This is a genomic window from Agrobacterium sp. NPDC089420 (assembly GCF_044900305.1).
GTDB lineage: Bacteria > Pseudomonadota > Alphaproteobacteria > Rhizobiales > Rhizobiaceae > Agrobacterium.
Genome location: NZ_JBJDMY010000001.1, coordinates 452,134 through 507,992 on the forward strand (window position 1 = coordinate 452,134; position 55,859 = coordinate 507,992).

The 55,859-nt window shown below is 61.0% G+C and carries 54 protein-coding genes (2 of these 54 only partly in view); 30 read left to right on the forward strand and 24 right to left on the reverse strand.

Annotated elements, in window-relative coordinates; genetic code table 11:
• A protein-coding gene (locus ACI2KA_RS02215; protein ID WP_404498797.1) for an NAD-dependent epimerase/dehydratase family protein crosses the window boundary here: on the reverse strand, nt 1-393 show its 5' end (the start). It extends 645 nt beyond the left edge of the window; the window shows 393 of its 1,038 coding nt (coding positions 1-393); the start codon lies at nt 391-393; the stop codon falls past the left edge of the window.
• Between the two features lie 89 nt (nt 394-482).
• Between ACI2KA_RS02215 and ACI2KA_RS02220 the strand changes: the two genes are divergently transcribed.
• Entirely contained in the window at nt 483-1,427 is a 945-nt protein-coding gene (locus ACI2KA_RS02220) for a LysR family transcriptional regulator (protein ID WP_404498799.1), read from the forward strand.
• A 114-nt stretch (nt 1,428-1,541) separates the two neighbouring features.
• Here ACI2KA_RS02220 and ACI2KA_RS02225 read toward each other — a convergent pair whose 3' ends face one another.
• Nucleotides 1,542-1,799: a DUF2188 domain-containing protein gene (locus ACI2KA_RS02225; RefSeq protein WP_404498801.1), complete on the reverse strand. Its 258-nt coding sequence runs from the start codon at nt 1,797-1,799 to the stop codon at nt 1,542-1,544.
• A gap of 194 nt (nt 1,800-1,993) precedes the next feature.
• Here ACI2KA_RS02225 and ACI2KA_RS02230 point away from each other — a divergent pair, with 194 nt between their 5' ends.
• Nucleotides 1,994-3,100 carry a calcium:proton antiporter gene (locus ACI2KA_RS02230; RefSeq protein ID WP_404498803.1) on the forward strand — a complete coding sequence of 369 codons (1,107 nt, stop codon included), beginning with the start codon at nt 1,994-1,996 and terminating at the stop codon, nt 3,098-3,100.
• 53 nt (nt 3,101-3,153) lie between these two features.
• On the opposite strand, the gene ACI2KA_RS02235 is transcribed toward ACI2KA_RS02230, so the two are convergent.
• A complete protein-coding gene (locus tag ACI2KA_RS02235; protein WP_404498804.1) occupies nt 3,154-4,356 on the reverse strand; it encodes a pyridoxal phosphate-dependent aminotransferase in 1,203 nt (400 codons plus the stop codon).
• 210 nt (nt 4,357-4,566) lie between these two features.
• Between ACI2KA_RS02235 and ACI2KA_RS02240 the strand changes: the two genes are divergently transcribed.
• The 4 genes from ACI2KA_RS02240 (at nt 4,567) to ACI2KA_RS02255 (ending at nt 7,681) form a co-directional block, all read left to right on the forward strand.
• A complete protein-coding gene (locus tag ACI2KA_RS02240) occupies nt 4,567-5,493 on the forward strand; it encodes an EAL domain-containing protein (RefSeq protein WP_404498806.1) in 927 nt (308 codons plus the stop codon).
• 145 nt (nt 5,494-5,638) lie between these two features.
• A complete protein-coding gene (locus ACI2KA_RS02245; RefSeq protein WP_404498808.1) occupies nt 5,639-5,947 on the forward strand; it encodes a hypothetical protein in 309 nt (102 codons plus the stop codon).
• Between the two features lie 170 nt (nt 5,948-6,117).
• Nucleotides 6,118-7,020 carry a DMT family transporter gene (locus ACI2KA_RS02250; RefSeq protein WP_404498810.1) on the forward strand — a complete coding sequence of 301 codons (903 nt, stop codon included), beginning with the start codon at nt 6,118-6,120 and terminating at the stop codon, nt 7,018-7,020.
• A gap of 445 nt (nt 7,021-7,465) precedes the next feature.
• Entirely contained in the window at nt 7,466-7,681 is a 216-nt protein-coding gene (locus tag ACI2KA_RS02255) for a cold-shock protein (protein WP_003494703.1), read from the forward strand.
• A gap of 82 nt (nt 7,682-7,763) precedes the next feature.
• Here ACI2KA_RS02255 and ACI2KA_RS02260 read toward each other — a convergent pair whose 3' ends face one another.
• Nucleotides 7,764-8,408 carry an MBL fold metallo-hydrolase gene (locus tag ACI2KA_RS02260; RefSeq protein WP_404498812.1) on the reverse strand — a complete coding sequence of 215 codons (645 nt, stop codon included), beginning with the start codon at nt 8,406-8,408 and terminating at the stop codon, nt 7,764-7,766.
• A 233-nt stretch (nt 8,409-8,641) separates the two neighbouring features.
• Between ACI2KA_RS02260 and ACI2KA_RS02265 the strand changes: the two genes are divergently transcribed.
• The 4 genes from ACI2KA_RS02265 to ACI2KA_RS02280 all read left to right on the forward strand — a co-directional run bounded on the left by ACI2KA_RS02265 (nt 8,642) and on the right by ACI2KA_RS02280 (nt 12,115).
• Nucleotides 8,642-9,247 carry a DUF1236 domain-containing protein gene (locus tag ACI2KA_RS02265; RefSeq protein WP_404498813.1) on the forward strand — a complete coding sequence of 202 codons (606 nt, stop codon included), beginning with the start codon at nt 8,642-8,644 and terminating at the stop codon, nt 9,245-9,247.
• 214 nt (nt 9,248-9,461) lie between these two features.
• Complete coding sequence (locus ACI2KA_RS02270) at nt 9,462-9,989, forward strand: MarR family winged helix-turn-helix transcriptional regulator (protein ID WP_404498815.1); 528 nt, start codon at nt 9,462-9,464, stop codon at nt 9,987-9,989.
• A gap of 2 nt (nt 9,990-9,991) precedes the next feature.
• Nucleotides 9,992-10,705, forward strand: coding sequence for a response regulator (locus tag ACI2KA_RS02275; protein WP_404498817.1), 714 nt, complete (start codon nt 9,992-9,994; stop codon nt 10,703-10,705).
• Nucleotides 10,706-10,735: 30 nt separating this feature from the next.
• A complete protein-coding gene (locus ACI2KA_RS02280; RefSeq protein WP_404498819.1) occupies nt 10,736-12,115 on the forward strand; it encodes an ATP-binding protein in 1,380 nt (459 codons plus the stop codon).
• Between the two features lie 60 nt (nt 12,116-12,175).
• Here the strand turns inward: ACI2KA_RS02280 and ACI2KA_RS02285 are convergent, their stop codons facing one another.
• The 4 genes from ACI2KA_RS02285 to ACI2KA_RS02300 form a co-directional block, all read right to left on the reverse strand.
• On the reverse strand, nt 12,176-12,517 hold the full coding sequence (locus tag ACI2KA_RS02285; RefSeq protein WP_404498821.1) for a tRNA-binding protein: 342 nt from the start codon (nt 12,515-12,517) through the stop codon (nt 12,176-12,178).
• A gap of 43 nt (nt 12,518-12,560) precedes the next feature.
• Entirely contained in the window at nt 12,561-13,379 is an 819-nt protein-coding gene (proC, locus tag ACI2KA_RS02290) for a pyrroline-5-carboxylate reductase (RefSeq protein WP_404498823.1), read from the reverse strand.
• 2 nt (nt 13,380-13,381) lie between these two features.
• On the reverse strand, nt 13,382-13,882 hold the full coding sequence (locus tag ACI2KA_RS02295; RefSeq protein ID WP_003522870.1) for a YbjN domain-containing protein: 501 nt from the start codon (nt 13,880-13,882) through the stop codon (nt 13,382-13,384).
• A 429-nt stretch (nt 13,883-14,311) separates the two neighbouring features.
• Nucleotides 14,312-14,575: an accessory factor UbiK family protein gene (locus ACI2KA_RS02300; protein WP_404498825.1), complete on the reverse strand. Its 264-nt coding sequence runs from the start codon at nt 14,573-14,575 to the stop codon at nt 14,312-14,314.
• Nucleotides 14,576-14,882: 307 nt separating this feature from the next.
• On the opposite strand from ACI2KA_RS02300, the gene lgt reads away from it, so the two are divergent.
• The 6 genes from lgt to ACI2KA_RS02330 all read left to right on the forward strand — a co-directional run bounded on the left by lgt (nt 14,883) and on the right by ACI2KA_RS02330 (nt 20,917).
• Complete coding sequence (lgt, locus tag ACI2KA_RS02305; RefSeq protein WP_404498932.1) at nt 14,883-15,695, forward strand: prolipoprotein diacylglyceryl transferase; 813 nt, start codon at nt 14,883-14,885, stop codon at nt 15,693-15,695.
• Between the two features lie 15 nt (nt 15,696-15,710).
• Nucleotides 15,711-16,811 carry a class I SAM-dependent methyltransferase gene (locus ACI2KA_RS02310; protein ID WP_404498827.1) on the forward strand — a complete coding sequence of 367 codons (1,101 nt, stop codon included), beginning with the start codon at nt 15,711-15,713 and terminating at the stop codon, nt 16,809-16,811.
• Between the two features lie 147 nt (nt 16,812-16,958).
• A complete protein-coding gene (pgeF, locus tag ACI2KA_RS02315) occupies nt 16,959-17,753 on the forward strand; it encodes a peptidoglycan editing factor PgeF (protein WP_404498829.1) in 795 nt (264 codons plus the stop codon).
• Between the two features lies 1 nt (nt 17,754).
• Entirely contained in the window at nt 17,755-18,906 is a 1,152-nt protein-coding gene (locus tag ACI2KA_RS02320) for a M24 family metallopeptidase (protein ID WP_404498831.1), read from the forward strand.
• Nucleotides 18,907-18,996: 90 nt separating this feature from the next.
• On the forward strand, nt 18,997-19,764 hold the full coding sequence (locus ACI2KA_RS02325; RefSeq protein WP_404498833.1) for a hypothetical protein: 768 nt from the start codon (nt 18,997-18,999) through the stop codon (nt 19,762-19,764).
• Nucleotides 19,765-19,984: 220 nt separating this feature from the next.
• Complete coding sequence (locus ACI2KA_RS02330; protein WP_404498835.1) at nt 19,985-20,917, forward strand: ribose-phosphate pyrophosphokinase; 933 nt, start codon at nt 19,985-19,987, stop codon at nt 20,915-20,917.
• Nucleotides 20,918-21,156: 239 nt separating this feature from the next.
• On the opposite strand, the gene ACI2KA_RS02335 is transcribed toward ACI2KA_RS02330, so the two are convergent.
• Genes ACI2KA_RS02335 through ACI2KA_RS02350 form a run of 4 tightly spaced genes read right to left on the reverse strand, consistent with a single transcriptional unit; the run spans nt 21,157 to nt 24,625 of the window.
• Nucleotides 21,157-22,005 carry a phosphatase PAP2 family protein gene (locus ACI2KA_RS02335; protein ID WP_404498837.1) on the reverse strand — a complete coding sequence of 283 codons (849 nt, stop codon included), beginning with the start codon at nt 22,003-22,005 and terminating at the stop codon, nt 21,157-21,159.
• Complete coding sequence (locus tag ACI2KA_RS02340; RefSeq protein ID WP_404498839.1) at nt 21,995-23,503, reverse strand: ArnT family glycosyltransferase; 1,509 nt, start codon at nt 23,501-23,503, stop codon at nt 21,995-21,997. Before ACI2KA_RS02340 ends, ACI2KA_RS02335 begins: the two co-directional genes overlap by 11 nt.
• Nucleotides 23,478-23,765, reverse strand: a complete 288-nt coding sequence (locus ACI2KA_RS02345) for a lipid-A-disaccharide synthase N-terminal domain-containing protein (RefSeq protein WP_404498933.1) — start codon at nt 23,763-23,765, stop codon at nt 23,478-23,480. The genes ACI2KA_RS02340 and ACI2KA_RS02345 overlap by 26 nt, the downstream gene beginning before the upstream one ends.
• Nucleotides 23,766-23,785: 20 nt before the next feature.
• Nucleotides 23,786-24,625, reverse strand: coding sequence for a glycosyltransferase family 2 protein (locus ACI2KA_RS02350; RefSeq protein ID WP_404498935.1), 840 nt, complete (start codon nt 24,623-24,625; stop codon nt 23,786-23,788).
• A gap of 188 nt (nt 24,626-24,813) precedes the next feature.
• Here ACI2KA_RS02350 and ACI2KA_RS02355 point away from each other — a divergent pair, with 188 nt between their 5' ends.
• Entirely contained in the window at nt 24,814-27,078 is a 2,265-nt protein-coding gene (locus ACI2KA_RS02355; protein WP_404498841.1) for a methyl-accepting chemotaxis protein, read from the forward strand.
• A gap of 171 nt (nt 27,079-27,249) precedes the next feature.
• Here ACI2KA_RS02355 and adh read toward each other — a convergent pair whose 3' ends face one another.
• The 3 genes from adh to ACI2KA_RS02370 all read right to left on the reverse strand — a co-directional run bounded on the left by adh (nt 27,250) and on the right by ACI2KA_RS02370 (nt 32,070).
• Nucleotides 27,250-28,767 carry an aldehyde dehydrogenase gene (gene adh, locus ACI2KA_RS02360; RefSeq protein WP_404498843.1) on the reverse strand — a complete coding sequence of 506 codons (1,518 nt, stop codon included), beginning with the start codon at nt 28,765-28,767 and terminating at the stop codon, nt 27,250-27,252.
• Nucleotides 28,768-28,920: 153 nt separating this feature from the next.
• Nucleotides 28,921-29,880, reverse strand: coding sequence for a helix-turn-helix domain-containing protein (locus ACI2KA_RS02365; RefSeq protein ID WP_404498937.1), 960 nt, complete (start codon nt 29,878-29,880; stop codon nt 28,921-28,923).
• 105 nt (nt 29,881-29,985) lie between these two features.
• Nucleotides 29,986-32,070, reverse strand: a complete 2,085-nt coding sequence (locus ACI2KA_RS02370) for a putative bifunctional diguanylate cyclase/phosphodiesterase (RefSeq protein WP_404498845.1) — start codon at nt 32,068-32,070, stop codon at nt 29,986-29,988.
• Nucleotides 32,071-32,374: 304 nt separating this feature from the next.
• Between ACI2KA_RS02370 and ACI2KA_RS02375 the strand changes: the two genes are divergently transcribed.
• The 5 genes from ACI2KA_RS02375 to ACI2KA_RS02395 all read left to right on the forward strand — a co-directional run bounded on the left by ACI2KA_RS02375 (nt 32,375) and on the right by ACI2KA_RS02395 (nt 37,710).
• The gene (locus ACI2KA_RS02375) at nt 32,375-32,983 is read left to right on the forward strand and encodes a 50S ribosomal protein L25/general stress protein Ctc (RefSeq protein WP_065655715.1); all 609 of its coding nucleotides are present in this window, start codon (nt 32,375-32,377) and stop codon (nt 32,981-32,983) included.
• Nucleotides 32,984-33,282: 299 nt separating this feature from the next.
• Nucleotides 33,283-35,670: an EAL domain-containing protein gene (locus tag ACI2KA_RS02380; protein ID WP_404498847.1), complete on the forward strand. Its 2,388-nt coding sequence runs from the start codon at nt 33,283-33,285 to the stop codon at nt 35,668-35,670.
• Nucleotides 35,671-35,686: 16 nt separating this feature from the next.
• On the forward strand, nt 35,687-36,400 hold the full coding sequence (locus ACI2KA_RS02385) for a substrate-binding periplasmic protein (protein ID WP_404498849.1): 714 nt from the start codon (nt 35,687-35,689) through the stop codon (nt 36,398-36,400).
• Between the two features lie 133 nt (nt 36,401-36,533).
• Entirely contained in the window at nt 36,534-37,250 is a 717-nt protein-coding gene (gene pth / locus ACI2KA_RS02390; RefSeq protein ID WP_404498851.1) for an aminoacyl-tRNA hydrolase, read from the forward strand.
• Nucleotides 37,251-37,257: 7 nt separating this feature from the next.
• A complete protein-coding gene (locus tag ACI2KA_RS02395) occupies nt 37,258-37,710 on the forward strand; it encodes a GNAT family N-acetyltransferase (protein WP_404498853.1) in 453 nt (150 codons plus the stop codon).
• A 192-nt stretch (nt 37,711-37,902) separates the two neighbouring features.
• On the opposite strand, the gene clpS is transcribed toward ACI2KA_RS02395, so the two are convergent.
• On the reverse strand, nt 37,903-38,214 hold the full coding sequence (clpS, locus tag ACI2KA_RS02400) for an ATP-dependent Clp protease adapter ClpS (protein ID WP_404498939.1): 312 nt from the start codon (nt 38,212-38,214) through the stop codon (nt 37,903-37,905).
• Between the two features lie 252 nt (nt 38,215-38,466).
• On the opposite strand from clpS, the gene ychF reads away from it, so the two are divergent.
• The 4 genes from ychF to ACI2KA_RS02420 all read left to right on the forward strand — a co-directional run bounded on the left by ychF (nt 38,467) and on the right by ACI2KA_RS02420 (nt 41,522).
• Entirely contained in the window at nt 38,467-39,570 is a 1,104-nt protein-coding gene (gene ychF, locus ACI2KA_RS02405) for a redox-regulated ATPase YchF (protein ID WP_404498855.1), read from the forward strand.
• Between the two features lie 315 nt (nt 39,571-39,885).
• Nucleotides 39,886-40,359 (forward strand): MaoC family dehydratase, encoded by a 474-nt coding sequence (locus tag ACI2KA_RS02410; protein WP_404498857.1) that lies wholly within the window; start codon nt 39,886-39,888, stop codon nt 40,357-40,359.
• Nucleotides 40,356-40,823, forward strand: a complete 468-nt coding sequence (locus ACI2KA_RS02415) for a MaoC family dehydratase (protein ID WP_404498859.1) — start codon at nt 40,356-40,358, stop codon at nt 40,821-40,823. The genes ACI2KA_RS02410 and ACI2KA_RS02415 overlap by 4 nt, the downstream gene beginning before the upstream one ends.
• Nucleotides 40,824-40,886: 63 nt before the next feature.
• Nucleotides 40,887-41,522, forward strand: a complete 636-nt coding sequence (locus ACI2KA_RS02420; protein WP_404498861.1) for a class I SAM-dependent methyltransferase — start codon at nt 40,887-40,889, stop codon at nt 41,520-41,522.
• Nucleotides 41,523-41,537: 15 nt separating this feature from the next.
• On the opposite strand, the gene ACI2KA_RS02425 is transcribed toward ACI2KA_RS02420, so the two are convergent.
• The 4 genes from ACI2KA_RS02425 to petA form a co-directional block, all read right to left on the reverse strand.
• Nucleotides 41,538-42,080 (reverse strand): adenine phosphoribosyltransferase, encoded by a 543-nt coding sequence (locus ACI2KA_RS02425; RefSeq protein WP_404498863.1) that lies wholly within the window; start codon nt 42,078-42,080, stop codon nt 41,538-41,540.
• Between the two features lie 232 nt (nt 42,081-42,312).
• Nucleotides 42,313-43,197 (reverse strand): cytochrome c1, encoded by an 885-nt coding sequence (locus tag ACI2KA_RS02430; protein WP_404498865.1) that lies wholly within the window; start codon nt 43,195-43,197, stop codon nt 42,313-42,315.
• Between the two features lie 22 nt (nt 43,198-43,219).
• Nucleotides 43,220-44,503 carry a cytochrome bc complex cytochrome b subunit gene (locus ACI2KA_RS02435; RefSeq protein ID WP_404498867.1) on the reverse strand — a complete coding sequence of 428 codons (1,284 nt, stop codon included), beginning with the start codon at nt 44,501-44,503 and terminating at the stop codon, nt 43,220-43,222.
• 14 nt (nt 44,504-44,517) lie between these two features.
• Nucleotides 44,518-45,096 (reverse strand): ubiquinol-cytochrome c reductase iron-sulfur subunit, encoded by a 579-nt coding sequence (petA, locus tag ACI2KA_RS02440; protein ID WP_404498869.1) that lies wholly within the window; start codon nt 45,094-45,096, stop codon nt 44,518-44,520.
• A gap of 310 nt (nt 45,097-45,406) precedes the next feature.
• On the opposite strand from petA, the gene ACI2KA_RS02445 reads away from it, so the two are divergent.
• A complete protein-coding gene (locus ACI2KA_RS02445; protein WP_404498871.1) occupies nt 45,407-46,339 on the forward strand; it encodes an endonuclease/exonuclease/phosphatase family protein in 933 nt (310 codons plus the stop codon).
• Nucleotides 46,340-46,414: 75 nt separating this feature from the next.
• On the opposite strand, the gene ACI2KA_RS02450 is transcribed toward ACI2KA_RS02445, so the two are convergent.
• The 4 genes from ACI2KA_RS02450 to ACI2KA_RS02465 form a co-directional block, all read right to left on the reverse strand.
• A complete protein-coding gene (locus ACI2KA_RS02450) occupies nt 46,415-48,328 on the reverse strand; it encodes a methyl-accepting chemotaxis protein (protein WP_404498873.1) in 1,914 nt (637 codons plus the stop codon).
• A 199-nt stretch (nt 48,329-48,527) separates the two neighbouring features.
• Nucleotides 48,528-50,468, reverse strand: coding sequence for an ABC transporter ATP-binding protein (locus tag ACI2KA_RS02455; protein WP_404498875.1), 1,941 nt, complete (start codon nt 50,466-50,468; stop codon nt 48,528-48,530).
• 378 nt (nt 50,469-50,846) lie between these two features.
• On the reverse strand, nt 50,847-52,697 hold the full coding sequence (locus ACI2KA_RS02460) for an ABC transporter ATP-binding protein (RefSeq protein WP_404498877.1): 1,851 nt from the start codon (nt 52,695-52,697) through the stop codon (nt 50,847-50,849).
• A gap of 381 nt (nt 52,698-53,078) precedes the next feature.
• Nucleotides 53,079-53,954, reverse strand: coding sequence for a phosphodiesterase (locus tag ACI2KA_RS02465; RefSeq protein WP_404498879.1), 876 nt, complete (start codon nt 53,952-53,954; stop codon nt 53,079-53,081).
• A 144-nt stretch (nt 53,955-54,098) separates the two neighbouring features.
• Between ACI2KA_RS02465 and ACI2KA_RS02470 the strand changes: the two genes are divergently transcribed.
• The 3 genes from ACI2KA_RS02470 to ACI2KA_RS02480 all read left to right on the forward strand — a co-directional run.
• The gene (locus tag ACI2KA_RS02470) at nt 54,099-54,659 is read left to right on the forward strand and encodes a nucleotidyltransferase family protein (protein ID WP_404498881.1); all 561 of its coding nucleotides are present in this window, start codon (nt 54,099-54,101) and stop codon (nt 54,657-54,659) included.
• Between the two features lie 56 nt (nt 54,660-54,715).
• The gene (locus ACI2KA_RS02475; protein ID WP_404498883.1) at nt 54,716-55,177 is read left to right on the forward strand and encodes a tRNA (cytidine(34)-2'-O)-methyltransferase; all 462 of its coding nucleotides are present in this window, start codon (nt 54,716-54,718) and stop codon (nt 55,175-55,177) included.
• A gap of 173 nt (nt 55,178-55,350) precedes the next feature.
• On the forward strand, nt 55,351-55,859 hold the start of the coding sequence (locus tag ACI2KA_RS02480; protein WP_404498885.1) for a Na/Pi cotransporter family protein. Its footprint extends 1,144 nt past the window's final position; 509 of the gene's 1,653 nt are visible here — the first part of the coding sequence; its start codon is at nt 55,351-55,353; its stop codon lies off the right edge, out of view.

A 55,859-nucleotide genomic window follows, 5' to 3' on the forward strand; every position in this document is an offset into this window, starting at 1 on the left:
CAGCAGCGGAAAGGCGTCGGAGCCGAAATTATAGACGCTGCCCGGAAAGACGATGCGCGCGCCGCAGCCCTCGGCGGCGGCGATGGTGTTGTCCAGCATCGGCAGTACCTGCTTGTCCCAGTCGCGATAGCCGGGAGGATTGACCGCATGGACGATGAGCGAAGCGCCTTTTGCGGCCTCAACCACATCCGGGCGGTTCATGGCGTCGCCTTTCACGCGTTCTATGCTATCCGCGGTAGCTGTCGGCGCCGGTTGCCGGGTCAACGCCCTCACGCGCCAGCCGCGTTGCAGCAACATCTTCGCCACATGGCTGCCGACGCCGCCATTCGCCCCCACGATCAGCGCCAGAGGCCCGCCATTGCCTGCTGTATTTGCCTGGTTTTCATATATCATGGTCTTCACTCCTGTTCTGAACTGGAGTATCGCCGCCATGCGCGGTATACGAAATTGTCGAAATGAGTGGAACGGCCATACAAAAAATTATGACCAGAAGCCGGAATGTCAGCTGGGATTTTTACCGCACTTTCCTCAGCGTGCTGCGTGACGGCTCGCTTTCCGCCGCCGCCCGTGAACTCGGCATCACCCAGCCGACGGCGGGACGCCATATCGGCGCCCTGGAAGAGGCCGTCGGCTTTCCGCTGTTCATCCGTTCGCCGCACGGGCTGATGCCGACGGAGGCCGCCCTGGCGCTCAAGCCCTATGCGGAAAATCTGGCGGCGACCGCCGCCGCCCTCATGCGTGCAGCCTCCGGCGAGGTCGGCAAGATCGAAGGCACCGTGCGTATCAGCGCGTCCGATATCATCGGCGTGGAAATGCTGCCGCCCATCATCGCGGCCCTGCAGGACGTCCATCCGCGGCTCGAGATCGAGTTGTCGCTCTCCGATACGCTGGAAGACCTTCTGCGGCGCGAGGCGGATATCGCCATCCGCATGACGGAGCCGCAGCAGGATGCGATCGTCATGCGCTATATCGGCAATTTCCGCCTGGGATTTCACGCGACGCGTGACTATCTGGCAAAAGCCGGCATTCCGAAGAGCATGGAAGAGTTGAACCACCACCGCATGGTCGGTTTCGACCGCAAGACGCCCTTCATCCGGGCAGCGATCCAGCGGATGCGTGCACTCGATCCGCAAATACCGGATATTGAGGATATCTGCTTCGAAATCCGCGCCGACAGCAATCTCGCCCAGCTTGCCATGATCCGCGCCAGCGCGGGTATCGGCGTCTGTCAGATCGGTCTGGCGCGCAAGGACCCACGGCTGGTGCAGGTTCTTCCGAAAGTCGGCATCCCGCTGCATACCTGGGTCGCGATGCATGAAAATCTCAAGACGTCACCGCGATGTCGCGCCGTTTTCAGCGCCCTGGTCGAAGGCCTGAAAGCCCATCTCAAGGAAACCGATCCAAACGCACCGCCACAACGGCGCTAGGGCTGCTCAGGCCCCGTTCGTGCGGCCGCACGAGAAACCGCGCAGGGCAAACCGGCGGAACCGGGAGGGCAATGCCATTTTCACCGGAAATTTCCGGTTTGTGCGTCAAAACGGTCAGGCCTGCTGGGAGGTCCTGTCCACCACCTCGGCCTCGGGCCGGTCACCGCCCTGGCTATATTCCTCATGCCACTGGCCGCGTTCGTCCTGATAGCTGATTTCCTCGTCATCGCCTCCCACCTGCTGCTCGGCCGCAACGATGCGTGCAGCCTCGACGGCATCCGCATAGGAAGGGAAGGTTTCGGAATAGGCGCCGTTCATGCGGTAGGCGAAACCTCCGTCATGTTCGACGATTTCATACACCACTTTGGTCATGCATGGTCCTCCTGTTTCGGTAGGCGACATGGCAACCACAACCGCGCTTCAAGCATTGCACCCGACGGGGACACCGCGGCATGAGCAGCATGTCCTGCAACATCACTATCCTACCAAAAGCACTCAAGCGCAAATCCTGCTTGATCTGAGGGACGATACGTCACAGCCTGCGACCGTCAGGGGAAGGGAAATCGATGGCGGGTTCTATTTTGAAACAGGAGCGCGTCCTGCTGCTCGCGATACCGGCGGCAATCGCCGCCTATATGGCCGAACATGCGATAGGCGAGGCCGGAAAGACGGTGTCTCTCATTGCCGCGATCGTCCTCATCGGGATCATCGTTCTGGTCTCGATGCGTGTTGCCCATCACGCCGAAATCCTTGCCGCCAAGGTCGGCGATCCCTATGGCACCATGATCCTGACACTTTCGGCCGTCGCGGTGGAAGTGCTGATCCTCGCCATCATCATGAGCGAATCCAGTTCGCCGACGCTGGTGCGCGACACGATCTATTCCGCCGTGATGATCGATATCAACGGTATTTTGGGCCTCGCCGCCCTGCTGGGCGGGCTGCGCCACGGCGAGCAGCCCTATAATGACGATTCCGGCAGAACCTATGGCGTGATGATCCTGACCGCCATGGGCATTTCGATGATCGTGCCGGAATTCATTCCGCAACAGAGCTGGCATGTCTATTCCGCCTTCACCATCGTCGCGATGATCGCGCTTTATGCCCTGTTCCTCAAAATGCAGGTTGGACCGCACAGCTATTTCTTCAGCTATGCCTATCCCCGCAAGACGCATCCGGCCGGGCAACCATCGAACAGCCACGCGGAAGAGAAGGACGAAGGCAGCGTACCACTCTCCATCGGCCTCATCATCGCCGGCGTGGTGCTGATCGGCGTTCTGGCGGAGTTCATGTCGGCTTTTTTAAGCGAGAGCCTCGAAGGCACCAATGCACCGCCGGCGCTGATGGCGGTCGTGGTCGCGACGATCTCGGCATCGCCGGAAATCCTGACTGCGCTCCGGTCCGCCCTGCGCAACCGGATGCAGGCCGTCGTCAACATCGCCATGGGCGCATCCTTGTCAACGGTCATCCTCACCGTGCCGGTGATGGAGGGCATCGCACTCTACACCGGCCAGCCCTTCATCATGGCGATGACGCCGGTTCAGACCGTCATGGTCTTCATCACCCTCATCGCCGCCGCCATCAACCTCAATGACGGCGAAACCAATGCGATCGAGGGAATGACCCATTTCATCCTCTTCGCCACCTTCATCATGCTGCTGTTTCTTGGGCTCTAAACAAAAAAGCCCGGCATGACTGCCGGGCTTCTTCGTTCAAGATGGCAGGCCGATCAGCGGCAATCGGCGCAGAAGCGCTGGATGCGCTTGCAGGCTTCTTCCAGAAGCGCTTCCGACGTCGCGTAGGAAATGCGGAAGTTCGGGCCGAGACCGAAAGCCGATCCCTGCACCACGGCAACGCCTTCGGCTTCCAGCAGCTCGGAGACGAAATCCGTATCCGTCTCGATGACCTTGCCGGAAGGCGCGGTCTTGCCGATCAGGCCGGCGCAGGACGGATAGACGTAGAACGCACCCTCCGGAGCCGGGCAGCTGATGCCCTTGGCCTGGTTGAGCATGGAGACGACGAGATCGCGACGGCCTTCGAAGATCTTCTTGTTGGCCGGAATGAAATCCTGCGTGCCATTCAGCGCTTCGACGGCTGCCCACTGTGCGATCGAGCTCGCGCCCGAAGTCTGCTGGCCCTGGATCATGTCCATGGCCTTGATCAGCGGCAGCGGGCCGGCGGCATAACCGATACGCCAGCCGGTCATGGCATAGGCCTTGGAGACGCCGTTCATCGTCAGCGTGCGGTCGTAGAGCGAAGGCTCGACCTCGACCGGGGTGGCGAATTTGAAATCGCCGTAGGTCAGGTGCTCATACATGTCGTCCGTCAGCACCCAGACATGCGGATGTTTGACCAGCACGTCCGTCAGCGCCTTCAGCTCGTCATGCGAATAGGCCGCACCCGAGGGATTGGACGGCGAGTTGAAGACGAACCACTTGGTCTTCGGCGTGATCGCCTTTTCCAGCGCTTCCGGCTTCAGCTTGAAATTGTCTTCGAGCGTGGCATCGACGAAAACCGGCGTGCCGCCGCAGATCGCCACCATTTCCGGATAGCTGACCCAATAGGGTGCGGGAATGATGACTTCATCACCCGGGTTCAGCGTCGCCATGAAGGCGTTGAAGAGAATCTGCTTGCCACCGGTGCCGACGATCGTCTGCTCCGGCTTGTAGTCCAGACCGTTTTCACGCTTGAACTTGTCGGCAATTGCCTTGCGCAGTTCCGGAATGCCGGAAATGGGCGTGTATTTGGTCTCGCCGCGTTTGATCGCGTCAATGGCCGCTTCCTTGATATTTTCGGGCGTATCGAAATCCGGCTCGCCCGCGCCAAGGCTGATGACATCGCGGCCCTGCGCTTTCAGCTCGCGGGCTTTCTGGGTAACGGCGATGGTGGCGGACGGCTTTACGCGGGAAAGAATGTCGGCAAGGAAGGCCATTTTAAATCGGTCCTGTTGTGGTTGACATCGGCAGAGACTGGAAATCTTGTTTTCTGCGGCCATTGGTATGTCGAAAGACAGGCGCTCTTTCAAGGTCAAAAGCGGCATATGTGCTATAGCGAAGAATTTAAGCCTTCCTTAACCCGGAAGTAACGCTTGTTGCGCTACATTGGCGAGCCTAGGGATGGTGTCTCTATAGCTGGTTGAAAAATGGCGCCCAAAAGCATCTTTTCCAGTCTTGTCCGCGAGGTTGATGGCACGTGGTCCACGGCCTATCGCAGCTTCAACCTGAAATCAGCCCTGCAGCCCATCTTCCGCCGGACGGCGAGCGGTGCGCTCGACATCGATTCCTTCGAGGGCCTGGTGCGTCCCCATCGCAATGGCGAACCGGTAACGCCCGGCGAGTTCTTCTCGCTGGTCGCGCCAGAGGATATCGAGACTATCGACAGCATCCTGCGCACCATCCATATTCTCAATACCGGCAGGCTCGACCGTTCCCGCGCCCGCATTTTCGTCAACTTCCATCCGGGCCTGTTCCAGACGCCGGCCAAGATGCGGCAGGAAGTGGAGCGCATGCGGCTTGCCGCCCATGAGGCCGGCATGACGGCCGAGCGCATCGTCTGCGAAATCTCGGAGAAAAAGGCGTCAGACACGCAGATCGTCGCCGATTTCGCTTACCATATGCACGACATCGGCTTTCGTGTGGCGCTGGACGATTATGGGGCGGGCGATTCAGACATCGACCGGGTAAAGCTCATCAAGCCGGATTATGTGAAGTTCGAAGCGGGCTGGGTGCGCGATTTCATGCAGAATTCGGCCGGCGCCGCGCTTTTGCGTGTCATCGTCCGCCAGTTTCGCGAGGACGGGATCGAGCCTGTATTCGAGGGGCTGGAAACGGGCTGGCAGGTGGAGCAATGCGAAGAACTGGGCGTCTTTCTGATGCAGGGCTACGTTCTGGCAAAACCCGAACTCGCGCCGACCAGTTTCGACACGCGTTTTCCCGAACTCGGCAGCGCCTATTTCTCCCCTTCCGCCCGGATGGAGAGAAGCGCCGCACCGTCATTCTCACGCGAGGAGCGACCCGGCGACCCGCATTCGCTGCGCCAGACCCGGACGTTTGGAAAGCGCGGCCTCTAGCGCCAAATCAGCCGAAACGGGGCTAAAACCGCTTCCGCCACAATATTGCCGCAATAAATGCCTCGGAACGCCAGAATTCGGTCGCCAAGCCGTCGATTTCGAAGCCTCCTTTATCCTTTAAGAACAGGGACAAGAGGCGATTGCCATGTTTACCAACGACCGCACGTCCGTTGAAAGGTTAAGGGCACAGAGAACGCTGTTTTCCCTCTGGATGGCGGCTGCCGCTTTTCTCGTCATCGTCACCATGGCAGCCGGCATCGCGACATCCGCCAATGCGGCGACCCAGGCCGTCGACACCCTGCACACTGCCGCCATCCCGCAAGCGGCGACATCGCGGGCGGGCGGACACATCCTGCTCATCATTCTGTCCGCCGCAGCTTTCATCGGCCTTGGCATAGGCGGCCTGACGCTTACCCGGCGAAGCCTGAAGGACGAGGCACGCCGCTACAAGTAAACCGCAGCGAGACAAAACGGCCCTTGAACCTGCGGTTGCTCCGACTTGCGGCACCGGCGGCTTGCTGCTAAAGCACGCGGGAAACCGTCGGATCGACATTTCAAAAAATCCCCGAATTGCCAAGGCCGCGGTCGAATGATCCTCCGGCCCCTGCTGTGCTGGTGCCTATCATGACGCGTATTCAGGCCAATATGCTGCTTCTTCTCGCCGCAGCAATCTGGGGCGGCGGCTTTGTCGCGCAATCCTCCGCCATGGCGTCGATCGGTCCATTCTGGTTCGTCGGCCTGCGCTTCGCCATTGCCGCAATCGCTGTATTGCCCTTCGCGCTCATGGAAACGCGCGCGCTGAAATCACCGCCGCGCCGCAGGGAAATCGGCAGCTTCATCCTCGTGGGGCTTGCCCTGTTCGGCGGCGCCACCACCCAGCAGGTGGGTCTTTTGACCACCACCGTCACCAATTCCAGCTTCCTGACCGGGCTTTACGTCATCTTCGTGCCGGTCATCGCCGTCGTCCTTTATCGCCGCCATCCCCACTGGATCGTCTGGCCCTGTGCCCTGATGATGCTGGGCGGCATATTCCTTCTTTCCGGCGGCGCTTTCGAGACGCTGACGCAGGGGGATATTCTCAGCATCATCTGTGCCTTCTTCTGGGCAATCCAGATCACGCTGGCGGGGCGTTTCGTCTCCGAAAGCGGCCGGCCGCTCGCGCTCTCCTGCACACAATTTGCAGTCTGCTCCCTTCTTAGTTGCATGATCGGCGTCTTCTTCGAACCCATCAGCATGGCGTCGATCGAGGCCTCGCTGGCGGAAATCCTCTATGTCGGCCTCGTTTCGTCGGGCCTCGCCTTTGTTCTGCAGGTCATCGGCCAGCGCTACACCACGGCGCCGCAGGCGGCGATATTTTTGTCCTCGGAGGCGCTTTTCGGCGCTTTGCTGGCCTCGATTTTCCTGCAGGAAACCATTTCGGGCGCCGGCTATATCGGCTGCCTGATCATATTTGTCGCCATCCTGACCGTGGAACTGGTGCCTGAACTGACCCGCAAGCGGCAAAAAACCGTGGCCGGCGCAGCCTGACGGGAAAAGAACCGTTTTTTCTCCATCTGCGGAAAAACCCGGTTTGACGTTCAAATTTTTGCCGGCAATGCCTGCCACCACCGGCAATTATTTCATCAACTATCGATTATGCGGAAAAAATGTGCGATCGCATACCGTAATTCTACCGCAGGTTTTTTATCTGACAAAAAGCCCGTGAAAACTTTTGCTTGCCAATTTTCCATAAACGCATCACTCTACCGCGGTTCGGGCAATTTGCGAGCATGGGAAGGCCTATAAATTTGCGCACCGGGGACGCTATAAACCTCGGGCGGTGGGACGAAAAACGTTGGATGAGAACGCCATTACTTCCTGCTGCGAAGGTCCATTTTCTCAATAGTCAAGAACTGCCTGCCAACGCCCTCGCGGGGCAAAACTGTAATGCTGCCTGTAGCTGAACGCGGGCAGAGCGAAAAGGACCTGATGCATGGCCGAAACTGGCACCGTAAAATTCTTCAATACAGACAAAGGCTTCGGCTTCATCAAGCCAGACAATGGTGGCGCTGATATCTTTGTTCACATCTCTGCTGTACAGGCTTCCGGCCTGTCCGGACTTTCAGAAAATCAGAAAGTGAGCTTCGACACGGAACCGGATCGTCGCGGCAAGGGTCCGAAGGCAGTCAATCTGCAGATTGCTGGCTGACCCTAAAACGGCTTTCTTTTCTAGTTGAAGCCCGGCAGGAATGCCGGGTTTTTTTATGCACGAGCCGCCGCCTCCAGGAAACTCAAATTCCCTGGAGATAGGGATTGCTGCGGCGTTCCTCACCCAGCCGGCCGCCGGGGCCATGGCCGCAGAGAAACCCGACATCATCGCCAAGCGGCAGAAGCTTGTCGCGAATGGACGCCATCAGTTGTTCGTGGTTTCCGCCGGGCAGGTCCGTGCGGCCCACCGACCCCGAAAACAGCACGTCGCCGACATGGACGAATTGCTGGTCACGATTATAATAGATGACATGACCGGGCGCGTGGCCCGGGCAATGATAGACCTCGAAGACGTGCTCTCCGAAGGATACCCTGTCACCGTCTTTCAGCCATTTGTCGGGTGAAACGTTCCGAAGCCCGCTGATCCCGTATTTTTCGGCCTGCGCCTCCACCCGCTCAAGCAATGGCCGGTCATCCTCGTGCGGCCCGATCACCGGCAGGGACAGTTTTTCACGCAGTTCATCGGCGCCGCCGGCATGGTCGAGATGCCCATGCGTCAGCCAGATTTCCCGAAGCGTGATGCCGTTTTCAGCGACGACCTGAAGAATGAGCTCCACATCCCCGCCCGGATCGACGACGACGCCCTCCTTGGTATCCTGGTCGAACAGGATGGTGCAATTCTGCTCGAATGGCGTGACCGGAATGATACCCGCCTGCAACTTTCCCATGTCCCGTGTCTCCCTGTCTGACAAATCCCGCCTCCTATAGCCCGCACGCGGTTGCGGCACAATGGCGGCCGAGAAAGCCGGGTTTTTCGCGCACGTGGCCACCCGAAAAATAATGATGAAATCCAATTGGATAACGGGTGACGCGCCGAGAATGGCGGCAAGTGGCGGCGAAAAAAGTGGAACGCCCGGATGGCTGCGACGTTGTAGATGCAGTCTTGAAAGGAGTGAGACACATGGACAAGACGCTTAAAATGCTCATGGCTGGCGGCGCCTTCGCCCTGATGGCGGGTTATGCGAACGCCGCCATGGTCGCCACCACCGCATCGGACATTTCCGTTCGTTCCGGCCCCGGTGAGGACTATCCCGAACTGGGACTGGCCACCCGCGGCAGCAATGCGGTTCTGGACGGCTGCATGGATGGCAGCAGCTGGTGCCGCATCGAAGTCAACGGCATGCGCGGCTGGGCACATGCGGATTATCTGAACGTCATGTATGAAGGCTCTCCGGTCGTTCTTAAGGACCGCCGCACGGAACTGAGCGTGCCGGTCGTCACCTATGAAACCACCTCGAGCGTACAGGCAGAACCTAATCCGGGCGACCAGAATCTCGGCCGCGTCGGCGATGTCGACATCACCCCGCCGGAAACAGTCATCACCTATATGGACGAACATCCGGCCGACACCGTTACCTTCGATGGCGACGTCGTTGTCGGCAGCACCCTGCCGCGCGACACCCGCCTCGTGGAAATCCCGGATTATCAATATCGCTACGTGCGCGTGAACGACGTGCCGGTCCTGGTCGAACCGTCGACGCACCGGATTGTCTACGTCTACCAATAAACGCATGCACCGGCACATACATGCGCAGATCGCATGAAACCCACGAAGAGCGCGGACTTTCCGCGCTCTTTTCTATTTCCGGTAAATGCCGCTCAGGATTCCAGTTGCACCCGCCCCCGCAGCATATTATCCACCGCAACAGAAAATGATCGGCGGCATTCTCCCGAGCGGACGCATTTTCGGCTATGTTTACAGAATATTGGCGCATCGACGCATGTCAGCCGCAGGATATGAAGGAACCGCAGTGCCACCGCAATCGCTCAAAACCGCCGCCGCCCGGCAAACACCGGCACTCCCGAAGGTTGACGACGGCAAGATCGACTTCGATACGATCGAGGCGCTGTTTTTCGCGTATCGCGATTTTGTCTCCGATCCCGATGTCATTCTCGCGAAGCTGGAATATGGGCGTGCGCATCACCGCGTGGTCTATTTCGTCAGCCGGCAGCCCGGCATGACGGTGGCGGATCTGCTCGACACGCTGCAGATCACCAAGCAGAGCCTTGCCCGCGTGCTCAAGCAACTGATCGACGACGGTTATATCCGCCAGATGGCCGGCCCGGAAGACCGCCGCCAGCGAAGGCTCTACCCCACGCTGACGGGACGCGAACTGGCGCTTGCGCTGAGCGAGCCGCAATCGCGCCGGATCGACCGCGCACTTGAAGGTCTGGGGCCGGAGGCGCGCGCCTGCGTGCGCAGGTTCCTTGCCCAGATGCGCAGTCCGACAACCGCGGAGGGAGACTGATCATGGCGACAGCTTCGGCAAAACGCCCGCCGGCGGATGACGACGCCGCCCACCTGCTGATCGTTGACGACGACGCCCGTATCCGCGACCTGCTGCAGCGATTTCTGGGCGACAAGGGCTATCGCATCTCCGTCGCCGCGGATGCCGCCGAGGCCCGCCGCAAGATGGCCGGCATCCGTTTCGACCTGCTCATTCTCGACGTGATGATGCCGGGGGAAAACGGGCTGTCGCTGACCCGGTCTCTCAATGAGAACAAATCGGTGCCCGTCATTCTTTTGACTGCCCGCTCGGAAGCGGATTCCCGTATTGCGGGGCTGGAAGCCGGGGCCGACGATTATCTCGCCAAACCTTTCGATCCGCGCGAACTCGTCCTGCGCATCAACAATATTCTGCGGCGCAATACCTCGCCGGATACGCCGAAGATCGAGCAGATCATGTTCGGTCCCTACAGCTTCTCCATTCCCAAAAAGGAACTGCGGCGTGGTCCTGAAACCATCCGCCTGACCGACCGCGAGCAGGAGATCATGCTGCTTTTTGCGCTCCGCGCCGGCGACACCATTCCACGGCATGAGCTGGTGGAGGCGGAATCGGAAGTGGGCGAAAGAACCATCGACGTGCAGATCAACCGTCTGCGCCGCAAGATCGAGGACGACCCCGCCAATCCGGTCTATCTGCAAACGGTGCGCGGCATCGGCTACCGGCTGAGCGTGGACTGACGGGCACCAAAGGAAAGGCGGGCTGACGGCATGGCGAGCCTCGATTTTTTCAGCACGGTCAGGAAAAGCGCGATTGTGAGAGCCTGGCGCACCTCCGGCAGATGGCTGCGCCACTGGCTGCCCACCGGTCTTTATACCCGTTCGCTGCTGATCATCATCTTGCCGATGATCCTGCTTCAGGCCGTGGTTGCCGCCGTCTTCATGGAGCGCCACTGGCAGCTGGTGACGGAACGCCTTTCCGCCGCCGTGACCCGCGATATCGCCGCGATCATCGAACTGCTGCAGACCGATCCGGAAGAGGACGACTACCAGCGCGTCATCCGCATCGCCCGCGACAAGCTGGACCTCAGCGTCTATATCGAGCCCAAGACCGATCTGCCCGCCCCGAGGCCGGAACCGCTGTTCTCGATCCTCGACAGGATCCTCGCCGATCAGTTGACGCAGCAGATCGGCAGGCCCTTCTGGATCGACACCTACGGCAACGGTTCGCTGGTCGAAATCCGTATCCAGCTGGAGGACAAGACGCTGCGTGTCTTTACCCGCCGCAGTGCGGCCTATGCCTCCAATACGCATATATTCCTTGTCTGGATGGTCGGCGCATCGCTGGTGCTGATCGCCATTTCCATCCTCTTCCTGCGCGGACAGATCAAGCCCATCGAAGCGCTTGCCAAGGCGGCTGAAAATTTCGGCAAGGGCCAGAAGATCAGCGCCTATTCCCCGCGTGGCGCGGACGAAGTCCGGCGGGCGGGCCTTGCCTTCATCCTGATGCGCGAACGCATTGAACGGCAGATGGAACAGCGCACCGCCATGCTGAACGGCGTCAGCCACGACCTGCGCACCATTCTTACCCGCTTCAAGCTGCAACTGGCGCTGGCGGGCGACAATCCCGACCTCGAAGGCCTGGACAAGGATGTCGAGGACATGCAGTCAATGCTGGAAGCCTATCTGACCTTCGCCCGCACCGATGTCGAGGAGGATGTCGGGACGCTGGAGCTTCCGGCCCTCCTGGAAAAAATCGGCCATGATTTCGAGCTGCACGGTAAGACGTTCAGCTACGAGCTTTATAATATCGACAGGATCATCGCGCGGCCGAATGCGCTTTCACGGCTGGTTGCCAATCTCGCCGAAAACGCGCGACGTTATGCAAGCAGCCTCCATGTCGATATCCGCAAGGCGCCGCGCTCCATCATCATGACCTTCGACGACGACGGACCAGGCATTCCGGAAAATTCGCGGGAAGATGTGTTCAAGCCGTTTTTCCGGCTGGACGAGGCACGCAACCTCAACGCCTCGGGTACGGGACTTGGCCTCTCCATCGTCCGCGACATCGCCCGCGGCCATGGCGGCGACGTCTCTCTGGATGACAGCCCGATGGGCGGATTGCGGGTGATCGTCAAAATTCCGGCGTAAGATAATCAGCCGCCGCAAACGATAAGGCGACGTTCCGAAGCTGCGCCTTCCGGCCGCCGTTCAGCACATCTTCTCGCCGTTCGGCACCGGCCGCTCGACCCCAGCAAGCACGATATCGCCATTGCCGTCGGCAAAACCCAGCGTCAGGACCTCGGAGCGGAACGGGCCGATCTGGCGCGGCGGAAAATTCACCACGCCCAGCACCTGCCGGCCGACCAGACTTTCCGGCGTATAATGCACGGTAATCTGTGCGGACGATTTCCTGATGCCGATGTCAGGCCCGAAATCGATCTTCACCTTGATCGCCGGCTTGCGGGCTTCGGGAAAAGGTTCGGCCTCGACGATGGTGCCGACGCGAATATCGACCTTCTCGAAATCGGCGTAGGAAATTTCATCGCTCATGCCCTGCTCCCGCTTGCCTGCAATGCCTGAACCGCGCCCGTTTTCACCCGGCCAGCTCTTCGGCGCGTTTTTTTGCCGCAGCAACCGCCTTGTCGAACAGTGGCTGCATGCCGTCATCGGCCATCAGCACCGAAAGCGCCGCCGCCGTCGTGCCGCCCGGCGAGGTCACGTTCTGGCGCAGGCGCGCCGCCTCATCGGAGGACTGGTGCAGCAGTTCGCCGGCGCCGGCCACCGTCTCGCGCGCCAGGCGCATGGCCACATCCGCCGGCAGACCGGCCTTGCGGCCGGCTTCCGCCATGCATTCCACCAGATAAAAGACATAGGCCGGGCCGCTGCCCGAAACCGCCGTCACGGCGTCGATATCGCCTTCGGCTTCGACCCATTCGACCGGACCGCTGACCTTCAGCAGCCCGTCCACCACGGTTCTAAGCTCCGGCGTGACCAGTTCATTGGCATAGGCTCCGGTCACACCGCGCCCGACCATGGCCGGCGTATTGGGCATGGCCCGCACGGCGGCCACAGCACCGAAATGCGATACGAAAGTGCCGATGGTGGTGCCCGCCGCGATCGACACGACAACGGTATCGTCGCCCAGAAGAGGCTTGAGGGACGGCAGCACGGCTTCCATCATCTGCGGCTTCACGGCCACGAAAAGAATGCCGGCCTTGACGCCCTCCGGCACGCTTTCACTGTGGGCCGCGCCGGCTTCCGCAATCGTCGTGCGCATCGTCTCGGACGGGCGCGGGTCGATGACAATGACCTGCGATCCCGGCACGCCTTTTTTCAGCCAGCCCGAAAGCAGGGCGCCGCCCATATTGCCGGCGCCCACGAGCACGAGAGGGCCGGAAGCCTTGTACACCATCTTCACGCTTCTCCGACGGTCTCGAACATGACCGCTTCGATTGCACTTTTTGCATCCAGCCCCGACCAGACGACGAACTGGAACGCCTGATAATATTGTTCGCACGCCTCCAGCGCGCTGGAAAGCAGCACTTCCACCTGCTGATTGTTCGGCTCCGCGCCACCCGCCAGAAGCAGGGACTGCCGGAAGATCACCACATCTTCCTGCCGCCACAGATCGAAATGCCCCATCAGCACCTGGCCATTGACCTGCGACAGCAGGCGAATGACTTCGTTGACCCTCTGGTCCGGCACCTTGATGTCGAAGGCGCAGGCCAGATGCAGCGCCTCGAATTCTTCCATCCATGAAAAGGACACGTGATAATCGGCCCAGTGGCCCGCCACCGTCATGGCGATTTCGTCCTCGCCGGAACGCTCGAAAGACCAGTCGTTCGAGGCGGCGACAATCTCGATCATGTCCACGGGATTGGACTGACGTTCGATTTCAAATTCTATCAGACTCATGCGGCACCTTCTCAGCCGGTATGGAATGTTCTGTTTTGAACGCCGGGCACAAAACGCACACACAAACCGGATTCAATATTTGAGACGATTGCCCGACACCGACAGAATTACGCATTCACCCTGTCCGGAGCTTACCAGGTCGTTTCGAATCATCATTTAAAATCAGTGTATAATGGCCGAGTCCCGCTGCCACCCCTCGGCTGCCATTTTTGCTTTTTGAGCAGTGGATATCTTCTCCCCCATCACCTCAGGCGAGATACATAAGCGACTCTGGCAATTGTGTTTTTTGGAAGTGTCCACAGGCCCCAAAAAAATCGCGGCGGAGGCCGGCCGGCGGCAACCGGAGATAATTTCAGGTTGCACCGCCCGAAAACAAAAAGTCCCGGAATCGCAGGCGATCCGGGACCATCAGTAAAAAGCGCGAAAAAATCAGTCGTTGGCGGCGGAAAGCCTTGCTTCCAGAGCTTCGATGCGGGCGCGCAGCGCGTCGTTTTCGTCACGCGCCTGTATGGCCATTTCACGCACCGCGTCGAATTCCTCGCGCCGCACAACGTCCAGGCTGTTCAGCCAGCGGTCGGCCTGCGCGTGAAAGGCGGCCTCCGCTTCCTTGCGCACACCCTGGGCCGCGCCGGCCGCATCGGTCATCAGCTTGGCAAATTCATCCAGAAAACGATTGGTGCCTGTCGTGCTCATGGCGCTGTTCCTTCGTCTGTTCAGGGAGCATCCCGTTCCCCGCCGTTGATGCCTTTCAGGTAGGCACTCGACAGCCGCCTTGCAAGCGAAATCGAAAAATGCGGCGTGTCTCTGCAGCGCCGGCCATCCCCATCCCATCACGAAAAATCACCTTGACCACCGCCACGGCAATCGCCATTTTCCTTGGCGTCAGGGAGACCGGTGAGCATCATCGCCCGGCCCCGCAAGGCAATGGATCAGTCTGTTGTCGCCCAGCAACGATGACGGAATATACGGATTGTTAGCCGCTCCCATCCAACTTGCCATCATGCCCTTTCCGAATATTGATCCGGTGGCGCTGTCCATAGGCCCGCTGGCGATCCATTGGTATGGCATCGCCTATGTCGCCGGCATCATGCTCGGCTGGTTTTACGCCCGCCGTCTCGCCCGCACGGATCGCCTGTGGCCGAACGATACCTCGCCGATCTCGGCCCAGCACCTTGACGATTTCATTCTCTGGGCTGCCGGCGGCATCGTGCTCGGCGGACGCATCGGCTATATTCTGTTTTACGACCTTGCCGCCGTCGCCGCCAATCCCATCAGGGCAATCGAGATATGGAACGGCGGCATGTCGTTCCATGGCGGACTGATCGGCACCACCATCGCCATGATCCTCTTCGCCCGCAAGAACGGCATCCCGGTCTGGAGCATGTTCGACGTCATCGCCGCCGTCGCGCCCATCGGCCTGCTGTTCGGCCGCATCGCCAATTTCATCAACGGTGAATTGTGGGGGCGTATTGCCGATGTGCCCTGGGCGGTCGTGTTCCCGACCGGCGGCCCCTTCGCACGGCACCCGAGCCAGCTTTATGAGGCGGGCCTCGAAGGCCTCGTGCTCGTCGTGATTCTGGCCATCGCCATCTATGCCTTCAGGGCGCTGAAGACACCCGGCCTCGTCACCGGCATCTTCGTTTGCGGTTATGCGCTGTCACGCATCTTCGTGGAATTCTTCCGCGAGCCGGACGCGCAGATCGGTTATCTCGCCGGCAACTGGCTGACTATGGGCATGGTGCTTTCCACACCGATGTTCCTTCTGGGTCTGTGGGCCATCCTGCGCGCGCGCGGCGCGGCAAAACGCGCCTAAGCGGTATGGCCTGCCATGACGACACCGCTTGCGCAACGCATCAAATCCCTTATCCGGCTCAACGGTCCGCTCAGCGTCACCGATTATTTCTCGCTTTGCCTCGCTGACCCCGAGCACGGTTATTACAAAAGCCGCGAACCCTTCGGCCGTTCAGGTGACTTCATCACCGCGCCTGAGGTGAGCCAGCTTTTCGGCGAGATGCTCGGTGTCTTCGTGGTCCATGCCTGGCAGCGACACGGCGCGCCGGCTGCAACCCGGCTGGTGGAGATCGGCCCCGGCCGTGGCACCATGATGTCGGATATGCTGCGCGTCATCCGCCGCATCGCGCCGCCGCTTTACGAGACGATGCGGGTGCATCTGGTGGAAACCAGCCCCCGTCTTGCCACGATCCAAGGCGAAACGCTGGCCGACTATGCCGACCGGCTGACATGGCATGAGAGTTTCGACGATGTGCCGGAAGGCTTCCTGCTCCTCGTCGCCAACGAACTTTTCGACGCCATTCCGATCCGGCAATTCGTCAAGACGCCGCACGGTTTCCGCGAAAGGGTGGTCAGCCTTGATGCGGAAGACGCGCTCGTGTTCTCGACCGGGCTTGCCAGCATCGACCCGATCCTCTTGCCACCGCAGCCCGAACGGCAGCCGCCTGGCACCATATTCGAGATTTCCCCTGCCCGCGAAGCCGTGATGACGGCGATCTGCCAGCGCCTGTCGGCCCATGGCGGCACGGCGCTTGCGATCGATTACGGCCACCTCGTCGCCGGTTTTGGCGACACCCTGCAGGCCATGCGCAACCATGCCTTCGATCCGCCGCTGGCGCATCCCGGCGAAGCCGATCTGACCAGCCATGTCGATTTCGAAAGCCTCGTCAAAACCGCCGAGGCGACCGGCGTTCATGTCAACGGCACGCTGAGGCAGGGCGATTTTCTCTACGGCCTCGGCCTCAGGGAAAGGGCGAGCGCGCTGGCGGCCAGGGCGACGCCCGACCAGACGCTGGAAATAGCCGAAGCGGTCAACCGTCTTGCGGGCGAAGGGGCCGGCAAGATGGGGGAACTTTTCAAGGTCGTCGCCGTTTCAAGTCCCGCGCTTCATCTCATGCCGTTTCGTGCGGTGGATTGACAGCGCAATCACCTCTGGGCCAACATCGCCGCGAACGAAGCAGGCACGCTGCATCACACAGGCCGCGCAACGCCACGGCAACAGGAAACATCTCGCTTACCGCATTCCAATGGCCTACAGCGACATTCTCCAAGGAACTCCCGCACCATGCAGAACGCCACGCTGCCGCTCCCCATCCAGAGCCCGCTACTCGCCGCCTTTGGTGCAAACCGCGTTCGCCACGGTTTTTTCACCCGGCAGGGCGGCGTCTCCGAAGGGCTTTATCAAGGCCTCAATGTCGGCCTCGGCTCCCATGACGCACCCGAGCGGGTACAGGAAAACCGCCGGCGCGTCACACAATGGTTCGGCCTGTCCGCGGAGCGCCTCGCCACTGTGCATCAGGTCCATTCACCCGATGTTCTCGTGATCGACGAGAACTATGACGGCGATCGCCCGCAGGCGGATGCGATGGTGACCGCAACGCCCGGCTTCGTGCTTGGCGTGCTGAGCGCCGATTGCGGTCCGATCCTTTTTGCCGATCCGCAGGCGGGCGTCGTGGGTGCAGCCCATGCCGGCTGGAAGGGCGCATTGTTCGGCGTGCTCGAAAATACCATCGAGACCATGACGAAGCTCGGCGCCAGCCGCGACCGTATCGCCGCATCGCTCGGCCCCTCCATCAGCCAGCGCAATTATGAGGTCGGGCCGGAATATGTCGCGCGTTTCACCGATATCGATCCGGCCTATGCGGATTATTTCGCCGCGACGGACAAGCAGGGACACGCGCTGTTCGACCTCAAGCAGTTCACCATAGACCGCCTGACCAGGGCCGGTGTGAAGGCGGAAAATCTCGGCCTCTGCACCTATCCGGACGAAGAGCGCTTCTATTCCTACCGCCGCACGACCCACCGCGCCGAACCCGACTACGGCCGGCAGATTTCCGCTATCGCAATTCTGGAGGACTGATATGGCCCTGCACTTCGAGCCTTCGGAATTCGACGCCCGCCGCGAGCGGCTGATTGCGAAAATGACGGAGGAGAAGCTGGACGCTCTTCTGCTTTTCGCGCAGGAAAGCATGTACTGGCTGACCGGCTACGATACTTTCGGCTACTGTTTTTTCCAGACGCTGGTGGTCAAGTCCGATGGCTCCATGACTCTGCTGACCCGTTCCGCCGATCTGCGCCAGGCCCGCAACACCTCGATCATCGACAACATCCTCATCTGGGTCGACCGGCCCAATGCCGATCCCACCCTCGACCTTAAAAATCTCCTCAGCGATCTCGATCTGCTCGGCGCAAAGATCGGCGTGGAATACGACACGCACGGCATGAGCGGACGGGTCGCCCGCCTGCTGGACAACCAGCTCGCCAGCTTCTGCCAGATGAGCGACGCCTCCTATCTGGTCAGTACCCTGCGGCTCGTCAAAAGCCCGGCCGAGATCGCCTATGCCCGCAAGGCCGGCCAGCTGGCCGACGAGGCTCTGGACGCGGTTTTGCCGCTCATCCGGCCCGGCGCCGACGAAGCGGCGATTCTTGCGGCGATGCAGGGCGCGGTCCTGGCCGGCGGCGGCGATTATCCCGCCAATGAATTCGTCATCGGCTCCGGCGCGGATGCGCTGCTGTGCCGTTACAAGTCCGGCCGCCGCAGGCTCGATGAGAAGGATCAGCTGACGCTGGAATGGGCCGGCGTCAGTGCCCGTTACCATGCGGCGATGATGCGCACGGTGGTGATCGGCGAACAGGATTTTCGCCAGAAGGAGCTTTACAGCGCCTGCCTGCAGAACCTCACCGCCATCGAGGAGGTTCTGCGCCCGGGCAATACCTTCGGCGATGTCTTCGATATGCACGCCCGCGTCATGGACGAGCGCGGGCTGACCCGCCACCGGCTGAATTCCTGCGGTTATTCGCTCGGCGCGCGTTTCTCCCCGTCCTGGATGGAACATCAGATGTTCCATGCCGGCAATCCGCAGGAGATCACGGGCGACATGACGCTGTTCGTGCACATGATCGTCATGGATTCCGATTCCGGCACCGCCATGACGCTCGGCCAGACCTATCTGACCACGGACGGCGCTCCGCAGCCCCTGTCGCGGCACGGCCTCGATCTTCTCACAGCTTAAATCGCCGCCGGGTTTGACAGAGCGGGAAATCCGCCCTTACATTGCCGCCACCTTGGGCAAGAAGGAGCGGAACATGAGAGTAAACGTCACATGAGCCGGATGGGGGTTGCCTCCCCTTTTCGAGCCTTTGTCTTTCCAGCCCTTGCCGTTCCGGCGCTGGTGCTGGCTCTCTCGGGCTGCAACACCACGGAAGCGCTGACGCCACAGGTGGATGTCGGCCACAACAGCGCGCAATCGACGCCGGTGACCCAGGGCGATCTCGACCAGATGGCCGCCGCCGCCGACCGCGCGCCAGCAGGCGCGCCCGCAACCGCATCGTCCGTGCCCGCCTATGCGCCGCAGAATTCGCTGCAGGCGCAGGCACAGGCGCTGTCCAGCGGCAACCAGTATGGCGAACCGCTTCGCAGCCAGAACCCGCCAGCAGCACCCTCCCCCGTGGCTGGCCAGCCGCCGGCTTCGCAGCAGACGGCGTCGCTTGCGCCCGCCGCCTCCGGCAATACCATCCGTTTCCTGCCGATCATCGGCGCTCCCGTTCAGGCCGTCACGCCATTGTCGCGGCAGCTCGGCGCGGAAGCCCGGGCCAAGGGGCTGACCATCCGCGCCTCGAACGACAATTCCGCCGAAAACATCCTGAAAGGATATTTCTCCGCCTTCGCCGATGGCGGCAAGGTCAACGTCGTTTATGTCTGGGACATTCTGGACGCCAACGGCGTCAGGCTGCACCGCCTTCAGGGGCAGGAAACAGTGGCTGCCAGGGGCAGCGATCCGTGGGCGGCCGTGACCGACAGGGTCATGCAGGATATCGCCGCAAAAACGCTGAACGACTATTCGTCATGGAAGCAAACCCAACGGGGATGAGGTGCGACGGCGGCAGAAGTCACAGAGATTTCACGAAAATCATTGCGAAAGCGCGGAGTCCTCTTGCAATCGGAAGCAACAGCGCTATTAAGGCGCGCATGGCAACAAGGCGTATCCGGCAAAGGCTTTTCAGCCGGATGTTCCTCCCCTTGAACGACGCTTGGTTACGGCGGATTGAGCCCCGTGGCGCAAGGCGATGGCATGGAAACAGGCGGCCGCAATGAAGGTTTTCGCAGGCAATTCGAACCGGCACCTCGCCGAAGCGATCTGCAAGTATCTTAACGTTCCTCTCGGAAATGCCACCGTAAAGCGGTTTGCCGACCAGGAAATATTCGTAGAAATCGGTGAAAATGTACGTGGTGAGGACGTTTTCGTCGTTCAGTCCACGTCCTTTCCGGCAAATGATCATCTGATGGAGCTGCTCATCATGATCGATGCCATGCGCCGCTCCTCGGCAAAGCGTATCACGGCGGTGCTGCCCTATTTCGGTTATGCCCGCCAGGACCGCAAGGCAGGCCCCCGCACACCGATTTCCGCCAAGCTCGTCGCCAATCTCATCACCGAAGCCGGTGCCGACCGCGTTCTCACCCTCGATCTCCATGCCGGCCAGATCCAGGGCTTTTTCGATATTCCGACAGACAACCTCTTTGCCGCGCCCATTCTCGCCCGCGACGTGAAGGACCATTACGACACGAACAATGTCATGGTCGTTTCCCCCGATGTCGGCGGCGTGGTTCGTGCCCGCGCGCTGGCCAAGCGCCTCGACTGTCTGCTGGCCATCGTCGACAAGCGCCGTGACCGTCCGGGTGAATCCGAGGTCATGAACGTCATCGGCGACGTCGCCGGCAAGGATTGCATCCTGATCGACGACATCGTCGATTCCGGCGGCACGCTTTGTAATGCGGCCGAAGCCCTGTTGAAGAAGGGCGCCACCAGCGTCACCGCCTATATCACCCACGGGGTGCTTTCCGGCGGCGCGGTTGCCCGCGTGGCGTCCTCGAAGCTGCGCGAACTCGTCATCACCGACAGCATCCAGCCGACCACCGGCGTCCAGTCCGCGCACAATATCCGCGTGATCAGCACGGCAGGCCTGCTCGGCGAAGCGATCAACCGCACCGCGCAGGAACAGTCGGTCTCCGGCCTGTTCGACTGAACGGCATCCGAAAATCTCATCCGCCACGCTCAGCCTGCCCTCGGTCCGTCCGGTCCAGATCTCCGGACAAACCCTGTTGATATCGGGGTCGAGGGCCAGGATGCCATCTTTTGGCTCGTCCGGAGGCGCGGCACGTCAACAAAAGAATAAGCAGAGCCCCCCCGGGAAGATCCGGGGGTGATGCACGAGTGCCCGGCGAAGCTTCGCCATTCATCTGATAACCTGCCCGGAACGTCCTCTCAGGACGATGCCGCGCCCGCATCCGGCGGACGCTGCAGGCGCGCGGCAGCGGCCTTGATTTTCGGCCGCCAGCGACGGACCCGGACACCGACGGCATGGCTGCCATTGCGCCAAAGGCTGACCGTATCGGCCGTTATGGCTTCGCCGGTAAACAGATGCCGGTGACGGCCGATCGCCAGCGCCCGGTACAGGAACAGCGTCGTCAGGGCTGAAAACAGCACCGATATCACCACATCGCTGAGAAAATGCCCGCCGGCCGCGATGCGAAGGACGGACATGAGGATGATGGCGCCGGCAGCGATGCCGCCCACGACGACACGCCCGCGCCATTGCAGCCGATGCCAGACCAGCGCGCAGACAGGCAGGAAGAAGCTTGCGATCAGCGCTGTTTCGCCGGAGGAAAACGAACAGTTCGAAAAACACTGCGTGCTGAACTGGAAAGGCGGCGTGAAAAGCTGCTGCCCGCCAAAATCGCTGACGCTGAACGGCCGGGCACGGCCGATATTGGCTTTCAGCACACCATTGACCAGAAGCCCGGCGCACAGCACCACCGGCCCCCACAGGAAGGCCCAGACGCGCCAGCCGGTGCGCTGCAGGGAGCCAAGCCGGATATTGCCGACGAAGACGATAAAGGCCAGAAGAGCGGCCAGCTCCGTCAACTCGCGCAGCGTATCGCGAAACCACTCGGGAAGCGGCGCACGGCCGGACCACAACCGCCCCTCCGGAGAAAAGAACAGGGAGGAAACGCCAAGATCGATGGACGGAAAGGTCGCGAACAGGATGACGATCGCCAAGGTGGCGAAGGTCACCCAGATCGTGATCCGCATATGCGAAAGATCATTGTCCATCGGCAGCCCCCGGCACGCATTGCGGCGGCAGGCGCCACAGCCCTATTTCCCTGCCCTCGAGGAAGCCCGGCCCGGCGGTCCAGCGCGTCACCGGCGTCTCGCCGGCAAGGCAGGCCGGCAGGCCATCCGCGCTTGACAGAAACAGAGGATTTTTCGCTTCACCGGCTCGCAGCGGGTAAAGAAGCGCGTAGTGGCTGGAAGGCACACCCGTTTCCGGCAAGGCGCGCGTCAGCACCTGTTTTTCGTCCCGCAGCTGATAAAAAAGCTCGGCCAATATGGAGCGATCGGTGGCGACGATGGCATCCGCCCCCGCTTCTCGCGCACGCGACAGGCCGGTCGACACCAGTTCCGAGCGACCGAGATAACGCTTCATCGCCAGCTCGCCGCTCGGCAGGCGCAGTTCCGTCCCGGCAATCGTCATCATCGGCAGCGCGACGGCGACGACGGCGCCCAGCACGAGGGTGGAAACCGTCAGCCAGCGCCGCGACGCCAGCACCGGCGCCGCCAGCAATACGCCGGCGGCATAGGCGCCCACCGCCCAGTTGGCGAGCGCCCGCGACATCAGCCCCTGCGCCGTGATCAAAAGCACGATCGGCACGGAAAGCGCCACCAGCGCCCGGGTTTCGGCATTCTTCGCGCGGATGGTCGCAACGATCATGGCAACAAAGACGAAAGGCCCGACAACGCCCGCCTGCGAGAAGAAAAACTCGAGCGCCGGGCCGATCTTCAGCTGGATGCCATGCCAGTTCGCATTGTCCGCCGTGTGACGCGCAGTCATGAAATCATGCGCGGCGTTCCACCACAGATTGGGAGCGATGACGGCAACACAAACCAGGGCGGCAACCCCTGCGTCCCGCAGCCGGATGCGCCATGCCTCGCAAAGCCAGCCGGCGGCGATGAAGCAGGGCAGAAAATAGATCATCGCGTATTTCGACATCAGGCCAAGGCCGAAACAGAGACCGAGCGCGAGGCTCCAGAGCATCGCCCCCCCGCCCTCGCTGCGGGCCTGCGCCAGTTTGCGCATCGCGATCATCGACAGCACGATGAACAGCATCATCGGCGTATCGGTCGAGATCAGCAGGCTGCCGAGCGTCACGGCGGGCAATGTCAGATAGACGACTGCCGCAAGCGAAGCCAGCCTGGCATCGTAGATCATCCGCCCGAGAACAAGGATGGCCGCCGCCGCGACGCCATGCACCACGGGTGCGGCCAGCCGCACCTGAAAAGTGCCCTCGCCGCCGCCCAGAATTGTGGCCGCACGAATGAGCCAGCCGATCAGCGGCGGTTTGGAATAGGCGCCGAGGGCCATCTCGCGGCCCCACAGCCAATATTGCGCCTCATCGACGAAAAGATCGGTGCGGTTCAGGGCAAGTCCGAGAACACGCAGCACCGTCACCAGCACGATGGCCGCCAGCGCCAGCGTCATCCATTGCCGCTGCTCGCCCGCCGGTGCATAGGGCAAGGTGGCCGCGTTATGCGTGCTGGCGGCGTTCTGCATGGATCAACCACAGATTTCGGGCGTAGATGAACAGGCCGGATGCCTGGCCCAGAATGAAGACCGGGTCCCGCCGCCAGACGGCATAGGACAGAAGCACCAGGCCGCCGAGAACGGAAAAATACCAGAAGGCCACGGGGATGACCGAGCGGTTCGCCCGTTCCGAGGAAATCCATTGGACCAGAAAACGCATGGTGAAGAGCATCTGGCCCATGAAGCCGGTCAAGACCCAGATGAATTCCTTCCAGCTGTTCACATGCAGCATGGACCATAAAGCCGGTGCATTCACGGCAATGTCTCCGTTTTGAAAGTTTCCGCCCAGCTCGCCCGCTTGCGCCGGCGCAACAGCCAGGCGACGCCGATCAGATCGTGGATGCCGACAAGCGCGCGACCGATATTGGTGTAATGGGAATTGCCATGCAGCCGCGCCCGGTGCGTGACGTCGACATGCGCCACCTGCCAGCCGTCGCGGTTGAACAGCGCCGGAAAATAGCGGTGGTGATGATCGAAATAGGGCAAGGCAAGATAGGCGTCGCGACGGAAGGCCTTGAGGCCGCAGCCGGTGTCCCGTGTGCCGTCCTTCAAGATGCGCGCCCTCAGGCCGTTGGCGAAGCGCGAGGAAAGCCGTTTTCCGAGCGTATCTCGCCGGCCGACGCGCTGCCCCGCCACAAGCCCCAGCCGACCCGGCGCATTGGCGGCGAGCAGCGGCGCAAGAAGCGCGGGCAGATTGTCCGGCGGGTTCTGCCCGTCTCCGTCCAGCATGCAGATGACGGGTGCGCGCGCCGCCTGTACACCGCTGTGGATCGCCGCCGATTGTCCGCCCTGACGGTCGTGCCGCACCAGCCGCAGCATGGGATAACGGCTGCCGAGCGCAAGAACGGCCTGCGCCGTGCGATCGGAGGATGCGTCATCCACCACCACGATCTCGAACTGGCCGACCGGCTGGCACGCAGCAACGATCTCCGCCACGAGCGTCTCGACACTCGCCTCTTCATTGTGCATGGGCACGACAACGGCAAAATCCGGGGTCGATCGCAAAGTGGCTCCGTCACATCCGTCCGCGCGAGTTCCGCAAACATCATTGATAGTGGCGAGAGATGGAGCGCGAAAAGCTTGCATGAATATGAACGACCGTTGAACTTCGCACGGTATGCGCCCGTTCTGTTGCAGTTTTATTACGGGCATGGCGTCGCCGCGAACCGGTGATTTTTTCACCATATGCGGGAAATAATCATACAATTTTCAGCCCTTTAACGCGGCCGTAAACAATTGTTGCGACGCTGCGGCAACGTTTTTTTGGGGGGAGGAAACAGATGCCGGGTGCAAATCCGACTGCTGTCAAAGCTAAATCATTGTCAATCAAGGCCAAATTTGCAGCGCTCGTCACTGGCGCGACGCTGGTTTCGTGCCTCTCTGTGGGGCTGCTGTCCTATGAGGTAGGCAAGTCCGGCCTGATCGATGCCAGCGAAATCAGGCTGGAGACGGTGGCGGGAAACCAGTCCAAGCAGCTTGATGCCTATACATTGCGTGTCGAGCAGAGCATTTCCGAACTGTCGCAGAATGCCGCGATCGCCCAGGCGCTGGAAACGATGACCAATGTCGTGCCGACGGAAAAGGACGCGATCATCCAGGCATTCCGCCGCGAGGGCGTGTCCGAGGAGGAGCGCGCCTCCTTCAATGGCGAAGGATTGCGGCTGCTCTACGCCATCCGCCACGCGACGATCAACTCCACCATCGCCAGCGTCTGGCGCAACACCCGCGTCAGCGACATCTATGTGATCGACAAGACCGGCCTCATTATTTACACCGTGACCAAGGGGAAGAACTTCCTGACCAGCGTGACGGAACCGCAGAACGCCGCGATCAAGGAACTGTTCGACCGTATTGAAGCCGGCAAGGACGGCGTCGTCAGCACCACCGGCTTCAGCGGCGGCGAAAATGACTCGGCCATGATCGGCATGCCGCTCGCCGTCTCCAACTGGGGCCAACTCCAGCGCAAGGGCGCCGTCATCATGCGCATCGCCGCAGACCGTATCGGCGCGGTGGTCACCCCCGAGGAAACCGGCAAGACCATTGATGACGCCGTGCTTCTGAGCGCCGAAGGCAAACGCCGGGCGGGCGTGCTCTCCGGCGGCGCGGATGCCGCCGTTTCCGAAAGCCTTGCGGCCCTTTCGGGCACAAGCGAAGCCGGGACCGTGATGGCGCAGACGTCTGCGGGCAATATTTTTTATGCCTATCGTCCGGTCACCGTCTTTGGGCAGAAGCATCTTCTGGCCATCGGCCAACAGGAGAGCAAGGTTCTCGCCGCCGCCAACGAGCTGGCCTTCTGGGCAACGCTTGCGACACTTGCCGTGCTTGCCATCATGACGCTCATCGGGATCTTCGTCTCCGCAAGCCTGACCAAGCCGCTGACCGGCCTTGCCGGTCTGATGGAGCGCCTGAACGGCGGTGAGAACGATATCGAGATCAAGGCCGTCTCCCGCGGCGACGAGATCGGCACCATGGCGCGTGCGCTGGAATCCTTCCGCCAGGGCATTCTGGACAAGCAGCGCATGGAAGCCGAAGCCCACCGCAAGGGCGAGGAGCTGGACGAGGAGCGCGCCCAGCGCGAAATGGAAAAGGCAAGAAGCGCCAAGGAGCTAGAGGAAGCCGTCGACGCGCTGGCGACCGGTCTTGCCAATCTCGCCGCCGGCCGGCTCGATCTTCGCATCGAAAAATCCTTCGTGCCGTCGCTCGACCATCTGCGCATCGACTTCAACAATTCCATGGCCGGGCTGGAGGCGACGATCTCCAATATCGGCGAAAGCGCCAACGCCATCCGCTCCGGTTCCGGCGAACTGAAGAGCGCATCGGAAGACCTGTCGCGGCGCACGGAACGCCAGGCCGCGGCACTCGAGGAAGCCGCAGCGGCGCTCGGCGACATGACGCAGGCCGTCAATCTTTCGCTGTCGCGCTGCAACGTCGCGGTCGATGCGACGGCGGACACGATGCAGGACGCCCATAAATCCACCGCCGTGGTGAAAGAGGCGATCGTCGCCATGGAGCGCATCGAGACCTCCTCGGCCAAGATCCGCCAGATCATCGACGTCATCGACCAGATCGCCTTCCAGACCAATCTGCTGGCGCTGAATGCCGGCGTCGAGGCGGCCCGCGCCGGCGAGGCCGGCAAGGGTTTTGCGGTCGTGGCGCAGGAGGTTCGGGAACTCGCCCAGAAATCGGCGGCCGCCGCCCGTGACATCACGACGCTCATCGCCACCTCCGCGGGCGATGTGGAAAGCGGGGTGGCGCTGGTGCTGAAGACCGGCGAAAGCCTCGAGCAGATCCAGAAACGCATCCAGTCGGTCAACGACCAGATCGGTGAAATCGCCACCGCATCGCGCGAACAATCCGGCCGCCTCAGCGAAATCAACGCCTCCGTCAACGAACTCGATCATGTAACGCAGCAGAACGCGGCCATGGTGGAGGAAACCACGGCATCCGCCTTCTCGCTCGCAAGCGAGGCGGACGGGCTGACCAAACAGGTCGGCCAATTCTCCGTCGGTGACAGCCGGCAACGGGACCAGCGCTACGCCGCCTGATCGCGACAGACACGAAGATGACGAGGGAGAGGTTTTCCGCTCTAATCAGCAAAAAGGCCGGAGGCAATCCTCCGGCCTTCTTGTTTGTAACCGGGCTCCCAGGGGCCGAAGCCCCTGGGAACACGCCGGCGATCTGGCAGCACAGCCCCTCGCCGGCTTCCGGGGAGGACCTCAGAAGAACCCGACCTTGTTCGGGCTGTAGGATACGAGCAGGTTCTTGGTCTGCTGATAATGATCGAGCATCATCTTGTGGGTCTCGCGACCGATACCCGACTGTTTGTAGCCGCCAAAGGCCGCACCCGCCGGATAGACGTGATAGCAATTGGTCCACACGCGGCCCGCCTCGATGCCACGACCGGCCCGATAGGCAATGTTGGTGTCGCGGCTCCAGACGCCGGCTCCCAGGCCGTAGACCGTGTCATTGGCGATTTCGAGCGCTTCCTCCACCGTCTTGAAGGTGGTGACGGAGACGACAGGGCCGAAGATTTCCTCCTGGAAAATCCGCATCTTGTTGTTGCCTTCGAAGACGGTCGGCTGGATGTAATAGCCGTCCTTCAGATCGCCCGTCAGCGTCTTGCGGTCGCCGCCGGTCAGAACCTTGGCGCCTTCCTTCTTGCCGATGTCGAGATAGCTCATGATCTTGTCGAACTGCTCCTGGGAGGCCTGTGCGCCCAGCATGGTCGACGGATTGAGCGGATCGTCCTGGCTGATGGCCTGAACGCGCTTGATCGCCTTTTCCATGAAGCGGTCATAGATCGATTCATGCACCAGCGCACGCGACGGGCAGGTGCAGACCTCGCCCTGGTTGAGCGCAAAGAAGGCGAAACCCTCGAGCGCCTTGTCGAGGAAGGCGTCGTCCTCGTTCATCACGTCGGCAAAGAAGATGTTTGGCGACTTGCCGCCCAGTTCCAGCGTGATGTTGGTGACGTTGTCGGCCGCATAACGCATGATTTCCTTGCCGACCGAGGTGGAGCCGGTGAAGGCGATCTTGGCGATGCGGTTGCTCTGCGCCAAGGGCTTGCCGGCTTCGAGGCCCGTACCGTTGACGATGTTGAGGACGCCGGGCGGCAGCAGGTCTTCGATCAGTTCCATCACGATGAGAATGGAGGCGGGCGTCTGTTCGGCGGGCTTCAGCACCACGCAGTTGCCGGCGGCAAGCGCCGGTGCAAGTTTCCAGGCGGCCATGAGGATCGGGAAGTTCCACGGAATGATCTGGCCGACGACGCCGAGCGGCTCATGGAAATGATAGGCGACAGTATCGTTGTCGATTTCGCCGATCGTGCCTTCCTGGGCGCGGATGCAGCCCGCGAAATAACGGAAATGGTCGATGGCGAGCGGAATATCCGCATTGGTGGTTTCGCGCAGCGGCTTGCCATTGTCCCAGGTTTCGGCCCGGGCGATGAGGTCGAGATTGTCTTCGATACGCTGGGCGATCTTGAGCAGGATGTTGGAGCGCTCGGTAACACTCGTCTTGCCCCATTTGTCGCGGGCCTTGTGGGCGGCGTCGAGCGCAAACTCGATATCGGCCGCATCCGAGCGCGGCACTTCGCAGATCTTGTGGCCGGTAACCGGCGAAAGATTATCCATGTAGCGGCCGGATTTCGGCTCCACCCATTTGCCGCCGATGTAGTTGCCGTATTTCAGCTTGAAGGGCGCTTCGCCGGCTTTCTGCTGAACCTGAATATTCATGATTTCATCCTCCCTGATGAAAACGATCCTGAGCGGACCGTATGGGAGAAAGGTGGGCCTAGATGGCGCGGATCGGTAGAGGGGCGGCGCGGTTCCGCAGCGCACATTGTCTCACATCTGCGACAGACACGCTGCGGGACGGCGCAAACGGCCTCAATGCACGGCAAGCTTTTTCATCTTGCGGTGCAGCGTGGCGCGGCTGATGCCGAGCAGGGAAGCCGCCTGCGTGACATTGCCGTTGGTGCGCGACAGAACGCGGCGGAGCGCCGAGCGTTCGGCTTCCGCAAGGTCGGAGCCGCTGTCATGCCGCTCTTCCTGCAGAATATCGGCGGCGGGCAAACCCTGCGCAATGGCATGGTCGTCCAGCTTCAGCGCAAGACGTGCGGCGCGTGTCGCGCCGAGAACCAGATCGTCCTGGTCCACGGCCAGCAGCGAAAGCGCCGCCCCGAAACCGGTCGGCACGACGACGATGCGCGCGCCGGGAAAGGCGCGGCGGAAAAGATTGCCCTCGATGCGCTGTGCCGCATCCTTCACCGCCTGCGTGACGAAGGAAAAGGTCATCTCGTTGATATCATCGCGGCAGGTGGAAATATCGAGCGCACCCGTCACCCGGCCGGTATGATCGCGGATCGGCGCCGTGGTGCAGCAGAGTTCCGTGTTCGAGGTAAAGAAATGCTGGTCGCGATAGACCACCACCGAGCGTTCGTCGACAAGCGCCGTGCCGATGCCGTTGGTGCCCACGCTCGCCTCGCTCCAGACCGCGCCGGACCATAGGCCGAGGGCACGGAAATCGCGGTCGTCGCCGGGCGCGCCGCGCCGCTCCAGCGCGACACCCTGCGCATCGGTCAAAAGCAGGCAGCAGCCGGATTTGCCGACACTGTGAAAGATCCGGTCCAGCTCATCGGTACTTTCGGCGATCAGGCCGGCGGCACTTTCCCGGGCGCGGCGAAATTCGAATTCGCTGAGAAAGATCGGCTTGCGGTTTTCCTCCGGCGCCAGACGGTGCTTGACCATGCAGCGGCGCCAAGAGGCAACAATCGGAGAACTTGCGGCTGCGGACCGGTGGCGTGCCGTTTCATACACGCGTTCCGCATGGGCGATGTCTGTCGGCATGCGCTCCTCCCAAAGCTTTTCGGCGATGGTGCGCTGGAAGCGTGCATGTTTCAACTAAAAACTTCGCGACCGCCATCGCGGCACGCAACTGCGGGCTGCGCCAGCCTATCGGACCGCCTTGACGTAACGCCGCCCGGCGGTCACCTCCGTTTCCTCTTCGCTCGAAAGGAACGTGTCGTCGACAAGGTTGGCGATGGAGGTCAGCGGCCCCGGCCGGCCGAAAAAGAAGCCCTGCACCTGCAGGCAGCCTTCGCGGCGCAGGAATTCGATATGGGCCTTGGTCTCCACCCCTTCCGCAAGCACCGGAATATTGAGGCTGTGCGCCAGAATGAGGGTCGAGCGAACGATCGCTTCCGACTGCACATTGGTCGACAGGCCGTCGATGAAGGCGCGGTCGATCTTGATCTTGTCGAAGGGGAAGCTCTGCAGGGTCGACAGCGAGGAATAGCCCGTGCCGTAATCATCCATGGCGATCTTGACGCCGAGCGTCTTGAGCTTGCGGATGGTCAAAAGCGCATGGCGATGATCGGCGATGATGCTGCCTTCGGTGATTTCCAGCTCGAGCCTCTCCGGCGCCAGTCCCGTCTCCGAAAGGATCTTCTCGACCTTGTCGGGAAAGTCATTGTCCGCGAGCTGCTGCGGCGCGACATTCACCGCAATGGCAAGCGCCTTTTTCCAGAGCGCCGCCTGCGCGCAGGCTTCGCGGAGAACCCATTCGCCGAGCTCGACGATGAAGCCGGTCTGTTCGGCAATCGGAATGAACTCCGCCGGAGACACCATGCCGCGATCGGGATGTTTCCAGCGCAGCAGCGCTTCGAAACCGACGATGCTGCCGCTGCGCGTATCGTTCTGCTGCTGGTAATAAAGCTCGAATTCATTGTTGGCGAGGCCGCTGCGCATGGCGATGGCGAGCGCATTGCGTTCGCGCGCCGCCTCGTCCATGGATTTGTCGTAGAAGCAGATCGTCTCCGAACTGCCGCTTTTTGCCCGGTACATGGCAACATCGGCCTGCGCCATCAGCGTATCGGCATCGATGGCGCCGCTGTTCCGGACCGATATGCCCACACTTGCGCCCACGGAAAATGTCTGGCCGTTCCATTCCACCGGCTTGCTGATCTGTTCGATCAGCCGCTGGGCGAATTCCGCGCCGTCGGCGCGGGTATAATAGGAATGGGTCATCGCCACGAATTCATCGCCCCCCATGCGCGCCAGAAACTCCCCGGCCTTCAGCACGGAACTCGCCCGGTCGGCGATGGCGCGCAGCACGGCGTCGCCCGCCGCGTGACCGTGGACGTCGTTGATTTCCTTGAAGCGATCGAGATCGATCGACAGGAGCGCGGTATGCGCACCCATGGAGACATGGCGCGTGCGACGGTTGAGATGCTCGATGAAGGCCGCCCGGTTGGGAATGCCCGTCAACGGATCGTGCAGCGAAAGATGGCGATAGCGCGCAACCGCCTGCTGGGTGGACTGGGCGTCGATGACATAGGTGGACAGCCCGAGCGCCAGCAGCAGCAGGGTCACGGCGATGGCGCCGCCGCCCATGATGGCCGGCGGCAGCAGGTTTTCGGGAATGACCACGCGCGGATCGAAGGCGAAGGACATCGAGGCCATGCCGGTATAATGCATCGACGCGATGGCCAGGATGAGAAATGTCACAGCGCTATATTGGCAGAAGCGGTTGAGAGGCCGCGCAACCCGGTTGACCGCAACGGCGCCCAGCACCGCCCCCAGCACCAGCGAGGCGATGACATAGGTCTGGTTCCAGAACAGCATGCCCTGAACATTATAGGCCGCCATGCCGGTATAATGCATGGCCGCGATACCGAGACCGAGCACCATGCCGCCCGCTTCCACCAGCGCGCTGCGCCCGGCATAGGCGGAAATGCCGAAACCGGCGGTCGTCGTGACAATGGCGATAAGCAGCGACAGTCCCGTCAGATAGGGATCGTAACCAACCTCGCCCGCCGCGACATAACCCAGCATCGCCACGAAATGGGTGGTCCAGATCGCCGCGCCGCCGTTTACGCCGGCCAGAAACAGCCAGTTCACCTTCTGCAACCCCGTCGCGAGACGTGCCCTTGAAAAAAGGCGTATCGTAACGAAGCTTCCCAACATGCAGACGAAGACCGCCGCGGCCGTGTATCGGAAGTCGTGATCGATGGTAAGGCACTGAAGAACTGTGAGCATGGGTGTCTACGCTATTGGAATTTTGCGCAGTCTTATCACTTGCCGGGTTTTCACGCCGTTTATATGCATGGATAAGTATATATTAAAGGTTGCAACAAACGAGTGCATTAGTTTCGACTAATGAAATCCATGCTAAGCACCGTGGAGAAACCGGCCGCTCTTGTCTTTATCCGCCGTTTGTATTATAGCGCCCGCACCCGTGTAGACACCCTTGGAGGCAACGCGGGCGGGATGGCGTCAAGCCTCTCCGGTTCAGGCCGCCTTGTTCGGCATGAACTCTCCAATAACCTCGAAAGGAATAGCCATGAGCAAAGAATCGTATGAGCTCAAGGCCGAGGCGCGCGAACGAGTTGGTAAGGGGTCCTCTCGTGAACTTCGCCGCAACGGTTTGATTCCCGCTGTCATCTATGGTGACAAGCAGGCCCCCATTTCCATCGCGCTCTCGACCAACGAAGTGACCAAGCGTATCCACGCCGGCGGCTTCATGACGACGGTTGCGACGATCGATGTCGACGGCAAGAAGATCAAGGTTCTCCCGAAGGATTACCAGCTTGATCCGGTCCGCGACTTCACCATGCATGTCGATTTCCTGCGCGTTTCGGGCAACACGCTCGTCAACGTCGAAGTTCCGGTTCACTTCGTCAACGAAGAAAAGTCGGACATCAAGATCGGCGGCGTTCTGAACATCGTTCGCCATACGGTCGAGTTCCACTGCCCGGCCAACGACATTCCGGAATTCATCACGGTTGATCTCGCCGGTCTGAAGATCGGTGACAACGTCCACATTTCGAATGTGAAGCTGCCGAAGAACATCACGCCGGTTATCGCCGACCGTGACTTCACGATCGCCACGATCGTCGCTCCGGCCGCAGGCGTTGCAGAAGAAACGACCGAAGAAGCTTCCGAGGAATAATCGGCGGCCGCAGGGCCGAACAGCTTTGCGCATAAAGGCCCGTTCCGGCACCGGAACGGGCCTTTTAGTTTTTATGAACTTTAAAACCAGAAAGCCGGTCGCCGGCACATCGCACGGCGGCTGTTTCAGCGTCGATTAACACTTCCATGAAACGATACCCTCGCGCTGTCGTGGAAACACCGAACGGACCGAGAAATATCGCGGGAAAACAGGGCTAATGCCGGCCCCCCGTAAAAATCTCTCCGGACGGGCGAAACGGGGCGCAGCAATTCTGGGGCAAAGGGTAGCTGCAATCGAACATGGCTCATTCCGTCGAAAGTCGCTTTATCGCGATTGTTTCCGGCGCACTTCTTACAGTGGTCGCCCCCCTCTTCACGCTTTTGCTGACGCTTTCCTATCACGAAGCCATCCGCAACCAGCGCAATCACCTTGAAATCCTGCTGTCGACCAATGCGCAGGCGCTCGCCCGCCCCCTGTGGGATCTTGACGACGACACCATAAACCAGATTACCGGCACCCTCATCTCCGATCCGATGATCAGAATGGTCGAGGTCAAGGACACGTCCGGTCAGCTCGATATCGTCCAGACAGCCGGCAGCGACATCATTCAGGACGCCGCCTCGACGACGCGCGAGGTGACCTACAAGACGACGAAGGGCTCCGTCACCGTCGGACAATTGACGGTCTATTACGACAATGTCAGCCTCCTCACCTCGTTGAGCCGTTCCGAACTGGCATTCATCACGATCTTCATACTCGCCATCCTCACCATCGTTCTGGCGGCCGTCGCCGGCAATCGCTTCATGGTGATCCGTCCGCTGATGCGGCTGGCAGCGGCAATCGAGGCAACGCGGCGCCTCGGCTCCCGCCACCACGTCGACTGGCGCTCGAAGGATGAGATCGGCCGCCTCGCCAAAAGCTTCAACGAAATGCAGACGCAGCTCGAAAAGGAAGAGCTGGAGATCAAGAACGCCCATGAACGCAAGACGGAAATCTACAACCGGACACCCGCCATGCTGTTCTCGCTCGACCGGTATGACCGGATTGCCGCCGTCAGCGATTATTGGGTACAGGCGACCGGCTACGACCGCTCGAAAATACTCGGCCTGAACTTTGCCGAGCTCATCCACCCCGATGACCGCTCCCTGTTCCAGCAGCGCAAGGCGGCAAACAGCTCATCCGATGCGTCCCATACCGGCATCACCGTGCGCTTCCATTGCATGGACGGTAGCGTGATGGATGCCCTCATTCTCGAAAAAGCCCTCGAGTCCGGTGATGCCGTACATCAGAGCATATGCCTGTGCGTCATGACGGATGTCACCGAATTGCGCCAGTCGGAAAAACGCAACCGCCAGCAAGCCATTTCCGACCATCTGACCGGCCTCTTCAACCGTCAGGGTTTCGAGGCGATCCTCGACCTGCAGATCCGCGAGGCGGACAGGAACGGCAGCGAACTGGCCTGCCTGTTCATCGACCTCGACCGCTTCAAGGCGATCAACGACAATCTCGGCCATGCGGCGGGCGACGCCGTTCTCAGACAATTTACATTGAAGCTCGCCCCCCTGCTCACGCCGCTGGACAGCGCGTCGCGGCTCGGCGGCGACGAATTCGCCATCCTGCTGGCCGGCGACAAGGTGGAAGAACGCGCTCTTGAGTTCTGCGAACGCATCTGCGCCATACTCGACACGCCCTTCGAGATTGGCGGCAACAGCATCAGCCTCAGCGCCAGCATCGGCATGGCGGTTTACCCTCTGCACGCGTCCAGCGCCTCCGAGCTTCTGCAGAATGCCGACATGGCCATGTATACCCGCAAGAGAACGGGCAAGAACGGCTCCCAGGTCTTTGACAGCTCGATCATGGACCGCGCGCGCGAACATGCGGAACTGGAACGGGATATGGCTCAGGCGCTGTCCGAGGACTGGTTCGAGGCTTATTTCCAGCCGATTCACGACCTCGCGACCGGCCAGACGGCGGGTTTCGAAGCGCTGCTGCGTCTCAACCACCCGGATAAGGGGCTGCTATCTCCGGCCGCCATCGTCAGCCTTGCGGAAGAAAACGGCACCATTCACCGCATCGGCAATGTCATTCTCGATCAATCGATCGCCAATCTCGCAAGGCTGTCGCGCCTGCCCGGAATGGAGCAGACCTATGTGGCGGTGAATTTTTCGCCGCTGCAATTCGAACCGGGATTGCCCACCCGCATTGCCGGCGTGCTGCATCGGCACGGCATTCGTCCCAGACGGCTGGTCATCGAAATAACCGAAGCCGTGATCATGAAGGACGATCCGCAAATCCGGGCGATCCTCAATGCCATCCACCAGCTCGGCTGCCGCATCGCGCTCGACGATTTCGGCACGGGTTATTCCTCGCTGAGCTACCTCAGCCGCTTTCCGGTCGATATCGTCAAGATCGACCAGTCCTTCACCCGCTCGATCTGCGACGATGCGATGGACATCAGGCAGCGCAACCGCATGCTGGTCGAAGGCATCGCGGCCATATCCCATAAGATGAACTGCGCCGTCATCGCCGAGGGTGTCGAGACCCAGGAACAGAAGGAGCTTCTCACCGAAATCGGCGCGGATTTCGGGCAGGGCTATTTCTTCGCGCGGCCACAACCGGTCGAAGGGCTGATCACCGCCTTCACTGCGGCTGCCGGTCAAGGCCGCACCGCGGTGCGGCAAGTGTGAACAGGCGGGAGCAGCCATGGGATTGATCCGCCTTTGCCTGACCCTTCTTGCTCTCGCCACGCCGGCCAGCGCGGCCAAGCTTTTCCTGACCACCGAGGTCTATCCGCCCTACAATCTGCAGGCCGGCGACGGCAGCGTGCAGGGCGTCTATTTCGACCAGCTCAAGATCGTGCTCGAGGACACCGGCACCAGTTACGAGGTCGCCGTCATGCCCTGGGCGCGGGCCATCGCATTGGCCACAACCCAGGCCATGCATTGCGTTTTCGCCACGGCAAGAACGCCCGAGCGGGAAGAACTCTTCAAATGGGTCTCACCGATCCATGTCGACCGCAACATCCTCGTGGCGCGCCGCGAGGCCAATATCAATCTCTCCAGCCTCGACGAAGCCCGAAAATACCGGGTGGGAACCCAGCGTGGCGACTATACCGAGGCGCTTCTGGAGAAGCTCGGTTTTTCGCAGGTGGATGTCGGCGCGGATTTCGCGATTACGCTCCACAAGCTGAAAGCCGGCCGCATCGACCTGATGCCCATGTCGGAAAGCACCTTCAGGGCGCTGCCGGCAGACACGTTCAAGGAGGTCATAACGCTGACACGGCAACAGCTGGGCCTCGCCTGCAACAGGAGCGTTCCCGATGCTCTCATCGCGAAGTTACAGGCCCGGCTGGACAGGCTGATTGCCGATGGAACGCAGCAGCGGATATTCGACCGCTACAATCTCGTCAGCCCCTGAGCGGCGGCGCGACATCCGCAAAAATCGACAGGAGCCGGCGCTGCGTCAAAAGCCAGTTCCATAAAAAGATTGACAGGCGGTCCATTTCGGGGTGGTGACAGTCGCATCAACCGGCAAAACGCGGACATGCTCCATGAAGATCATCGCAGGACTTGGCAATCCCGGCGCACAATATGCGGGAAACCGTCACAATATCGGCTTCATGGCCGTCGATGCGCTGCAGCGCCTGCCTTCCTTTTCGCCCTGGTCGAAGAAGTTCAGGGCGGAGATTTCCGAAGGCGAAATCGGCGGCGAAAAGGTTCTGCTGATGAAGCCGCTGACCTATATGAACCTTTCCGGCGACTCCGTCGGCGAGGCGATGCGTTTCTTCAAGCTTGCGCCCGCCGATATCATCGCCATCCATGACGAACTGGATCTGCCGGCCGGCCGCGCCCGCATCAAGACCGGCGGCGGCCATGGCGGCCATAACGGCCTGAAGTCCCTCGATGCCCATTGCGGCAGGGAGTATCGCCGTCTGCGCCTCGGCATCGGCCATCCCGGTGACAAGGAGCGGGTGCACGGCCACGTGCTCGGCGACTTCGCCAAGGCCGACCGGGTCTGGCTCGATCCGCTTCTCGACGCCATTGCCGACAATGCCGCCATGCTGGTGAAATCAGAGGATTCGCAGCTGATGAACAAGCTGGCGCTTGCGACGGGCAGCAAGCCCGAGGCCGAGAAGCCGGCCAAGGCAGCCAAACCCGCCGCACAATCCCACATTCATCAGGCACGCAACAGCGCCCAGCCCAAAAAGCTGCCGGAAACCGGCCCGATGGCCGAAATGCTGAAGCGCATGTTCGGCAAGAAGGACTAGGCCGCGAATGACTTCGCAGACCATCGTCCTGCGCGAGGCGGGAGCCGGCGATCTGCCCGATTTGCTCGCACTCTACCAAACACTCAATCCGTCCGATCCTGTATTGACGGCGCAAGAGGCAAGCGCGGCCTTCGCCGCCGTGCTCTCCCAGCCGGGCCTGACCGTGTTTGTGGCAACCGATAACGGAAAAGCCGTCGCGACCGCCACGCTTCTGATTGCTCCGAACCTGACCCGCGCCGCCCGCCCCTATGCCTTCATTGAAAACGTGGTGACACTGGAGGCCCGTCAGGGTCGAGGATACGGCCGCGCGGTCGTTCGCCACGCCGTTGAGGTCGCCTTCGCCGCGAACTGTTACAAGGTGATGCTGCTGACCGGCCGAGAACGCCCGGAAGTTCATGCCTTCTACGAAAGCTGCGGTTTTGTTCAGAACAAGACCGGTTTCCAGATCCGGCAAGACTAGGGAGCAAAGCGACCCTTCATCCCTGTGCTTGTCACAGGGATCCAGCCGACGCGCGTCTGCGCGGCGAGAAGAGTCCTTTCAGTCCAAGAACTTGGACTGGCTGGATTCCTGTGACAAGCACAGGAATGAGGGTCGAACTCCGCACCATGACCAGACGGCATCCCGCTCGGCACCCGTTACACTGCATAACGCTCACTCTTCCGGCTCGGTCGTAAACATCAGCGGAAATCCCGCCTCCTTGCCGAGATCGGTCGCCTCCTTGGCCTTGGTCTCGGCGATATCGCGTTCGCAGACGACCACAACGGCGCTGCCGAAGCGATGTGCCGTCATCATCACCCGGTGGCCGGTTTCCTCTGCCATTCGGAAGACGGCCTTCAGCACCACGGTGACGAAGTCGCGCGGCGTATAATCATCGTTCAGCAGAATGACCTTGTAGAGCTTCGGCCGCTCCAGCTTCGGTCTCACTCTCGGTTTGGGCTTGAGATCGACAGGGCTGTCACTCATCATCGTCGCTCGTGCCTGTCGTTCATCGTGGTTGTTCATGGAAAACCCCGTTGATGACGAAAGATCGGTGGCCCGACCCGCCTATATTGCGCCGCAACCACGCCATCGACAAGCCCGGCACGGTGCCGGCGCGAAATTCCACGCCATTCACCGGGCTTTGCCCGCCCAAATCGGCCCGCGGGCTTGACCTTGCCCTGCCGTTTCCGCAAAAGGCTCCTCAACGAATTCTTTCAAACGGACAGGTTTTAAGCCATGGGCTTCAAATGCGGTATCGTTGGATTGCCGAATGTCGGCAAGTCCACCCTCTTTAACGCGCTGACAAAAACGGCCGCCGCACAGGCCGCCAACTATCCCTTCTGCACCATCGAGCCGAACACCGGCGAAGTCGCGGTTCCGGATGCGCGCATGAAAATCCTCGCCGACATTGCCGGCTCGAAGGAAATCATCCCCACCCGCATCTCCTTCGTCGACATTGCCGGCCTGGTGCGCGGCGCCTCGAAGGGCGAAGGCCTCGGCAACCAGTTCCTCGCCAATATTCGCGAAGTCGACGCCGTGGTGCACGTTCTGCGCTGCTTCGAGGATGACGACATCACCCACGTCGAAGGCCGCATCAACCCCGTCGCCGATGCCGAAACCATCGAGACCGAGCTGATGCTCGCAGACCTCGAAAGCCTGGAGCGCCGCACGGAACAGACCCGCAAGCGCGCCACCGGCAAGGACAAGGAATCGCTGGCGCAGCTGCCGCTGATGGAAGCCTCGCTGAAGCTTCTCAACGACGGCAAGCCGGTCCGCACCCTGCTCTCCACGCTCGATGCCGAAGAGATGCGCATCCTTCAGGGTCTTAACCTCCTCACCGCACATCCGGTCCTTTATGTCTGCAACGTCGCCGAAGGCGACGCCGTCGACGGCAACGAACACACGAGGGCGGTCGCCGAGATGGCCAAGGCCCAGGGTGCTGAAACCGTCATCATCTCCGCAGCGATCGAATCCGAAGTCGCGCAGCTTCCCGATGAAGAGGCGAAGGAATTTCTCTCCGCCCTCGGTCTTGAGGAGGCGGGTCTCGACCGGCTGATCCGCGCCGGCTACAAGCTGCTCGACCTCATCACCTATTTTACCGTCGGCCCGAAGGAATGCCGCGCCTGGACCATCGAGCGCGGCACCAAGGCCCCGCAGGCCGCCGGCGTCATCCATTCGGATTTCGAACGCGGCTTCATCCGCGCCAACACCATCGCCTATAACGACTATGTCGCCTTCAAGGGCGAAGTCGGCGCCAAGGAAGCCGGCAAGGCCCGCGACGAAGGCAAGGAATATGTGGTTCAGGACGGCGACGTCATCCACTTCCGCTTCAATACCTGATGTCCTCCGGAGCGCGCCTGGGGAAGATCGCTTCCCTTGAGGCGCCAGGGCGCCGTCATTGCCGCTTTTTCCTTCTCCTCAAGGGGGGAGAAGATGGCGCGAGAGGTCGGGATGAGGCAGCGCGCTCTGCGAATATCGCGCCCGCCGCCTACTCATCCCGCTGCCGCCACCTCCTCTTTCTCGGGGAGAAGGCGATAGCCGCACCCGCGCGTTTCGCAGCATTCCCATTCCATGGCGCATCTTCAATTTGACCTTTACGTAAAAGGAAAAATCCTCTTAGATGCGCAAACACTGACTGTGCGAAGGGAGGATACCATGACGCCGGTCGCGACCTATGCCTATGAGGATTTTTCCGTCGGGCAGGAATTTCCCCTTGGACCGCAATCGATTTCCGCAGAGCAGATCGTTGCTTTTGCCAGTGAATTCGACCCGCAACCGATGCACCTTTCCGAAGAAGCAGGCCGCCAGAGCATACTTGGCGGGCTGGCGGCATCCGGCTGGCACACCTGCAGCCTGCTGATGCGGATGATGGCAGACAGCTACATCGCCAATTCGACCTCGCAGGGCAGCCCCGGCATCGATTACGTCGACTGGAAGAAACCGGTTCTGGCCGGAGACACGCTTTCGGGCAAATCCATCGTCCTGGAGCAGCGCCCTTCCGCGTCGCGCCCCGGCATCGGCCTCGTGAAATTCCGCCACGAGCTTCACAACCAGCGCGGCCTGCTGGTCGCGCAGGGCGAAAACACCGTGATGTTCCTGATGCGGACGAATGGAGGCCTCGCGGCATGAGACTGGCGGAACTCTCACCGATCGGCGAACGCGTCACCCTCGACACGCTGCATTTTTCCGCCGAGGACATCATCCGTTTCGCCCGCGACTTCGATCCTCAGCCCTTTCATCTCGATGCCGAAGCCGCGAAGAACAGTGTTTTTGGCGGCCTCTGCGCCTCTGGCTGGCACACCGGCGCAGGCTGGATGAAGTGTTTCCTGTCCCATTGGGCAAAGGAGGTCAAAAGGCTGAAACAGCAAGGCCTCGAACCACCGCGGCTTGGCCCCTCCCCGGGTTTTCGCGAACTCAAATGGAAGAAGCCGGTTTTCGCTGGCGACGACGTGACCTACTTCGTCACGCTGCTCGATGCCCGCCCGCTGGAATCCCGCGCCGGCGTCTGGCTCAACACCACCTTCAACGAAGGTGTAAACCAGTCGGGCGAAACCGTGCTGACGTTCCAGAGCGGGGTTCTGGAATTCGAATAGGCGCTGGCCCATCTCAATCCGCGGCGATACCTTTTCCGGAAGAATCGCAGCGGGCAGATAAATATGAATGATATTCTAAAAGGTTATGCCAAAGCCGCGACGCCGGAGCTGATTTCCAGATTCGACGGACTGGACTGTGGAGAGATTTACGCACCCGTCATCGACCTGCTGCCGACGACACCGTCCCGGATCGCGGATATCGGCAGCGGCACCGGGCGCGACGCCGCCTGGTTTGCCGCGCGGGGGCATGATGTTCTCGCCGTCGAACCGGTTGGAGAGCTTCGTGAACCCGGCATGCGATTGCATCCATCGAACAGAATAACCTGGCTGGACGACACTTTGCCCGCACTGGCGAAGGCTCGCCGCCATGGCGTCTTCGATCTGGTTGCCCTGTGCGGCGTCTGGCACCACATCGATCACCGGGTGAGGCAAGCCGCGATGGCAAGCCTCTCAGCGATGACGGCGCCGGGCGGATTGCTGATCATGTCGCTGCGTCACGGCCCGGCGCCGAAGGGCCGTCGCGCCTTTGCCATTTCCCCGGCGGAAACCATGGACGAGGCCGTCCATCTCGGCTTCACGCTCATCAGACAGGCGGAGGTCGACTCCATTCAGCCGGAAAACCGCGCTCTGGGTGTTCACTGGACATGGATCGCCTTGCGAAGGACCAGCCAAAAACGCAGGCTGCCGCAGCAGCGCTGAACCGTTCCTTCGGCCTCAGTGGCCTGAAAATTCCACCAGCGTCCGCACCTCGACGCCAAGATCCTCCAGCTTCTTGCGGCCGCCGAGATCGGGCAGATCAATGACGAAGCAGGCGGAGACGATCTCCGCACCCATCTGCCGCAAAAGCTTGACCGCGCCTTCGGCAGTGCCGCCGGTCGCGATCAGATCGTCGACCAGAATGACCTTCTCGCCCGGCTGCACGGCGTCCACATGCATTTCCATCTCATCGACGCCATATTCCAGGCTGTAGGCGACCCGTACCGTCGTGTGCGGCAGCTTGCCCTTCTTGCGGATCGGCACGAAACCGGCCGAAAGCTGATGCGCCACCGCCCCGCCCAGAATGAAGCCGCGCGCCTCCATGCCGGCGATCTTGTCGATCTTCGTTCCCGCATAGGGCTGCACAAGCTCGTCCACCGCCCGGCGGAAAGCCCGCGGATTGCCGAGCAGCGTCGTAATATCCCGAAAGATGATGCCCGGCTTCGGATAGTCGGGAATGGAACGGATGGCAGCGGCAAGCTCCGAAGCGATAACGGTCATGGTATTTCCATAGATGGGATGGATCAGAAGGTTCGGGCCACCCTATCAACTTGCCGGCTGCGGACCAACTAAAAAGGACCGGCGCAGACAACGGCCTTCGTCTGTCGGCACGGAACCAAGCGACCCGGGGCGCACGAGCCGTGATGAGGGCAGCAGCCCTCGTCAGGCCGGCCATGAAAAAGCCCCCACGGAAGACCGTGGGGGCCGGTGACGTCAGCCAGTTGAAACAGGCTCAATGTTCCTTGTTGGCGTAGACCGATTTCTTGGTGAGATAGATCAGCGCCGTGAAGATGAACAGGAAAACCATGACCATGAAGCCGGTGCGCTTGCGCTGTTCCAGATGCGGTTCCGCCGCCCACATCAGGAAAGCGGAGACATCCTTGGAATATTGGTCCACCGTCTGCGGCGCGCCGTCGTCATAGGTCACCTGATCGGCGCTGATCGGCGGCGCCATCTTCAGCGACGCTGCGCTGACGAAATACGGGTTGAAATGCGTGCCTTCCGCAACTTCGACGCCGGCCGGCGGGTCCTGATATCCGGTCAGCAGCGCATGGATATAATCCGGGCCGCCTTCCTGATAACCGCCGACGATCGGGATCATGTCGATGATGAATTGCGGGAAGCCGCGCTCCACGCCGCGCGCCTTGGCAAGCAGCGACATGTCGGGCGGCGCGGCCCCGCCATTGGCGGCGGCCGCCGCCTCATGGTTCGGGAACGGCGAGGGGAAATGGTCGGAAGGCACGGCCTTGCGATTATACATTTCGCCATCGGCATTCGGTCCGTCCTGCACCTCATATTCGGCGGCGAAAGCCTTCACCTGGTCTTCCGAATAGCCGAGATCCCCCAGCGTGCGGAACGAAACGAGGCTCATCGAATGGCAGGCGGAGCAGACTTCCTTATAGACCTTGAGACCGCGTTGCAGCTGACCCTTGTCGTATTTGCCGAAAGGTCCGGCAAAGGACCAGCTCTGTTCCTCGGGCTTGATGACCGGGAAGTGGCCGCCGGCAATTGCATGTTCGGTCTTCGAGGCAAGGTCATGGCTCTCCTCGGCCGCAAAGGCGGCGGAGGAACAGCCGATGGCGGCGATAAGCGCGATGCTCGTGAGAAGCGTCTTCATTGTCGTCATCCTTCCTTCGCGCTCAGATCTGGGCGGCCGCTGGCGCGGCACCCTTCTTGGCGGCGTTCTTTTCGAGAACGGCCTCGGTAATCGAATTCGGAATACGCCGCGGCGTTTCGACCAGACCGAGGATCGGCATGATGACGAGGAAGAAGCCGAAATAATAGAGCGTTCCGAGCTGCGACATGACGACATAGACGCCTTCCGCAGGACGTGAACCCAGCCAGCCGAGCAGGATGGCGTTGACCACGAACAGCCAGAAGAACATCTTGTACCAGGGACGATAGACGGCGGAGCGAACCTTCGACGTATCGAGCCAGGGCAGGAAGAACAGCACGATGATCGCGCCGAACATCACGAGAACGCCACCGAGCTTGGAATCGATCGGCCCGATATTGAAGGTGATGGCGCGCAGCATCGCGTAGAACGGCAGATAATACCATTCCGGCACGATATGCGCCGGCGTCTTCAGCGGATCCGCCATGATGTAGTTATCAGGGTGGCCGAGGAAGTTCGGCATGTAGAAGATGAACCAGGCATAGGCGATGAGGAACACCGAAACGCCGAGCGCATCCTTCAGCGTCGCATAGGGCGTGAAGGGAACCGTATCGGTCTTGCTCTTCACTTCCACGCCGGTCGGATTGGTCTGGCCGGTCACATGCAGCGCCCAGATGTGCAGGATGACGACACCCGCAATCATGAACGGCAGCAGATAGTGGAGCGCGAAGAAGCGGTTGAGCGTCGGATTGTCCACCGCAAAGCCGCCGAGCAGGAACTGCTGGATCCATTCACCCACGAGCGGGAAAGCCGTGAAGAAGCCGGTGATGACGGTCGCACCCCAGAAGGACATCTGGCCCCAGGGAAGCACGTAGCCCATGAAGCCCGTCGCCATCATCAGCAGGTAGATCACGCAGCCGAGAATCCAGAGGATTTCGCGCGGCGCCTTGTAGGAGCCGTAATAAAGGCCGCGGGCAATGTGCAGATAGACCGCGATGAAGAAGAACGACGCACCGTTGGCATGCATGTAGCGCAGCAGCCAGCCATGGTTGACGTCACGCATGATCTTTTCGACGGAATTGAAGGCAACCGTCGTCTCCGCGGCATAATGCATGGCAAGCACGACGCCGGTGAGGATCTGCACGATCAGCATGACGGAAAGCATCGCGCCGAACGTATAGGCGTAGTTCAGGTTACGCGGGACAGGGTAGGCAACGAAGCTGTCATAGATCAAGCGCGGCAAGGGAAGCCGCGAATCGATCCACCTTTCGATGCCGGTGGACGGCTGATAACTGGAATGACCACTCATGAATATCTGTCCCCTTATCCGATCTTGATCACGGTATCGGATGTGAATGCAAATGTCGGGATGGCGAGGTTTTCCGGCGCCGGACCCTTACGTATGCGGCCCGCCGTATCGTAGTGCGAGCCATGGCAGGGACAGAACCATCCGCCGAAATCGCCGGCCTGGCCGAGCGGAACGCAACCGAGATGGGTGCAGGAGCCGATCATGACGATCCAGTTTTCCTTGCCCTGGCCGGCGGAACGGTCGATGTCCGTCGCCTGCGCATCGGCAGCGATGTTGGCATTGCGCGCCACCGGATCCTTGAGATCGCCAAGGGCGACGGCCTTGGCTTCATCGATTTCCTTTTCCGTGCGGTTGCGGATGAAGATCGGCTTGCCGCGCCACTTCACCGTCAGCGACATGCCCGGCTCGACCGCCGCCACATCCACCTCGATGGAGGCGAGCGCCAGCGTCGATGCATCGGGGCGCATCTGGTCGATGAAAGGCCATGCGACTGCAGCGGCGCCAACGACGCCCGTCATTCCGGTTACTAGATATAGAAAATCGCGACGGGTCGGTTCACCCGAGGCGTCGTGATTGGTTACGTGCTCGCTCACCGCTACACCATCCTCTGCGCTGTTTTTGCCGTAAATCGCATGAGTCCTCCCGCTATGATTTGATCCAAGACAAACTCCGTCCCACCGTCCTGGTCATTCTCGCGGCATTAGAGAAACCGCGTCATTGTGTTTGATCGCAAAATATTGACTGACTTGGCAAGAGCAAAGCACACAAAGCTGCCGTAATTCTGCCTGAAGGGCCGGATTTGTTTCTCATTTTTTCCCTGCCCTTGGCAGGCGGGCAACATTGTGCACACCCCTGCGCCATGTTAGGAGACGCGCAGGGAGAGCTTGGAAAGCAGGGATTCGGATGACGGCGAAGCTCGCTTGCATGGTCTCCACGGCGGTGGCTGCCGTTCTTTTTCTCGCAAGCCTGCGTTATGTGACGGATTTCTGGCTTCTCGCCTTCGTCACCAGTTTCCAGCTCCACGTCGCCATTGCCTGTATCCTGCTGTCGGGCCTCGTCTTTTGGCTGACGCGCGATGCGGTCGCCGCCCTGCTTCTGGTCTGGTCGCTCGCGCTCGCCGTCCATGCCGTCGTCATGCTCCTGGAATTCTCCACCGCCGCAACCGCAGCGCCCGATGCCCGGCCTTTCCGGCTCCTGTCCTTCAACGTGCTGATGGACAATGCCGCCAATGCGGATGCGATTGCCGACACCATTCTCGATTCGGGCGCGGATGCGGTCTATCTGTTCGAAGCGGCGGCGCTGCAATCGGCTCTGCCGCGTCTGCAGCAAACCTATCCCTACAGGCTCGGCTGTTTTGCCGGAACGCCGGGATGCGACCTGTTGATCCTGTCGAAGCGGCCATTGCTGGAAGGCCGTTTCCACAGTCTCAGCGATCTGCGCCGGGACCGCTTCGCAATCGCCGGCATCGATCTCGACGGCACGGAGCTGACGCTTGCCGCCGGGCACATCACCAAACCCTATTTCGACGATTATCACCGCGACGAGCTGGATGAAGTCAGCGAAATTCTCTTTCGTGTCACCGGGCCGCTCATTCTGGCCGGAGACTTCAATTCGGCGAGCATCGCCCCCGACATGCGGGCGTTCCTCGCCGCCAACGACCTGAGGAAAGCGGCCTTCGAACCGGCCACATGGCCGACGGAGGCCGGCCGCTTCGGCATTGCCATCGACCACGTCTTCGCCCGCGCACCGGCGATCCTGACGAAGACGGCGCGCCTGCCCGAAAGCCTCGGCTCCAACCATTACGGGCTGATCTCGGATTTCATGATCGGCCGGTAACGGCAGACGCAAACCATGAGAAAACGGCGGCCCGAAAGCCGCCATTATCCTGTTCACGAGCGCACCGGGTGCGGTTTAGAACTCTGCCCAGTCCTGCGCCGATGCCGCCTGCCGCCCGCCCCCGAAGGCGGCGGCGATCTTGTGTCCCATCGCGCGTGCCGGCGAAGGCTGAGGAACGGAGGTCGGAGCGGCGACAAGGACAGTCTCCGCCGCCTCCCGCAGCCTGAACTGCGCCAGAAGCGCATTGAGGGCGCTTGCCTGTGACGCGAGGCTGCCGCTCGCCGCCGTCGTCTGTTCCACCATGGCCGCGTTTTTCTGGGTCCCCTGGTCCATCAGGTTCACGGCGGAACTGATTTCCGAAAGGCCGGTCGACTGTTCGCGCGTGGAGACGACGATGGATGCCACGTGGCGGTTGATCTCACGCACCTCCTCGACGATTCCCGCCAGCGCCTCGCCGGTCTTGCCGACCAGCGTAACACCCTCGCGCACCTGCTCGCCGGAGCGGTTGATGAGAACCTTGATCTCCTTGGCGGCGTTGGCGGAACGCTGCGCCAGCTCGCGCACCTCCTGCGCCACCACGGCAAAACCCTTGCCGGCATCACCCGCCCGCGCCGCCTCAACCCCGGCATTCAGGGCCAGAAGGTTGGTCTGAAAGGCGATCTCATCGATGACACTGATGATATTGCTGATCTCATTGGCGGATTTTTCGATGTCCTGCACCGCCAGAACCGTGCGGGTGACGATCTGGCCGGACATTTCCGCACTTTCACGTGCCCGTTCCACGATCTGGCCGGCCTCGGCGGCGCGATGGGCCGAATCCTTCACCGCCGTCGTCACCTCTTCAAGCGCCGCGGCGGTCTCCTCGACCGAAGCGGCCTGCTGCTCGGTGCGGCGGGAAAGATCGCCCGCCGCCGCCAGGATTTCACCGGCGCCGGCATCGATGACCCGGGCGTTTTCACCCACCGAACGCAACGCCGCCTGCAGCGTCGCGACGGATTCGTTGAAATCGCCGCGCAAACCGTCAAGCCGCTCGGCAAAGGCGATTTCCAGACGGCAGGTCATGTCGCCCTGCGACAGTTTCTTCAGTCCGGCACCAAGGTTTTCAACCGCAAAACGGACCTCTTCCGCCTCGCGCGCCTTCTGTGCCTCGTGCTCCAGACGCTCACGCTCGCTCAGGCTGCGATTGGCCTCGGTTTCCCGCTCCAGACGCTCACGCTCGACGGCATTGTCGCGGAACACGGCAACGGCGGCCGCCATTTCGCCGATCTCGTCCTTGCGGCCGGAATGCGGAATGGAACTGACCGTGTCGCCTGCCGCCAGTCCGTTCATGGCGCGGGTGATGTCGTTGATCGGGCGCGAGATACGCAGGAAACTGAAGAGCGCGGCGACCAGCGCGACCGCGGCGGCGACCAGCATTGCGCCAAGCGACATGAAGAAGGCGAATTGTCCGGCCGCTTCCGCCGCCTGCTGATCCGCCAGACCACGTTGACGATTATCCTCGATCATCTCTTTCATCAGCGCGCCGGCGGCATTGCCCACCGGCGTCATGCTGGCGACCTGCGCCCGCGCGGCATCGATATCGCCGGTGACAACGATTTTTTTCAGCTCCGCCCCCATGGTCTCATAATTTGCGACCATGACATTCAGGCGCTGGAATTTTTCGATGATGGAGGGGATCTTCAATTCGGCGGCATAGGCGTCAAACGCCTGCATGCGCTCTTCCTGCGCCTTCAATATGCGCTGGAACAGGGCGTTCCGCGCTTCCGGAGTGGCGGAAGTCATGACAGCCAGATAATTGCGGCGAATATCGTTGAGCCTGTCGCCAAGATCGGCAATAGCCAATGACCGCTCCATGCGCAGAACGATATTGCTGGCCTGCCGATCCATCTCCGCAACGGATCGCATGCTTGCGATCCCCTGGGCGATGGAAAAAAGAACGGTGACGCCGAACAATGCCGGCAGAAGAATACGAATTCTGAAAATATGCATTGTTTTCCATCCACAAAAATGAGCGCGTTCCTCCCGCGGCCATTTTTGTGGCATGCACCGATAAACAAGAGCTTACCGCCACATTATAAATTTTAGGTTGAATAAAACTTTCACAAAAGGCCGTCGCGAAGCTGTTGGCAACCAAAGATTTTATATTTTATGCATATTTGAAGAACCGCATGGCGACCCCTCACGGTCCTCAGGCCGTCTCCTCGGCCGCGAGAAAACCGCCCGACTGCCGCGCCCAGAGTTCCGAATAAAGCCCGCCCTGCGAGACCAGATCGGCATGCGTGCCTTGCTCGACGATGCGCCCCTGATCCATCACGATCAGCCTGTCGAGGGCGGCGATGGTGGACAGCCGGTGGGCGATGGCCAGCACCGTCTTGCCCTGCATCAGCTCGTCCAGATTGCTCTGGATCGCCGCCTCCACCTCCGAATCGAGCGCCGACGTCGCCTCGTCGAGCACGAGGATCGGCGCATCCTTCAGCATCACGCGGGCGATGGCGATGCGCTGGCGCTGACCGCCGGAGAGTTTCACCCCCCGTTCGCCCACATGCGCGTCGAAACCCGTCCTGCCACGCTGATCTTCCAGCCTTTCGATGAAATCATCCGCCTTCGCCCGTCGCGTCGCCTCCCGCAGCTGCGCTTCGGTGGCATCCGTGCGACCGAACATGATGTTGTCACGGATGGAGCGGTGCAGCAGCGAGGTATCCTGCGTCACCATGCCGATATGCGCGCGCAGCGATTCCTGGGTCACGCTGGCGATATCCTGGCCGTCGATCAGGATGCGGCCTTTCTCGACATCGTAAAACCGCAGGAGAAGGTTGACGAGTGTGGATTTGCCCGCGCCCGAGCGTCCGACGATCCCGACTTTTTCGCCCGCCTTGATATCGAGGTTGAGCCTGTCGATGACGCCATTCGCCCGTCCATAGTGGAAACTGACGTTCTCGAAGCGGATGCTGGGCTTTTTGACCTCCAGCACCGCCGCATCCGGCGCGTCGACGAGACCGATCGGTTGCGAGATCAATTCTGCGGCATTCTGCACCGTGCCGAAATTGCGCATGATGCCATTGAACTGCGTCATCAGCCGGCCAAGCAGGAAGTTGAGGCGCAGCACCAGCGCCAGCGTGAAGGCCACCGCACCGGAACTGATGCGCCCCGACAGCCACAGATCGATGCACAGCGCCGCCATGGAGGTGATCATCACGCCTGACAAGAGCGCCATGGAGGCACGCACGCCGGTGATGAACCGCGTGAAGGTCATGGTCGCGTTCTGGAAGATGTCGAAGCCCTGCCGCATGTAGCGGTCATTCGCATCGTCGCGTCCGAACAGCCGCAGCGTCTGGATATTGCTATAGGCATCCACCATGCGGCCGGAAAGCATGGAGGCGGCTTCCGCCGTCTCTTTCGAATGGTGGCGGATGCGCGGCACGAAATAACGCGCCAGCGCCGAAAAGATCAGCACCCAGACGAGAACGACAAGCGCCAGCCGCCAGTCCAGCCCGCCGATCAGAAACAGCATAGAGACGGAATAGATGCCGACGAACCAGACGCTTTCCATCAGCGAGGTGACGAGGTCACCCGCCGCCTGCCCGCCGGACCAGACCTTGGTGACGATGCGTCCGGAAAAATCATTCTGGAAAAAGGAAAGCGATTGCCGCGCCACATGCATGTAGGACTGCCAGCGCACCAGATTGTAAAAACCGGGCGTGATGATCTGTTGGTCCACCAGTGCCGTAATCATCGTGACGACGAAGCGCACGACGCCGATCAGCACCAGCATGCCGACGAGTTCGCCGCCATGGGCAGCCAGAAGCCCGGCCCAGCCCTCTTCCGGTTTCACCGTCGAGAGAATATCCACCAGCCGCCCGACGAACCAGAACAGCGCCGCCTCGATGGCCGCCGTCAGCCCGCCGAGCACCAGCATGGCGAAAAACGGCGCCTTGGCCTGCCTGATGTAGAACCAGATGAAGGCGAATGTGTTTTCGGGTGGCCGCAAATCGTCTTTGCGGGCGAAGGGCTTTATCCAGTTCTCGAAATACTCGAAGATGCGGGGAATGACCATGATCCGGATATAGGCGGATTCCCCTCTCGGGAACAGCCGCAGAGCCTTTGGGAAGAGATTATATTTCGGTAACATTCGTGAAATGAAAAAGGGCGGCGAATGTTCCGCCCACCCTTCAATCGAGCCGACTGGATTTGCGCATTGGTAACATCCGCACTCCGTCACCACGTCGTCAGATGGGAAGAAGAACTGAGCCAATTGCCCCGACGTCATCCTCGGGCCTGTCCCGGGGATATGCAACATCTTGATTTTATTCAACGTGATTAGATCCTCGGCACAGGACCGAGGATGACGTCAAGAGAATGCGCGCCTTCGCCACCAGGATGATGGGAAGGCAGCCCGGTGAAATTTCAAACCGGAGAGCAGTGGATCAAGACCGGCATAACGGCGGCGAGGCTTTAACCCATTGCGCGAAAAGGGCGGGAAACCATGCTTCCCGCCCTCTCTCTTTGCTTATTCCGCCGCCACTTCCGCGTCGTGGTCGGCGATGAAACCGCCGGACTGGCGCCGCCACAGATCGGCATAGATGCCGCCCATCGCCACCAGTTCCGTATGACTGCCCGCCTCGACGATCTGGCCCTTGTCGAGGATGATCAGCCGGTCCATTTCCGTCAGCGTCGAAAGGCGGTGGGCGATCGCAATCACCGTCTTGCCTTCCATCAGCGAGAACAGGTTCTCCTGGATCGCCGCCTCGACTTCGGAATCGAGCGCCGAGGTCGCCTCGTCCAGCACCAGGATCGGTGCGTTCTTGAGGAAGACGCGGGCGATCGCGATACGCTGGCGTTGGCCGCCGGAGAGCTTTACGCCGCGCTCGCCCACCTGGGCATCGAGACCCTGGCGACCATGCATGTCGACCAGCGTTTCGATGAAGTCCCAGGCATTCGCCCGCTTCGCCGCCGCGATCACCTGCTCGTCCGTGGCCTCGGGATGGCCATAGGCGATGTTGTCGCGGATCGACCGATGCAGCAGCGAGGTATCCTGCGTCACCACGCCGATCAGCTCGCGCAGGCTGTCCTGCGACACCTTGGAAATGTCCTGCCCATCGATGGTGATCCTGCCGGCCTCGAGATCATAGAAGCGCAGCAGCAGGTTCATCAGCGTCGTCTTGCCGGCGCCCGAGCGCCCGACGAGACCGACCTTTTCGCCCGGCTTGATATCCAGCGTCAGCCCGTCGATCACGCCCTTGTTCTTGCCGTAGTGGAAGCGGACGTTGTCATAACGGATGGCGCCCTGCGGTGCCGCAAGCTGCGGCGCCTTGGCGACATCGACGATATCGTGCGGTTTCGTCATCATCGACATGCCGTCATAGACCGTGCCGATGTTTTCGAACAGCGACGTGACTTCCCACATGATCCACTGCGACATGCCGTTGACGCGCATGGCAAGGCTGATGGCGATGGCGACCGAACCGGCCGTCACCGAACCCTGCATCCAGAAATAAAGACCGAGCGCCGCCGTGGAAAACAGCACCACGGCATTGTTGAGGTCGATCAGGATGTTGAAGCCGGAAATCTTGCGCATCTGGCGGTGAACGGTGCCGAGAAACACGTTCATGCCCTCACGCGCATATCTCTCCTCACGGCCCGCATGGGAAAACAGCTTGATCGTCGAGATATTGGTGTAGCTGTCGACGATCCGGCCCGTCATCAACGAGCGCGCATCGGCCTGTTCCTGCGCCAGCCGGCCGAGTTTCGGCACGAAATAGGCAAGAATGCCCATATAGATACCGAGCCAGGCCAGCAGCGGAATGACCAGCCGCCAGTCCGCCGCCGCCACCATGAACAGCATCGAGACGACGAAGCTGATGGCGTAGACAAAGACGTCGATCACCTTCAGCGCCACTTCGCGGATCGCCAGCGCCGTCTGCATCACCTTGGTCGAGACCCGGCCCGCAAACTCGTTGGCGAAGAAGTTCATCGAGTGACGCAGCAGGAAACGGTGCATTTTCCAGCGCGCGATCATGCCGAAATTGCCGGCAAGCGTCTGGTGCATCGTCATGGTGTGGATCGCGCCCATCAGCGGCAGCAGGAAGAGCACCAGCCCTGCCATGACGATCAGATGCCAGCCCTCATCGGCAAAAAACGTCTCGCGATTGGCCGTGGAAAGCCAGTCGACGATATTGCCGAGGAATTTGTAGAGCATGGCTTCCGCAATGGCGATGCCCATGGACATCAGGCCGAGCAGCAGCAGCCACGGCCATGCTGGCTTCACATAATGCCACAGGAACGGCAGCAATTTCTTCGGCGGCACGGCGGGCGTCGAAGACGGAAAAGGATCGAGGCGTTTTTCAAACCAGCCAAACATAGGCCAAGCTCCGGCAATCAATCGCCCCATCGTGAAAGGTGAGCGGACGCAAATATGGCTCACGACGGAACGGAGAAGTCTTTGAATATGGCTGAGACAGCCACATGACGAATCGAATTATGGGAAACGCGGACGAACCGCGGAAGAACACCTAGGCCAGCAGCGGCACGACTGGGGCCGGGAGGCGAAAGCGAACGTACATATCCATGCGAACCTCCCTGAGCTGGTGTTGAAGATGTGGCCTTGTAGCGTAAAAATTAATCATTGACCAGCCGGAAAGACAGCGGATGCGTGAGAAAATACGCGATTGCGGTGAATAAGCCGAAGCGGGCGGAAGTGACCCGTGAAGGTCTCCGCCCGTCAAGCCAATCCGGCCTGGCCTTATTCGGCTGCGTCCTGCGCCTGCCCGCCTTCATATTCGGCAACCAGCGCGGCCATTCCGGCCTGCGTATGGCGCTTCAGTTCCCGGCGGTCGCTGGGTTGCGGTGCAAAGGTCACGGTCAGGCCCGTATCCCGCACCGTACCGATGGCAAAGGACGCGCCGGACAACATGCGCACGCCCTCATGCAGCCACAGCGGATCGGTGGCGAAATGCTGGCCGATGCCGACCACCACGGGAATGCCCTGCCAGTGCGACATGCGGTCATAATGAATATGGCCTGCGAGGATACCGATGACGTCGTGCTCGAACAGCACCTCGTCCAGCGCCTCGGTATCGTCAAACGACAGGGATTCCCATTCCGCCTCCGGACGGTCGAAATCAAGCGCTGGCGCGTGGTGCATCACCAGCAGCTTCGGCAGATCGGGGTGGTTTTCCAGCTCGTCCTCGAGCCATTCGATCTGACCGGGCTCGAAGGCGCCGCCGACCTTGCCGGGGACGCTGGTATCCATCACGATGACATGGATGTCGGCAATGACCTGGGCATGATCATAAGGCTCATCCAGATCCTCATGGCGGTCGAGCATCACCGGATAAAATCCGTCGCGACGATCGTGATTGCCGAGCGCGAAAAGCACCGGCACATCCAGCGCCGCCTCGGCCATCAGCCGCTTCAGCTCCTCATAGCTGCCGGCATCGCCCTGGTTGGTCAGGTCGCCGCTGACGACGATGAATTCGGGCGGCGGCACCAGCGCCTTGACCTGCGCGAGCGTGGCGGCAAGCGTGGCCGATGTGTCGGAATAAAGATCATCATCCTGCACCTGCGGATTGCCGACATGCAGATCGGTCAGATGGACGAAATTCACCCGTTCGGACATGGCTTTTTTCCTGTCATCGCTATTGTTCGATGACTAGCATCGGCGCATGACAGCCGAATGACCCGGCGCGCTAAAACTCCGTGACAACGGCGATCCATGCGGCAACATGGCAAACGTGACCGGCAGACTGATTCACGGCGGACCATGACGATTTCCGAACTGCAATTCATCGAATACGCCGCGCAGAACGAGACCAACGCGCGGCTTCTGGATGGTCTTGCCGGCCTGCAGTTGCCGCAGACCACATTGACGGCGGGATGCCTGTTCCAGACCGTCTGGAACCTCAAAAGCGGTTACGAACCCGAACGGGCCATCAAGGACTACGACGTCTTTTATTTCGATGCCGACGATCTTTCATGGGAAGCGGAAGACGCCGTGATCCGGCGGGCCAACCGGTTCCTCGGCGATCTGGCGGAGAAGGTCGAGATCAGGAATCAGGCGCGCGTGCACCTGTGGTATGAGCGGAAATTCGGCGCCTTCTGTCCGCCCCTGAGGCGGGTTGAAGACGGTATCGACCGATATCTCGTCGCCTGCACGCGCCTCGGAATAAGGATCGGAGACCGCAGCCTCTATGCGCCGGACGGGCTGGAGGACATGTGGAACGGCATCCTGCGTCTCAATCCGAACAATCCGCAGATCGAGCTTTTCGAACGCAAATGCCGTGACTACCAGGCAAGATGGCCCTGGCTCACGATGGCGGTTTGAGGTCCGCTCGTGTTAAGCGTTCTGCATGAAGCGCGTAACACTGGCATAGCAGAAACATGAACAACATCAGGATCGCCCTTTACCAGCCCGATATTCCCGGCAACACCGGCACCATCCTGCGGCTGGCCGCCTGCCTCGGCCTTGGCGTCGATATCATCGAGCCGGCCGGTTTCGATATTTCCGACCGCAATCTTAAACGCGCGGGCATGGATTATATCGCCGCGGCGGCGCTGACACGCCACGTCAGCTGGGACCGTTTCGAGGAATGGCGTGCAACCACCGGCCGCCGCCTCGTCCTCGCCTCCACCAAGGCCGCCCTGCCCTACACGGATATCGGCTACCGCCCCGACGATATCCTCCTCTTCGGCCGGGAAAGCGCCGGCGTACCGGACCACGTGCATGACAAGGCGGATGCGCGAATCATCATCCCGATGGTAGCCGGACAGCGCTCCATCAACGTCGCCATGTCGGCGGCGATGGTCACCGGCGAGGCCCTGCGCCAGACGGCATGGGCGTGACCCGCCATCTTTGCAGCCATTTTTTCAGGCAAACATGAAAATTGACCGTTTTTACCGCGAAACTGTCGCAACCCGGCCTGTACCGAAGGCGTATACGCTCCTATACTGTTTAGCCGGACAATAAAAATCGCTCTCGCCGGACCCATTCGCCGGCGGGTGTGAGGAGACGTCGCATGCAATCCACCATTGTCATCGTCAACCTTCTCGGCGCGGTCGCGCTGCTGCTCTTCGGCCTTGCCCAGGTCAAGGATGGCGTTACCCGCGCCTTCGGCATGAAACTGAGAAGCGTGCTGGCCACCGGAACCCAGAACGGCCCCCGCTCCTTCTTTTCCGGCTTCTTCGCCACCGTCGCCCTGCAAAGCTCGACGGCGACGGCGCTGACAGTCGCCTCCTTCGCCGAACGGGACCTCATCCGTCCGCGCATGGCGCAGGTGGTGTTGCTGGGCGCCAATGTCGGCACCGCCGTGACCGCATGGATCGTGGCGGCCGGGGTGGAATGGCTGTCGCCGCTGCTGATCCTTGCCGGCATCGTGCTCAAAAAAGGCAGTTCCAATGCCAGACAGGGCGGCGGAACGGCGCTGATCGGCATCGGCCTCATGCTTCTGTCGCTGCATCTTCTAAGCGGCGCGACCGAGCCCATGCGCGCCTCGCCGGCGCTCGGCGTTTTCATCGGCCTGCTGGA

Excerpts from the sequence above, each read along its gene's own strand:
- ACI2KA_RS02220 (WP_404498799.1), top strand. The coding sequence starts at position 483 with ATGACCAGAAGCCGGAATGTCAGCTGGGATTTTTACCGCACTTTCCTC.
- ACI2KA_RS02225 (WP_404498801.1), bottom strand. The coding sequence starts at position 1,799 with ATGACCAAAGTGGTGTATGAAATCGTCGAACATGACGGAGGTTTCGCC.
- ACI2KA_RS02230 (WP_404498803.1), top strand. The coding sequence starts at position 1,994 with ATGGCGGGTTCTATTTTGAAACAGGAGCGCGTCCTGCTGCTCGCGATA.
- ACI2KA_RS02235 (WP_404498804.1), bottom strand. The coding sequence starts at position 4,356 with ATGGCCTTCCTTGCCGACATTCTTTCCCGCGTAAAGCCGTCCGCCACC.
- ACI2KA_RS02240 (WP_404498806.1), top strand. The coding sequence starts at position 4,567 with ATGGCGCCCAAAAGCATCTTTTCCAGTCTTGTCCGCGAGGTTGATGGC.
- ACI2KA_RS02245 (WP_404498808.1), top strand. The coding sequence starts at position 5,639 with ATGTTTACCAACGACCGCACGTCCGTTGAAAGGTTAAGGGCACAGAGA.
- ACI2KA_RS02250 (WP_404498810.1), top strand. The coding sequence starts at position 6,118 with ATGACGCGTATTCAGGCCAATATGCTGCTTCTTCTCGCCGCAGCAATC.
- ACI2KA_RS02255 (WP_003494703.1), top strand. The coding sequence starts at position 7,466 with ATGGCCGAAACTGGCACCGTAAAATTCTTCAATACAGACAAAGGCTTC.
- ACI2KA_RS02260 (WP_404498812.1), bottom strand. The coding sequence starts at position 8,408 with ATGGGAAAGTTGCAGGCGGGTATCATTCCGGTCACGCCATTCGAGCAG.
- ACI2KA_RS02265 (WP_404498813.1), top strand. The coding sequence starts at position 8,642 with ATGGACAAGACGCTTAAAATGCTCATGGCTGGCGGCGCCTTCGCCCTG.
- ACI2KA_RS02270 (WP_404498815.1), top strand. The coding sequence starts at position 9,462 with ATGTCAGCCGCAGGATATGAAGGAACCGCAGTGCCACCGCAATCGCTC.
- ACI2KA_RS02275 (WP_404498817.1), top strand. The coding sequence starts at position 9,992 with ATGGCGACAGCTTCGGCAAAACGCCCGCCGGCGGATGACGACGCCGCC.
- ACI2KA_RS02280 (WP_404498819.1), top strand. The coding sequence starts at position 10,736 with ATGGCGAGCCTCGATTTTTTCAGCACGGTCAGGAAAAGCGCGATTGTG.
- ACI2KA_RS02285 (WP_404498821.1), bottom strand. The coding sequence starts at position 12,517 with ATGAGCGATGAAATTTCCTACGCCGATTTCGAGAAGGTCGATATTCGC.
- proC (WP_404498823.1), bottom strand. The coding sequence starts at position 13,379 with ATGGTGTACAAGGCTTCCGGCCCTCTCGTGCTCGTGGGCGCCGGCAAT.
- ACI2KA_RS02295 (WP_003522870.1), bottom strand. The coding sequence starts at position 13,882 with ATGAGTCTGATAGAATTTGAAATCGAACGTCAGTCCAATCCCGTGGAC.
- ACI2KA_RS02300 (WP_404498825.1), bottom strand. The coding sequence starts at position 14,575 with ATGAGCACGACAGGCACCAATCGTTTTCTGGATGAATTTGCCAAGCTG.
- lgt (WP_404498932.1), top strand. The coding sequence starts at position 14,883 with ATGCCCTTTCCGAATATTGATCCGGTGGCGCTGTCCATAGGCCCGCTG.
- ACI2KA_RS02310 (WP_404498827.1), top strand. The coding sequence starts at position 15,711 with ATGACGACACCGCTTGCGCAACGCATCAAATCCCTTATCCGGCTCAAC.
- pgeF (WP_404498829.1), top strand. The coding sequence starts at position 16,959 with ATGCAGAACGCCACGCTGCCGCTCCCCATCCAGAGCCCGCTACTCGCC.
- ACI2KA_RS02320 (WP_404498831.1), top strand. The coding sequence starts at position 17,755 with ATGGCCCTGCACTTCGAGCCTTCGGAATTCGACGCCCGCCGCGAGCGG.
- ACI2KA_RS02325 (WP_404498833.1), top strand. The coding sequence starts at position 18,997 with ATGAGCCGGATGGGGGTTGCCTCCCCTTTTCGAGCCTTTGTCTTTCCA.
- ACI2KA_RS02330 (WP_404498835.1), top strand. The coding sequence starts at position 19,985 with ATGAAGGTTTTCGCAGGCAATTCGAACCGGCACCTCGCCGAAGCGATC.
- ACI2KA_RS02335 (WP_404498837.1), bottom strand. The coding sequence starts at position 22,005 with ATGGACAATGATCTTTCGCATATGCGGATCACGATCTGGGTGACCTTC.
- ACI2KA_RS02340 (WP_404498839.1), bottom strand. The coding sequence starts at position 23,503 with ATGCAGAACGCCGCCAGCACGCATAACGCGGCCACCTTGCCCTATGCA.
- ACI2KA_RS02345 (WP_404498933.1), bottom strand. The coding sequence starts at position 23,765 with ATGCTGCATGTGAACAGCTGGAAGGAATTCATCTGGGTCTTGACCGGC.
- ACI2KA_RS02355 (WP_404498841.1), top strand. The coding sequence starts at position 24,814 with ATGCCGGGTGCAAATCCGACTGCTGTCAAAGCTAAATCATTGTCAATC.
- adh (WP_404498843.1), bottom strand. The coding sequence starts at position 28,767 with ATGAATATTCAGGTTCAGCAGAAAGCCGGCGAAGCGCCCTTCAAGCTG.
- ACI2KA_RS02365 (WP_404498937.1), bottom strand. The coding sequence starts at position 29,880 with ATGCCGACAGACATCGCCCATGCGGAACGCGTGTATGAAACGGCACGC.
- ACI2KA_RS02370 (WP_404498845.1), bottom strand. The coding sequence starts at position 32,070 with ATGCTCACAGTTCTTCAGTGCCTTACCATCGATCACGACTTCCGATAC.
- ACI2KA_RS02375 (WP_065655715.1), top strand. The coding sequence starts at position 32,375 with ATGAGCAAAGAATCGTATGAGCTCAAGGCCGAGGCGCGCGAACGAGTT.
- ACI2KA_RS02380 (WP_404498847.1), top strand. The coding sequence starts at position 33,283 with ATGGCTCATTCCGTCGAAAGTCGCTTTATCGCGATTGTTTCCGGCGCA.
- ACI2KA_RS02385 (WP_404498849.1), top strand. The coding sequence starts at position 35,687 with ATGGGATTGATCCGCCTTTGCCTGACCCTTCTTGCTCTCGCCACGCCG.
- pth (WP_404498851.1), top strand. The coding sequence starts at position 36,534 with ATGAAGATCATCGCAGGACTTGGCAATCCCGGCGCACAATATGCGGGA.
- ACI2KA_RS02395 (WP_404498853.1), top strand. The coding sequence starts at position 37,258 with ATGACTTCGCAGACCATCGTCCTGCGCGAGGCGGGAGCCGGCGATCTG.
- clpS (WP_404498939.1), bottom strand. The coding sequence starts at position 38,214 with ATGAGTGACAGCCCTGTCGATCTCAAGCCCAAACCGAGAGTGAGACCG.
- ychF (WP_404498855.1), top strand. The coding sequence starts at position 38,467 with ATGGGCTTCAAATGCGGTATCGTTGGATTGCCGAATGTCGGCAAGTCC.
- ACI2KA_RS02410 (WP_404498857.1), top strand. The coding sequence starts at position 39,886 with ATGACGCCGGTCGCGACCTATGCCTATGAGGATTTTTCCGTCGGGCAG.
- ACI2KA_RS02415 (WP_404498859.1), top strand. The coding sequence starts at position 40,356 with ATGAGACTGGCGGAACTCTCACCGATCGGCGAACGCGTCACCCTCGAC.
- ACI2KA_RS02420 (WP_404498861.1), top strand. The coding sequence starts at position 40,887 with ATGAATGATATTCTAAAAGGTTATGCCAAAGCCGCGACGCCGGAGCTG.
- ACI2KA_RS02425 (WP_404498863.1), bottom strand. The coding sequence starts at position 42,080 with ATGACCGTTATCGCTTCGGAGCTTGCCGCTGCCATCCGTTCCATTCCC.
- ACI2KA_RS02430 (WP_404498865.1), bottom strand. The coding sequence starts at position 43,197 with ATGAAGACGCTTCTCACGAGCATCGCGCTTATCGCCGCCATCGGCTGT.
- ACI2KA_RS02435 (WP_404498867.1), bottom strand. The coding sequence starts at position 44,503 with ATGAGTGGTCATTCCAGTTATCAGCCGTCCACCGGCATCGAAAGGTGG.
- ACI2KA_RS02445 (WP_404498871.1), top strand. The coding sequence starts at position 45,407 with ATGACGGCGAAGCTCGCTTGCATGGTCTCCACGGCGGTGGCTGCCGTT.
- ACI2KA_RS02450 (WP_404498873.1), bottom strand. The coding sequence starts at position 48,328 with ATGCATATTTTCAGAATTCGTATTCTTCTGCCGGCATTGTTCGGCGTC.
- ACI2KA_RS02455 (WP_404498875.1), bottom strand. The coding sequence starts at position 50,468 with ATGTTACCGAAATATAATCTCTTCCCAAAGGCTCTGCGGCTGTTCCCG.
- ACI2KA_RS02460 (WP_404498877.1), bottom strand. The coding sequence starts at position 52,697 with ATGTTTGGCTGGTTTGAAAAACGCCTCGATCCTTTTCCGTCTTCGACG.
- ACI2KA_RS02465 (WP_404498879.1), bottom strand. The coding sequence starts at position 53,954 with ATGTCCGAACGGGTGAATTTCGTCCATCTGACCGATCTGCATGTCGGC.
- ACI2KA_RS02470 (WP_404498881.1), top strand. The coding sequence starts at position 54,099 with ATGACGATTTCCGAACTGCAATTCATCGAATACGCCGCGCAGAACGAG.
- ACI2KA_RS02475 (WP_404498883.1), top strand. The coding sequence starts at position 54,716 with ATGAACAACATCAGGATCGCCCTTTACCAGCCCGATATTCCCGGCAAC.